Source organism: Methylocaldum sp. 14B, from assembly GCF_002005105.1.
Lineage (GTDB): Bacteria > Pseudomonadota > Gammaproteobacteria > Methylococcales > Methylococcaceae > Methylocaldum.
The window spans coordinates 57,672-115,342 of sequence record NZ_MSCV01000015.1; the positions used below are offsets into that span (position 1 = coordinate 57,672).

52 protein-coding genes (2 of these 52 cut by a window edge) are annotated in these 57,671 nt (G+C 56.0%); 30 read left to right on the forward strand and 22 right to left on the reverse strand.

Annotated features, from left to right (window positions below; genetic code table 11):
- The 20 genes from fliP to B2A78_RS12695 all read left to right on the forward strand — a co-directional run.
- Positions 1-133, forward strand: the end of a protein-coding gene (gene fliP / locus B2A78_RS12605) for a flagellar type III secretion system pore protein FliP (RefSeq protein ID WP_077730412.1). The gene continues 596 nt to the left of window position 1, outside the view; the window shows 133 of its 729 coding nt (coding positions 597-729); the start codon falls outside the window, past its left edge; it ends in the stop codon at positions 131-133.
- Between the two features lie 509 nt (positions 134-642).
- Positions 643-912, forward strand: a complete 270-nt coding sequence (gene fliQ, locus B2A78_RS12610; protein ID WP_077730352.1) for a flagellar biosynthesis protein FliQ — start codon at positions 643-645, stop codon at positions 910-912.
- A 5-nt stretch (positions 913-917) separates the two neighbouring features.
- Positions 918-1,688, forward strand: coding sequence for a flagellar biosynthetic protein FliR (gene fliR / locus B2A78_RS12615; protein ID WP_077730353.1), 771 nt, complete (start codon positions 918-920; stop codon positions 1,686-1,688).
- Positions 1,689-1,849: 161 nt separating this feature from the next.
- Complete coding sequence (gene flhB, locus B2A78_RS12620) at positions 1,850-2,992, forward strand: flagellar biosynthesis protein FlhB (protein WP_077730354.1); 1,143 nt, start codon at positions 1,850-1,852, stop codon at positions 2,990-2,992.
- Between the two features lie 104 nt (positions 2,993-3,096).
- Positions 3,097-5,190, forward strand: a complete 2,094-nt coding sequence (flhA, locus tag B2A78_RS12625) for a flagellar biosynthesis protein FlhA (RefSeq protein ID WP_077730355.1) — start codon at positions 3,097-3,099, stop codon at positions 5,188-5,190.
- Positions 5,191-5,272: 82 nt separating this feature from the next.
- Complete coding sequence (gene flhF, locus B2A78_RS12630; RefSeq protein WP_077730356.1) at positions 5,273-6,772, forward strand: flagellar biosynthesis protein FlhF; 1,500 nt, start codon at positions 5,273-5,275, stop codon at positions 6,770-6,772.
- 28 nt (positions 6,773-6,800) lie between these two features.
- The gene (locus B2A78_RS12635) at positions 6,801-7,631 is read left to right on the forward strand and encodes a MinD/ParA family protein (protein WP_077730357.1); all 831 of its coding nucleotides are present in this window, start codon (positions 6,801-6,803) and stop codon (positions 7,629-7,631) included.
- Complete coding sequence (locus tag B2A78_RS12640) at positions 7,628-8,407, forward strand: RNA polymerase sigma factor FliA (RefSeq protein WP_077730358.1); 780 nt, start codon at positions 7,628-7,630, stop codon at positions 8,405-8,407. The genes B2A78_RS12635 and B2A78_RS12640 overlap by 4 nt, the downstream gene beginning before the upstream one ends.
- A 53-nt stretch (positions 8,408-8,460) precedes the next feature.
- Complete coding sequence (gene cheY, locus B2A78_RS12645; protein WP_077730359.1) at positions 8,461-8,847, forward strand: chemotaxis response regulator CheY; 387 nt, start codon at positions 8,461-8,463, stop codon at positions 8,845-8,847.
- Positions 8,848-8,868: 21 nt separating this feature from the next.
- The gene (locus B2A78_RS12650; RefSeq protein ID WP_077730360.1) at positions 8,869-9,606 is read left to right on the forward strand and encodes a protein phosphatase CheZ; all 738 of its coding nucleotides are present in this window, start codon (positions 8,869-8,871) and stop codon (positions 9,604-9,606) included.
- 12 nt (positions 9,607-9,618) lie between these two features.
- Positions 9,619-11,835, forward strand: coding sequence for a chemotaxis protein CheA (locus B2A78_RS12655; protein WP_077730361.1), 2,217 nt, complete (start codon positions 9,619-9,621; stop codon positions 11,833-11,835).
- Between the two features lie 24 nt (positions 11,836-11,859).
- Complete coding sequence (locus B2A78_RS12660) at positions 11,860-12,897, forward strand: chemotaxis response regulator protein-glutamate methylesterase (protein WP_077730362.1); 1,038 nt, start codon at positions 11,860-11,862, stop codon at positions 12,895-12,897.
- Between the two features lie 2 nt (positions 12,898-12,899).
- Complete coding sequence (locus B2A78_RS12665) at positions 12,900-13,643, forward strand: flagellar motor protein (protein ID WP_077730363.1); 744 nt, start codon at positions 12,900-12,902, stop codon at positions 13,641-13,643.
- Between the two features lie 7 nt (positions 13,644-13,650).
- Positions 13,651-14,544 (forward strand): flagellar motor protein MotD, encoded by an 894-nt coding sequence (gene motD / locus B2A78_RS12670; protein WP_077730364.1) that lies wholly within the window; start codon positions 13,651-13,653, stop codon positions 14,542-14,544.
- Entirely contained in the window at positions 14,541-15,344 is an 804-nt protein-coding gene (locus B2A78_RS12675; RefSeq protein WP_077730365.1) for a ParA family protein, read from the forward strand. Before motD ends, B2A78_RS12675 begins: the two co-directional genes overlap by 4 nt.
- Positions 15,341-15,976, forward strand: a complete 636-nt coding sequence (locus tag B2A78_RS12680; protein WP_077730366.1) for a chemotaxis protein CheW — start codon at positions 15,341-15,343, stop codon at positions 15,974-15,976. Before B2A78_RS12675 ends, B2A78_RS12680 begins: the two co-directional genes overlap by 4 nt.
- A gap of 21 nt (positions 15,977-15,997) precedes the next feature.
- On the forward strand, positions 15,998-16,474 hold the full coding sequence (locus B2A78_RS12685) for a chemotaxis protein CheW (RefSeq protein WP_077730367.1): 477 nt from the start codon (positions 15,998-16,000) through the stop codon (positions 16,472-16,474).
- Between the two features lie 48 nt (positions 16,475-16,522).
- The gene (locus B2A78_RS26055) at positions 16,523-16,684 is read left to right on the forward strand and encodes a hypothetical protein (protein WP_168175409.1); all 162 of its coding nucleotides are present in this window, start codon (positions 16,523-16,525) and stop codon (positions 16,682-16,684) included.
- Positions 16,684-17,076, forward strand: coding sequence for a DUF2802 domain-containing protein (locus tag B2A78_RS12690; RefSeq protein ID WP_077730368.1), 393 nt, complete (start codon positions 16,684-16,686; stop codon positions 17,074-17,076). Before B2A78_RS26055 ends, B2A78_RS12690 begins: the two co-directional genes overlap by 1 nt.
- Before the next feature lie 180 nt (positions 17,077-17,256).
- Positions 17,257-17,874, forward strand: coding sequence for an HpnM family protein (locus tag B2A78_RS12695; protein WP_077730369.1), 618 nt, complete (start codon positions 17,257-17,259; stop codon positions 17,872-17,874).
- A gap of 166 nt (positions 17,875-18,040) precedes the next feature.
- Here the strand turns inward: B2A78_RS12695 and B2A78_RS12700 are convergent, their stop codons facing one another.
- The 7 genes from B2A78_RS12700 to B2A78_RS12730 are packed head-to-tail and all read right to left on the reverse strand — an operon-like array spanning position 18,041 to position 27,985.
- Complete coding sequence (locus B2A78_RS12700; protein WP_077730370.1) at positions 18,041-19,696, reverse strand: CopD family protein; 1,656 nt, start codon at positions 19,694-19,696, stop codon at positions 18,041-18,043.
- A 5-nt stretch (positions 19,697-19,701) separates the two neighbouring features.
- A complete protein-coding gene (locus tag B2A78_RS12705) occupies positions 19,702-20,091 on the reverse strand; it encodes a copper resistance CopC family protein (protein WP_240502511.1) in 390 nt (129 codons plus the stop codon).
- A gap of 33 nt (positions 20,092-20,124) precedes the next feature.
- Positions 20,125-21,513, reverse strand: coding sequence for an aspartate aminotransferase family protein (locus tag B2A78_RS12710; RefSeq protein WP_077730372.1), 1,389 nt, complete (start codon positions 21,511-21,513; stop codon positions 20,125-20,127).
- Between the two features lie 52 nt (positions 21,514-21,565).
- Positions 21,566-24,193: an MMPL family transporter gene (locus B2A78_RS12715; protein WP_077730373.1), complete on the reverse strand. Its 2,628-nt coding sequence runs from the start codon at positions 24,191-24,193 to the stop codon at positions 21,566-21,568.
- A 20-nt stretch (positions 24,194-24,213) separates the two neighbouring features.
- Positions 24,214-24,939, reverse strand: coding sequence for a hypothetical protein (locus B2A78_RS12720; RefSeq protein ID WP_077730374.1), 726 nt, complete (start codon positions 24,937-24,939; stop codon positions 24,214-24,216).
- Positions 24,936-26,903, reverse strand: a complete 1,968-nt coding sequence (gene shc / locus B2A78_RS12725; RefSeq protein WP_077730375.1) for a squalene--hopene cyclase — start codon at positions 26,901-26,903, stop codon at positions 24,936-24,938. The genes B2A78_RS12720 and shc overlap by 4 nt, the downstream gene beginning before the upstream one ends.
- 32 nt (positions 26,904-26,935) lie before the next feature.
- Positions 26,936-27,985 carry a phytoene/squalene synthase family protein gene (locus B2A78_RS12730; RefSeq protein WP_077730413.1) on the reverse strand — a complete coding sequence of 350 codons (1,050 nt, stop codon included), beginning with the start codon at positions 27,983-27,985 and terminating at the stop codon, positions 26,936-26,938.
- Positions 27,986-28,412: 427 nt separating this feature from the next.
- On the opposite strand from B2A78_RS12730, the gene hpnH reads away from it, so the two are divergent.
- Positions 28,413-29,519 (forward strand): adenosyl-hopene transferase HpnH, encoded by a 1,107-nt coding sequence (gene hpnH / locus B2A78_RS12735; protein WP_077730376.1) that lies wholly within the window; start codon positions 28,413-28,415, stop codon positions 29,517-29,519.
- Between the two features lie 148 nt (positions 29,520-29,667).
- Here the strand turns inward: hpnH and B2A78_RS12740 are convergent, their stop codons facing one another.
- Together B2A78_RS12740 and B2A78_RS12745 are read right to left on the reverse strand one after the other, a co-directional pair.
- A complete protein-coding gene (locus tag B2A78_RS12740; RefSeq protein ID WP_077730377.1) occupies positions 29,668-30,114 on the reverse strand; it encodes an isoprenylcysteine carboxylmethyltransferase family protein in 447 nt (148 codons plus the stop codon).
- 117 nt (positions 30,115-30,231) lie between these two features.
- Positions 30,232-30,966: a 4'-phosphopantetheinyl transferase superfamily protein gene (locus tag B2A78_RS12745; protein ID WP_077730378.1), complete on the reverse strand. Its 735-nt coding sequence runs from the start codon at positions 30,964-30,966 to the stop codon at positions 30,232-30,234.
- Positions 30,967-31,279: 313 nt separating this feature from the next.
- On the opposite strand from B2A78_RS12745, the gene fabG reads away from it, so the two are divergent.
- The 3 genes from fabG to B2A78_RS12760 are packed head-to-tail and all read left to right on the forward strand — an operon-like array spanning position 31,280 to position 34,103.
- Positions 31,280-31,999, forward strand: coding sequence for a 3-oxoacyl-ACP reductase FabG (gene fabG / locus B2A78_RS12750; protein ID WP_077730379.1), 720 nt, complete (start codon positions 31,280-31,282; stop codon positions 31,997-31,999).
- Positions 31,996-32,778 carry a glycosyltransferase family 2 protein gene (locus B2A78_RS12755; protein WP_077730380.1) on the forward strand — a complete coding sequence of 261 codons (783 nt, stop codon included), beginning with the start codon at positions 31,996-31,998 and terminating at the stop codon, positions 32,776-32,778. Before fabG ends, B2A78_RS12755 begins: the two co-directional genes overlap by 4 nt.
- A gap of 29 nt (positions 32,779-32,807) precedes the next feature.
- On the forward strand, positions 32,808-34,103 hold the full coding sequence (locus B2A78_RS12760; RefSeq protein ID WP_077730414.1) for a cation:proton antiporter: 1,296 nt from the start codon (positions 32,808-32,810) through the stop codon (positions 34,101-34,103).
- A 16-nt stretch (positions 34,104-34,119) separates the two neighbouring features.
- Here B2A78_RS12760 and B2A78_RS12765 read toward each other — a convergent pair whose 3' ends face one another.
- The 13 genes from B2A78_RS12765 to tviB all read right to left on the reverse strand — a co-directional run bounded on the left by B2A78_RS12765 (position 34,120) and on the right by tviB (position 47,049).
- Positions 34,120-34,761 carry an MOSC domain-containing protein gene (locus B2A78_RS12765; protein WP_077730381.1) on the reverse strand — a complete coding sequence of 214 codons (642 nt, stop codon included), beginning with the start codon at positions 34,759-34,761 and terminating at the stop codon, positions 34,120-34,122.
- Between the two features lie 37 nt (positions 34,762-34,798).
- On the reverse strand, positions 34,799-35,365 hold the full coding sequence (rnhB, locus tag B2A78_RS12770; RefSeq protein ID WP_077730382.1) for a ribonuclease HII: 567 nt from the start codon (positions 35,363-35,365) through the stop codon (positions 34,799-34,801).
- 35 nt (positions 35,366-35,400) lie between these two features.
- Entirely contained in the window at positions 35,401-36,171 is a 771-nt protein-coding gene (gene lpxA, locus B2A78_RS12775; protein WP_077730383.1) for an acyl-ACP--UDP-N-acetylglucosamine O-acyltransferase, read from the reverse strand.
- Positions 36,168-36,608 (reverse strand): 3-hydroxyacyl-ACP dehydratase FabZ, encoded by a 441-nt coding sequence (gene fabZ, locus B2A78_RS12780; protein WP_077730384.1) that lies wholly within the window; start codon positions 36,606-36,608, stop codon positions 36,168-36,170. Before fabZ ends, lpxA begins: the two co-directional genes overlap by 4 nt.
- Positions 36,609-36,656: 48 nt before the next feature.
- Positions 36,657-37,166 (reverse strand): OmpH family outer membrane protein, encoded by a 510-nt coding sequence (locus B2A78_RS12785; RefSeq protein WP_077730385.1) that lies wholly within the window; start codon positions 37,164-37,166, stop codon positions 36,657-36,659.
- A gap of 170 nt (positions 37,167-37,336) precedes the next feature.
- Entirely contained in the window at positions 37,337-39,637 is a 2,301-nt protein-coding gene (bamA, locus tag B2A78_RS12790; protein WP_077730386.1) for an outer membrane protein assembly factor BamA, read from the reverse strand.
- A 166-nt stretch (positions 39,638-39,803) separates the two neighbouring features.
- Positions 39,804-40,532 (reverse strand): phosphate signaling complex protein PhoU, encoded by a 729-nt coding sequence (gene phoU / locus B2A78_RS12795; protein WP_077730387.1) that lies wholly within the window; start codon positions 40,530-40,532, stop codon positions 39,804-39,806.
- Between the two features lie 130 nt (positions 40,533-40,662).
- Positions 40,663-41,742 (reverse strand): 23S rRNA (cytidine(2498)-2'-O)-methyltransferase RlmM, encoded by a 1,080-nt coding sequence (gene rlmM / locus B2A78_RS12800; RefSeq protein WP_240502512.1) that lies wholly within the window; start codon positions 41,740-41,742, stop codon positions 40,663-40,665.
- Positions 41,743-41,755: 13 nt separating this feature from the next.
- A complete protein-coding gene (gene galE, locus B2A78_RS12805) occupies positions 41,756-42,754 on the reverse strand; it encodes a UDP-glucose 4-epimerase GalE (RefSeq protein WP_077730388.1) in 999 nt (332 codons plus the stop codon).
- 58 nt (positions 42,755-42,812) lie between these two features.
- Positions 42,813-44,072: a gephyrin-like molybdotransferase Glp gene (gene glp / locus B2A78_RS12810; protein WP_077730389.1), complete on the reverse strand. Its 1,260-nt coding sequence runs from the start codon at positions 44,070-44,072 to the stop codon at positions 42,813-42,815.
- Positions 44,059-44,598, reverse strand: coding sequence for a molybdopterin-guanine dinucleotide biosynthesis protein B (gene mobB / locus B2A78_RS12815; RefSeq protein ID WP_077730390.1), 540 nt, complete (start codon positions 44,596-44,598; stop codon positions 44,059-44,061). Before mobB ends, glp begins: the two co-directional genes overlap by 14 nt.
- 141 nt (positions 44,599-44,739) lie before the next feature.
- Complete coding sequence (locus B2A78_RS12820) at positions 44,740-45,750, reverse strand: NAD-dependent epimerase (protein ID WP_077730391.1); 1,011 nt, start codon at positions 45,748-45,750, stop codon at positions 44,740-44,742.
- Positions 45,751-45,768: 18 nt separating this feature from the next.
- A complete protein-coding gene (tviB, locus tag B2A78_RS12825) occupies positions 45,769-47,049 on the reverse strand; it encodes a Vi polysaccharide biosynthesis UDP-N-acetylglucosamine C-6 dehydrogenase TviB (protein WP_276205393.1) in 1,281 nt (426 codons plus the stop codon).
- An 821-nt stretch (positions 47,050-47,870) separates the two neighbouring features.
- Here tviB and B2A78_RS12830 point away from each other — a divergent pair.
- The 6 genes from B2A78_RS12830 to ilvD form a co-directional block, all read left to right on the forward strand.
- Positions 47,871-49,265 (forward strand): TIGR03013 family XrtA/PEP-CTERM system glycosyltransferase, encoded by a 1,395-nt coding sequence (locus B2A78_RS12830; protein ID WP_077730393.1) that lies wholly within the window; start codon positions 47,871-47,873, stop codon positions 49,263-49,265.
- Between the two features lie 79 nt (positions 49,266-49,344).
- A complete protein-coding gene (gene prsK, locus B2A78_RS12835; RefSeq protein WP_077730394.1) occupies positions 49,345-51,450 on the forward strand; it encodes an XrtA/PEP-CTERM system histidine kinase PrsK in 2,106 nt (701 codons plus the stop codon).
- Positions 51,447-52,799: a PEP-CTERM-box response regulator transcription factor gene (gene prsR, locus B2A78_RS12840; RefSeq protein ID WP_205780766.1), complete on the forward strand. Its 1,353-nt coding sequence runs from the start codon at positions 51,447-51,449 to the stop codon at positions 52,797-52,799. Before prsK ends, prsR begins: the two co-directional genes overlap by 4 nt.
- A 9-nt stretch (positions 52,800-52,808) precedes the next feature.
- Positions 52,809-55,565 carry an XrtA/PEP-CTERM system TPR-repeat protein PrsT gene (gene prsT / locus B2A78_RS12845; protein ID WP_077730395.1) on the forward strand — a complete coding sequence of 919 codons (2,757 nt, stop codon included), beginning with the start codon at positions 52,809-52,811 and terminating at the stop codon, positions 55,563-55,565.
- Positions 55,566-55,755: 190 nt separating this feature from the next.
- On the forward strand, positions 55,756-56,448 hold the full coding sequence (locus B2A78_RS12850; RefSeq protein WP_133716720.1) for a TIGR04211 family SH3 domain-containing protein: 693 nt from the start codon (positions 55,756-55,758) through the stop codon (positions 56,446-56,448).
- A 193-nt stretch (positions 56,449-56,641) separates the two neighbouring features.
- A protein-coding gene (gene ilvD, locus B2A78_RS12855) for a dihydroxy-acid dehydratase (protein WP_077730397.1) crosses the window boundary here: on the forward strand, positions 56,642-57,671 show its 5' portion. 668 nt of this gene lie beyond the right edge of the window; the window shows 1,030 of its 1,698 coding nt (coding positions 1-1,030); the start codon lies at positions 56,642-56,644; its stop codon lies beyond the right edge, outside the window.

A 57,671-nucleotide genomic window follows, 5' to 3' on the forward strand; every position in this document is an offset into this window, starting at 1 on the left:
ACTGATGTCGATGGGCATGATGATGCTGTCGCCCATGATCGTTTCGCTTCCCTTCAAGCTTTTGCTGTTCGTCCTGGTGGACGGTTGGGCGCTGGTGGTCGAGACGCTCGCGGCGAGTTTTTTCGTCGAGTAGGTCTTTACAGCAGGTATTAGAGCGTTTTTCATCCCGGTGTACGGCTTCGTGTGGGGTGGGAAGAACGTAGGTCGGCAATCCCTTCCCAATCGCAAACGGCATCTCTGGGAGCGCCAGAGCTGCCCTTCCGACAAAGCCCTTTGCCGAGCCAGTAGGTCGGCAAGGGATTGCCGACCTACCTATGGCGCTCCCTTACACCGAATCAGAAAATGCTATAGGGAAGAGATGCCGGGATTACCCGTCATTCCGGCACGGATTGCTCGCCCCTTCCCTGGGGCTCGTCCTTCGGACCGTGCTCCGCACGTCCAAATTTGCTCCAGGCAAATTTGTGCCGGACAAATCGGCAGGATTGCCGATTTGCACGCGAAGCGCCCGTAGGGTGCCGCACAGGGACTGTGCGGCATGAATCCAGAGGCCAAGGATGGCGAGGCGTCTACGTCCCTGTAACCTGGACCCCGGCATTCCTTGCCGGGGTGACGATATGGTTTGACTTTCATTACGAACAGTAAATGACACCCGAAACCATTGCCGCCCTGGGCCAGCAAGCCATGACCGTCACCATGCAGATCAGCGCGCCCATGCTGCTGGTGGCCCTTGCCGTCGGACTCGTGATCGCCCTGTTCCAGGCCGCCACCCAGATCAACGAGATGACCCTTACGTTCGTGCCCAAGCTCATCGCCATGGCCATCGTGCTGATGCTGGCCGGACCCTGGATGCTGCAACTGCTGATCGATTACACCCGGTCGTTGATTCGCAGCATACCCAGCCTGATCGGTTGAAGTCTGTGCAGTTCAGCGAAAGCCAGCTCCTGACTCTGGTCGCCGGCATCGCATGGCCTTTCTTGCGCGTTAGCGCGCTGTTTCTTGCGATACCGATCTTTACCGGCCATATGGTGCCGGTCCGTGTCCGCGTCATGCTGGCGGCGTCCGTCACCTGGCTGATCTCGCCGATGTTGCCGGTCATGCCCGATGCGGAACTATTCAGCTTGTTCGGTTTCTGGATCGCCGTTCAGCAATTCCTGATTGGTCTCGCAATCGGTCTCGTTCTGCACCTGGTTTTCGAAGCCGTCGTTTTCGGCGGGCAGAGCGTCGCCTACAGCATGGGACTGGGTTTTGCGTCCATGGTCGATCCGCAGACCGGCGTGCAGGTTCCGGTCATCGCCCAGTTTTACCAAATCTTGGCGACGCTGCTGTTCCTGGCCATGGACGGACATCTGATACTGATCCGGCTGCTGGTCGACAGCTTTCAAATGCTGCCGGTCGGGTTCGAAGGTTTGAGTGCCGACGGAATGCGGCGGCTGGCGCTCTGGGCGAGCCGCTTGTTTGCTGCGGGAGTTCTGTTTTCCTTGCCGCTGGTAACGGCCTTGCTGTTGGTTAATCTGGGGTTCGGCGTAGCCAGCCGTGCGGCGCCCCAGCTCAATATTTTCTCGGTCGGATTCCCGGTCAGCTTGGGGTTGGGACTGTTTCTGATCGGCATCAGCCTGCCGGACGTTTTAAGCCTCTTTTCCGGCTTTCTCGATGACGGGTATCAATTGATGACTGCGATTCTGCAGTAGGACTAATTCCATTCGGCATTCGAATGGACATTCATCGTAGGATGGGTAGAGCGAAGCGAAACCCATCCCACAAAAATGAATTCCTTATTGAAAGCGATTTGGAATAACCCACCCTTACAAAAGTTAATTCCGTAATTGAAAGCGATTTGAAATAAGGTGTCATGGCCGAGGAATCCGATCAGGAACGAACAGAGGACCCTACCAGTAAACGCCTGAGCGACGCTCGGAAAAAAGGACAGATTCCGCGATCGCGCGAATTGAATACCCTCGTTCTTCTGCTGACCGGTTCGGTAGCGATATTCGCCTTCGGCGGCGGCATGGCGCAAAGCCTGTGGCAAATCATGGAGGGAGACTTTCGTCTGAGTCGCCGCGACCTTTTCGATCCCGCGGCGCCGCTTGCCCATCTCGGCCGGGACTTGCTGGCCGCGGGCCAGGTTCTGCTCCCGATCCTCGGTCTTGCCGTTCTGGCTGCCCTGGCCGCTCCCATGGCGCTGGGGGGCTGGAATTTCAGCGGCGAGAACCTGATACCCAAGCCGGAAAAGCTCAATCCCATAAAGGGCCTGGCTCGCATGGTCTCGGTTCAGGCCCTCGCGGAAGTCGTGAAGTCGGTTCTGAAATTTCTCTTGATCGGTTTTGTGACCGCCGGACTGCTGACGGCTTATTTCGACGATCTCGTCGGTCTCGGCCGCCAGGCTTTGCTTCCGGCGGCGAATCAAATCGCGCGCCTCGTCATGACGTTCATTTTCTGGCTGTGCGCTTCGCTGGGGCTGATCGCGATCGTGGACGTGCCCTTTCAGCTCTGGAACCACAAGCGCCAGTTAAAGATGACGCGCCAGGAAGTCAAGGACGAGATGCGCGAAGTCGAAGGCAAACCGGAAGTGAAAAGCCGGATTCGCAGCTTGCAGATGGAGCTGGCGCGGCGCCGAATGATGGACGAGGTGCCGAAGGCCGACGTCATCGTGACCAACCCGACCCATTACGCGGTGGCCCTGAGATACGACCAGGCCGGCATGAAAGCGCCCAAAGTCGTCGCCAAGGGCGCGGACCTGGTGGCGGCCCAAATCCGGAATTTGGCCGTGGGTGCCGGTGTGCCGCTCCTGTCCGCGCCGCCGCTCGCCCGCGCGCTCTATGCGTCCACCGATCTCGACCGCGAAATTCCCGCCGGTCTCTATTTCGCGGTTGCCCAGGTTTTGGCTTACGTCTATCAACTCAAGGCGGCCCGGGTTTTCGGCGGCGACATTCCGACGCCGCCGACCGAATTCAAGATCCCGGAAGAATTCTTGCGCAAGGCTGCCGACGCGTAAGCCGCATACTGCCTGCATTTTTTTCGGAGGGTCCGGCTCTGCGGCCGGTCGGCACGAAACGTGATTACCTTCGCTGTCACTGAAGGTTACGCACGGTTTTCGTCATGGCCGCAACAGTTTTGGAACGAATCAAAGTCGCCGGCAAACTCGGCTTGGGGGCTCCTCTCGTCATTCTTCTCATGATGATGATGATGGTGCTGCCGCTGCCGCCGTTCATTCTCGATCTGCTGTTCACCTTCAATATCGCGTTTTCGCTGCTGATCCTGCTGGTGACGATTTACACGCTGCGCCCGCTGGATTTCGCCGTGTTTCCGTCGGTCCTGCTGGTCGCCACGCTCCTCCGACTGAGCCTCAACGTGGCCTCGACCCGCGTGGTCCTGCTGGAAGGGCATAAGGGTCCCGACGCGGCCGGCAAGGTGATCGAGGCATTCGGCGAATTCGTGATCGGCGGCAACTACGCCGTGGGTCTGGTGGTGTTCATCATTCTGGTCATCATCAATTTCGTGGTCGTTACCAAGGGCGCCGGGCGCGTGTCGGAAGTCAGCGCGCGGTTCACCCTGGATGCGATGCCCGGCAAGCAGATGGCGATCGATGCCGATCTCAATGCCGGTCTCATCAATCAGGATGAAGCCCGGACGAGACGCCAGGAGGTCTCGCGCGAGGCGGATTTCTACGGATCGATGGACGGCGCCAGCAAGTTCGTCCGGGGCGATGCCATAGCCGGCATCCTCATCTTGCTCATCAACGTGGTCGGCGGGCTGATCGTCGGCATGCTTCAGCACGATCTGGCGTTTTCCGAAGCCCTGCACAATTACACGCTGCTGACCATCGGCGACGGTTTGGTGGCTCAGATCCCCTCGCTGTTGCTGTCGGTCGGGTCGGCCATGATCGTGACCCGTGTGTCCAGTAGCAACGAGAACATCGGCGCCCAGTTCAGCGCTCAATTTTTTGCCGACCCGAGGCCTCTTGCGCTTTCCGCCGGTGTGGTCGGACTCTTGGGCCTGATTCCCGGCATGCCGAATCTTGCCTTTTTGCTTCTGGCGGGCGCCATGGGCGCGTCGTCCTATTCCATTTTCAAGCGTCAGCGGCGCGAGCGCGAATTGGCGGAAGCGCGCGTCGCGGCCGGGCCCTCGGCCGCCGCGCCCGAAGTGAAAGAGCTCGGCTGGGACGATGTCGTTCCGGTCGATCTCATCGGGCTGGAAGTGGGCTATCGGCTCATCCCGCTGGTCGACAAGAATCAGGGCGGGCAGCTCATGTCGAAGATCAAGGGCGTGCGCAAGAAGCTGTCCCAGGATCTCGGATTCCTGATCCCCTCGGTGCACATCCGGGACAACCTGGACCTGACTCCCAACGCCTACCGCATCAGCCTGCTCGGCGTCACCGTCGGGGAGGCCGAAGTGTTTCCGGATCGCCTGATGGCCATCAATCCGGGGCGGGTTTACGGAACGCTGAAGGGCGTCGAGGGCAAGGACCCGGCTTTCGGACTGGAGGCCGTCTGGATAGAACCGGATCAGCGCGACCACGCCCAGACGCTCGGTTATACCGTGGTCGATCCCGGTACCGTGGTGGTCACCCATCTCAGCCATTTGTTGCAGTCCCACGCCCACCAGCTGCTCGGACATCAGGAGACGCAGCAGTTACTCGACCTGCTCGCCAAATCGATGCCGCGGCTGGTCGAGGATCTCACGCCGAAAACCCTGCCTCTCAGCGTCATCGTCAAGGTGCTGCAAAACCTTCTTCAGGAGAACGTGCCGATTCGCGATATGCGGACCATCGCCGAAACTTTGGCGGAGTTCGGCGGCAGAAGCCAAGATCCCGGCGTTTTGACAGCGGTGGTGCGTGCCGCCCTCGGACGGCTAATCGTCCAGAAAATCAGTGGCATGGAGAAGGAAATCCCGGTTCTGACCCTGGATCCGGACCTGGAACAGTTGTTGCAAAAAATACTTCAAACGGCCGGACACGAGGGCGCCGGCATCGAACCGGGCTTGGCGGAGCAGCTCCACAAATCCTTGGATGAGAAGACGCAGAAGCTGGAAATGGAAGGACATCCCGCCATTCTGCTGGTGTCCTCGCCGGTGCGGCCCTGGTTGGCGCGCTTCGTGCGCCATTCCATCCCTGGGCTCAATGTTTTGGCTTACAACGAGATCCCGGAAGACCGGCAAGTCAGGGTGGTGGCCAGCATCGGCCAGCGCGGTTGAGCCGCCGCGCACAGTCCCGCTGCGCTTGCCGGAGTCGTTAGCAAAGTTTTGGGGACAGCTTCCGAAAGACTAGGACATAGGCATGAAGATCAAACGATATTTCGCACCCGATATTCGTCAAGCGATCCGCATGGTCCGCGAAGAGCAGGGGCCGGACGCCGTGATTTTGTCCAACCGCAAAGTGGATGGCGGGGTGGAGATCGTCGCGGCTCGGGACTTCGACGAGCAGCTGTTATTGGATCGTGCGAAATCGGAGTCGCGCGGCGAATCGGAGACGGGCGACGCCGAACCGGTCGCGAAAGCCGAAACGGATACCCGGCGGCGCGCCGAGGACGCCTTTCGCGAGGCTCTTGGAAAGAGCTCGGCCGCACTGGGAGCAGGTTCGGCAGCGACGAGCCTTCGCAAGCCGGCTCCTTCCGTATCGGGCAAAGATATTCGCACAAATCGCCACCCCGGCAGGGAAGGGGCGAGTACTCCCTGCCGGAATGACAATCTTGGAGCTTGTGTAGATACCCATGCCATATCAGGGCGGAGCGAACAGGGCGGTCCTGCGGTCGAACCCGCTGCCGGAAAGCCGGCTTCCCGGCCCGAGCGAGAATCTTCTGTCGAAGCCGTCGTTTCCCAGCCGGCTCCTGCCAAACCGAGCGTCGATGCCGACGCGCTGAAGGAAATGCAACGGGAACTCAAACAGATGCGGCGCGTGATCGACGCCCATTTGAGTGAAACCGGATGGCAGGCCGCGGCGGGCCGAAATCCGACCCGACTGGATCTCTTGCGTCGTTTCGGCGCGCTCGGGTTCTCCAAGAAACTCAGTCTGGAACTGGCCGAGCGCTTGGGCGGCGTCGCCGACGCCGACGTCGCGTGGCAAGCGAGTCAACATGTCTTGGCACGGCAGATCCCGCTGGCCGAAGACAACCTGCTCGATTACGGCGGCGTCGTCGCCCTGGTCGGGCCTACGGGCGTCGGTAAGACGACGACGATTGCCAAGCTGGCGGCCCGGTTCAGACTCAAGCACGGACCGCGCCAAATCGCGCTGATCACCACCGACAACTACCGCATCGGGGCTCATGAGCAGCTCGGGACTTACGGCCGCATCCTCGACGTACCGGTCCGGGCGGCTTCCAGTATCGAGGATCTGCGTCAGCTGCTGTCGAGTTTCTACGATAAGCGCCTGGTGCTCATCGACACCGCCGGCATAGGGCAGCGCGACCGGCGTCTGGCCGAGCAAGCCGCACTGTTCAGCCGCACCGACATGCCCGTCAAATCCTATCTGGTCATGTCCGCGGCCAGCCAGCTGCGCGTGATGCAAGAGGCGGTGGAGGCCTTCAAGGTCTTTTCCCCGGAAGCCTGCATTCTTACCAAACTGGACGAAACCGGCCAACTCGGCGCCGCAGTGTCCACGGTGGTGGAGAACCGCTTGCCGGTCTCCTTCGTGTGCGACGGACAGCAGGTCCCGGAAGACCTGCACGTGGCGAGAACTCATCTATTATTAAACCGGTGTTTTGCCGAAAGGTCCGAAGCGGAGACTGTCGGCGCTCCGATGCCTACCTACGAAGACTGGATAGTCCATGCGAATGTTTGATACTGATCAGGCCGACGGAATTCGACGTATGGCACAGCCCAGGCCGGTGCGTGTCTTGGCGGTGAGCAGCGGCAAGGGCGGGGTCGGCAAAACCAATGTCGCCGTCAATCTCGGGGTCAGCCTATCCGAGCTCGGTCGGCACGCGGTCCTGCTGGATGCCGATTTGGGACTCGCAAACGTCGACGTGCTCCTGGGTTTGCAGCCTAAATTCAATCTGTCCCATGTATTGAGCGGCGAGCGCAGTTTGGACGAAATCCTCGTAGAAGGGCCGTCGGGGCTGAAGATCGTGCCGGCCTCGTCCGGTATTCAGCGCATGTCGGAGCTTACCACTGCGGAACAGGCCGCCGTGATTCGCGCCTTCGGGGAGATGAACCAGGACATCGACGTGCTGCTGGTCGACACGGCAGCGGGTATTTCGGGGGGCGTGGTCAACTTCGCGCGCGCATGCCAGGACATCATTCTGGTGGTGTGCGACGAGCCCACGTCGCTTACCGACGCTTACGCCTTCATCAAATTGCTGAACCGGGACTACGGCGTTCATCGGTTCCAAATCCTGCCCAATATGGTCCAGGACTATCAACAGGGTCAGGCGTTGTTCGGCAAGCTGTGCCGGGTGACGGACCGCTATCTCGACGTGACGCTCGATCTATTGGGCGTGGTTCCTCGCGACGAGCAATTGAGAAAGGCGGTTCAAAAGCAAACCCCGGTGGTCGTCGCCTATCCGCACAGCAAAGCGGCGCGGGCGTTTCGCGCCTTGGCGCTGAAAATGGATGCCTTGCCGATTTCCGGCCAAGCCAGTGGGCGGCTGGAGTTTTTCGTAGAGCGAATGATTCAGTACCACAGCGCAGCAGCCTTATGAGCGGCATCGCCTTGTACGCATCGGTACAGGCGCCCGGATTGGACGCCATCGTGGGGCAACACGCGTCACTGGTCAAACGGATTGCCTACCATCTCATGAGCCGGCTGCCGTCCAGCGTGCAAGTGGAGGACTTGATCCAGGCCGGCATGGTGGGCTTGCTGGAAGCAGCCCGCCAGTACGATCACGCTCAGGGCGCAAGTTTCGAAACCTATGCCGGGATCCGGATCCGCGGCGCGATGCTGGATGAGCTGAGGCGCTACGATTGGACGCCGCGCTCGGTTCATCGCAAGGCGCGTGATGTGGCTGAAGCAATGCGGAGCATCGAGGCCAGGACCGGGCGCGACGCCCGAGATGCGGAAGTCGCCGAGCATTTGGGACTGTCGCTCTCCGAATACCATCAGGTTCTTCACGATAGTTTGAGCTGTCGCATGTTCAGTTTCGAAGAGTTGTTGGAGGCCGGCGATTCGGCTTTGGACGACTGTGCGGATTCGGCCGCGCCTCCGGTCGAGGTATTGACCCAGTCCGGATTTGCCGAGGCTTTGGCGAACGCGATCGCGGGATTGCCGGAGCGCGAGCGCTTGGTGATTTCGCTCTATTACGAAGAGGAACTCAATTTGCGCGAAATCGGCGAAGTGCTGGGGGTCAGCGAGTCCCGAGTGTGTCAGTTGCAAAGCCAGGCCATGTTGCGCCTTAGGGCGAGAATGCAAGGCTGGCTGGATGCGGAGCAATCCGCCGGAGCCCGTTCGAAGGGAAGGCGAAAAGCCGCGCAAGTCTGAGGCCCCGATGAATCGATAATAAAAAATGGTTAACCGGAACGAGGTGAGCGTCCTTGAACAAGAACATGAAAATCCTGGTTGTGGATGACTTTTCCACCATGCGAAGGATCATCAGAAACCTGCTGCGGGAGCTCGGGTTCAACAATATTTTCGAAGCCGACGACGGGCAGAGTGCTCTGCCCAAATTGCAGTCGGGGGGAATCGATTTTCTGATCACCGATTGGAATATGCCCGGAATGACGGGTATCGATTTGCTGCGCGCCGTACGCGCCGATCCGAACCTGGCTCAGTTGCCGGTGTTGATGGTGACCGCCGAGGCGAAGCGGGACCAGATCGTGGAGGCGGCGCAGGCCGGTGTAAACGGCTATGTAATCAAGCCGTTTACCGCGGCCACCCTGCAAGAGAAGATCGAAAAGATCTTCGAACGCCTGGAAGCCTGATCGAACCTTTGGGGGCGGCTAATGACTGACAAGCAACCGTCCGCCGATGCGCGGATCGAACAGGCTCGCGCACTTCTGGCGGCATTGGAGCGCGGCGACGACGAGTCGGCCGACCGTATTCTCGATGATATCGGCCGGGTCCGGGAAACCCTGATGTTTCAGGAAGTCGGCAAGTTGACCCGCCAGCTCCACGACACGCTGGCGAATTTTTCCCTGGACGAAAGAATCGCGGATCTCACGGAGAACGAAATTCCCGACGCCAAAGAGCGCCTCAATTACGTCATCACCATGACCGAGCAGGCGGCGAACACCACCTTGAATGCAGTCGAATCCATCTTGCCGTTCGCCGAAAGTCTTCGCGAGCAGTCGAACGAACTCAGCGCCCAGTGGCAACGCTTTCGCCAGCGGGAAATGCCTTATGAGGAATTCAAGTCCCTGACTCAAGACCTGGCGCAGTATTTCGACGTTTCCGCAGGGCATTTGCAGACCATTCAGCATAGTCTCACCGAGGTGCTCATGGCGCAGGGGTTTCAGGATCTCACCGGCCAGATCATTCGGCGCGTGATCAAGCTCGTTCAGGATCTCGAGCACAGTCTGGTCGAATTGATCCGGATTTCGGGACGGCGCTTCAAGCCCTCCGGCGATAGCGTGCCGGAAACCAAATCGGAACCACTCGGCCCGGCTGTTCCGGGGGTGGACAAGAATACCGTGCAGAATCAAGACGACGTGGACAGTTTGCTGTCGAGTTTGGGTTTCTGAAGGTAAGGCGCAATGGCGATCGATCTCGATGACGAAATCGTTCAGGATTTCTTGGTAGAAGCCGGGGAAATACTGGAAAAGCTCAATGCTCAACTGGTCGAGCTTGAGCAGTCGCCGGACGATTACGATTTATTGAACGCCATTTTTCGCGGTTTTCACACCGTGAAGGGTGGAGCGGGGTTTCTCAATCTTGTCGCCTTGGTCGACGTTTGCCACAACGCCGAAGACGTATTCAACGTGCTTCGACAAGGCGAGCGGCGCGCCGACCCGGCCTTGATGGACGTCATTCTGGAAGTATTGGACGTCGTCAACGCCATGTTTCGGGACATCCGCTCCGGACACGATCCCGAACCGGCCGACCCGTCGCTGATCGATCGGCTGAAAGTTCTCGCCCAGCCGGGAAGCGATTCTACTCTTGTCCCGCCGGCTCCGGCGTCGGTGGAGCCCGAATCCGTTTCGGCGGCCGAACCCGAGAGGCTTCCGTCCGCGATGAATGTTGTGGAACAGGCGCTCGCGGCGATGCTGGAACCCGGCCAAGACGACGATCCGGCCGAGGCGGAATTCGAACCGTTGCCGGATGCGGCGGAGGAGCCGAGCCGACCCTCGCCCGTTTCGGTGGTTGACTCGAATGGCACGAGTTCGGATGAAATTACCGAAGAAGAATTCGAGCGTCTGCTGGACGAACTTCATGGCAGGGGCAAGCATGGCGGTGTGCCCGATGCGGCGCCGCTAAACGCTCCGAATGCCAAATCGCATGATGACATCACCGAGGAAGAATTCGAGCGCTTGCTGGATGAACTCCATGGCAAGGGCAAGCACACCGGCATGCCGAGCGCCGTGGTTCCCGAGGCGCCGAGACCTGTAGCCGAGAGCGATCGCATCACTGAGGAAGAATTCGATCGCCTGCTGGACGAGCTTCATGGCAAGGGCAAGCATGGCGGTGTACCGAATCAGGAGAGCGCGCGTCCAGCGGCTCTGTCTTCGGCACCTACGGAAGCGCGCAGCGCGACAAGGGAACCGGCCAAGACCGTCAAACCACAGGCGGCCGCGGCAGTTGAAACCACGGTCCGCGTCGATACCCAGCGTCTCGACGAGATCATGAACATGGTCGGCGAGCTGGTCTTGGTTCGCAACCGCTTTCAAACCCTCAAGATCGCGCTCAATGACGAGGAGATTGCCAAAGCGGTCGCCAACCTGGACGTGGTGACCTCGGATCTCCAGCTGTCCGTCATGAAGACGCGCATGCAGCCCATCAAGAAGGTATTCGGCCGCTTTCCCCGCGTGGTGCGGGATTTGGCCAGAAGCCTCAACAAGGAGGTGCAGCTCGAGTTGCGCGGCGAAGAAACCGATCTCGACAAAAATCTTGTCGAGGCCTTGGCAGATCCATTGGTGCATTTGGTTCGCAACGCGGTCGATCACGGCATCGAGACCCCCGAGGAGCGGATCGCAGCGGGTAAGCCGCGCGAGGGCTCGGTCGTTCTGACCGCGTCTCAGGAGGGCAATCATATCGAATTGACCATTGAGGACGACGGCAAAGGCATGGATCCGGACGTGCTCCGGCGCAAGGCCGTGGAAAAGGGACTGATGGACCAGGAGAGCGCCGCTCGCCTGGACGACAAGGATTGTTACAACTTGATTTTCATGCCCGGCTTTTCCACCAAGTCCGAGATTTCCGATATCTCCGGACGAGGTGTCGGCATGGATGTGGTAAAGACCCGAATAGCCCAGATGAACGGCTCGGTAGCCATCGATTCGAGCAAGGGGAAGGGCAGCCGCATCACCATCAAATTGCCGCTGACTTTGGCCATCATGCCGACTTTGATGGTCAAGCTGAACAATCAACCCTTCGCTCTTCCGTTGGCGAACGTCGTCGAAATCCTGGACCTCGACCTCACGAAGTCCAATACGGTCGATGGGCAGTTGGTGGTGCTGGTCCGGCAGCGCGCATTGCCATTGTTTTATCTCAAGGAATGGCTGGTTCCGGGCTACCGGTACGACAGAAATCAGGGCGGGAAGTCCGGCCATGTGGTGGTGGTGAATGTCGGGGGACGGCATGTCGGCTTCGTGGTCGACCATTTGGTCGGACAGGAAGAAGTCGTCATCAAGCCTTTGGGTGCGAAACTCCAGGGAGTATGCGGAATGGCCGGTGCGACGATTACCGGCGACGGAAAAATCGCCCTCATTCTGGATGTACCCGGTTTGATGAAACGGTACGCCTCCTTGCATTAAGCCTAGGACAACTAAGAGGTTTTCATGACGATCAGGGTTTTGGTGGTGGATGACTCGGGCTTCATACGCCGCAGACTGACCGAAATCCTCAACGCCGATGGCGACATGGAGGTCGTAGGAAGCGCCGCCGACGGCGCCGAGGCCGTGCAAAAGGCGGCATCCTTGAATCCGGACGTCATCACCATGGACGTGGATATGCCCGTAATGGATGGTATTACCGCGGTGCGCGAGATCATGAAAGATCGGCCCACGCCGATTCTGATGTTTTCCGCGTCCACCAAAGCGGGCGCCAAGGCTACCTTGGATGCTCTCGAGGCCGGCGCAATGGACTTCATGCCCAAACAATTGCAGGAAATCAGCGGAGACCAGGACTTGGCCAAGCGCATTTTGCGGCGGCGCGTTCGCGATTTGGCCGAGCATGCGGGGAGGCTGAGGCGGCTCCGTCGGCCATCGAGGCCTGTCGTTGCCCGGCCTCCGGCCGCCAAAGCGCAACTTCGGGATTTCCGTTTGCTGGTCATCGCCGCTTCTACCGGCGGCCCGGTGGCTATCCAGAAAGTTCTGACGCAAATTCCGGAGACCGCGTCGGTCCCCATTCTTTTGGTCCAGCACATGCCGGGAAATTTCACCGGCAGCTTTGCCGAACGCCTGGATCAGCTTTGCCGAATTCGGGTCAAGGAGGCCCAGAACGGCGACGAACTGCGACCCGGTGTCGCTCTTCTGGCGCCCGGCGGCTTTCAGTTGGAGCTGAGCGAGCACGGGGCGCGGAAAACCGTCGTCGTTCGGGAGAGCGGAAGCGGGGAACATTTTCGTCCCAGTGCCGATGTCACGTTTAGCTCCATAGCCAAGAACATGCCCGGCAAGGTTCTCGCCATCGTGCTGACCGGCATGGGATCGGACGGAAAGCTCGGAGCGGAAAAATTGAAAGCCAAGGGCGCGGCCATCTGGGCCCAGAACGAGCAGAGTTGCGTCGTTTACGGCATGCCGAAAGCGATCGTCGAAGCTAACCTGGCCGATTGCATCTACGATCTCGATGAAATGGCCGGCGAATTGAAGAATCTTTAGGCATGGACCCTTTAAGCATTATCGGAGTCACTCTCGGGCTCGCCGCCGTTCTAGGCGGCAATTGGCTCGAGGGTGGGCATATCCAGTCACTGCTGAACGGCCCGGCGATAGTGATCGTGTTCGGCGGTACGCTGGGTGCGACCATGCTGCAAACGCCGCCGGCAGCGTTTTTCTATGCCGTCAAAATGCTCAAATGGGTCTTCATGACGCCGCCGATAGATCATAAGGAACAAATCAAGAAAATCGTCAGCTGGAGTGCCTTGGCGCGGCGGGAAGGTCTGCTCGGCTTAGAGACCTTCATCAGCGCCGAGAAAGAACCGCTGGCGAAGAAAGGGCTTCAGTTGCTGGTCGACGGCAACGAGCCCGAGGCCATAAGGGACAGCTTGGAGGTGGAAATATACGCTCGCCAGCAGCGGGATTTGGGCGCGGCCAAGGTATACGAGGCGATGGGCGGCTACGCGCCGACCGTGGGAATCATCGGCGCGGTCATGGGGTTGATTCACGTGATGCAGAATTTGTCCGACCCCAGCAAGCTGGGGAGCGGCATCGCGACGGCATTCGTGGCGACGATTTACGGCGTCGGTCTCGCCAATTTGATCGTTCTTCCCATCGCCAACAAACTGAAATCCCGAGCACAGGCCAATAACCAGGCGCGGGAACTGATTCTGGAAGGAATCATTTCGATCGCGGAAGGCGAGAACCCGCGGAATATCGAAATGAAGCTGACCGGTTTCCTAGACGGATGACTAACGTATGTCGCGGCGGAAGCATTCGGAAGAAGAGCATGTGAACCTGGAGCGCTGGCTGGTTTCCTATGCCGATTTCATTACGCTTTTGTTTGCGTTTTTTGTCGTCATGTATGCAATTTCTTCGGTCAACGAAGGCAAGTATCGGGTGTTGTCGGAGTCGCTTTCCGCGGTGTTCAAGGAGCCGGGGAAGGAGCACAACCTCGGGCATACGCTGGAGCCGATTCAATTCGGCCAGTTGAAGAAAGGACAAGACCTTTTGGGCGAACCCGCGGCGTCGGACGGTTCGGCATCGTCCCAGGACAAGACTCGGCCGATGCCGGAGAATCTCGATGCGGAATACGCCCAGCTCGAGAGCCTGGCGGATCAGATCGAAGCGGCTTTATCGCCGTATATTCAGGACGATTTAGTTGCCGTCAAACGCCATGAGCTGTGGGTGGAGGTCGAAATGAAGAGCGGGATGTTTTTCTCCAGCGGCAAAGCCGAACTTTCTAAGGAATCGCTGCCCATACTTTACCGAATGTCCGAAATTTTCCGCGAAATCGACAACACCATTCATGTCGAGGGTCATACCGATAATCTGCCGATCAACACTCCCGAATTTCCTTCCAACTGGGCCTTGTCGTCCGCCCGCGCCGCCGTGGTGGTCAACCAATTGATGAGCAACGGCATCGATCCGCGCCGCATGGCGGCGATAGGCTACGGCGAGCATCATCCGATTGCCGACAACAGGACGGAGGAAGGACGCTACCAAAATCGGAGAGTGGTCATCGTTCTGATGTCCCACGGAGCGGCTCGTTACAAGCTTTCTTCCGGGGACCGAATTGAGGATTTCGGCGCTTCGCAAAAGCCGGTCTCTACGGAAGCGCCCATCACTCCGACGGAGGTTTCGAAGCCATGAGAATCTGGGCCGTATCCAACCAGAAAGGCGGCGTCGGCAAGACCACGACAGTCGTTACCTTGGGGGGGATTCTCGCGTCGCGGGGGTACCGAACTTTATTGATCGATCTCGATCCGCACGGTTCGCTGACCAGCTATTTCCGAATGAACCCGGATCAAATCGATGTCAGCGTCTACAACCTGTTTCAAGACGCAATTGCCAAGAAAAGCTTGCTTCCGGGTCCTTATATCGCCTCTACGGATTTCGAAGGGCTGTCGGTACTGCCGGCCTCGACCGCTATCGCGACCGTAGAGCGGCAGGGGGGCGCCGGCGGCATGGGGCTGGTAATTGCCAATAGTCTGGCAGCCGTTCGGAAGCAGTACGATTTCGTGCTGATCGACAGCCCACCCATGCTGGGTGTGCTGATGGTGAACGCACTAGCCGCCTGCGAACATTTGTTCATTCCGGTGTTGTCCGAGTTTCTCGCGCTCAAAGGGCTGGAGCGCATGCTGCACACCCTGGAAATGATCGGTAAGTCTCGGAAAACGCGATTGGATTACACGGTCGTTCCCACTTTGTTCGATCGGCGTACCCGCGCGTCGATACAAACCCTCAGGGTGATGCGCGAGCGTTATGGGGATCAGGTCTGGGATTCCGTGATTCCGGTCGATACCCAGGTGCGGGAAGCGAGCGACGCCGGAATTCCGCTGTCTTATTACATGCCCAAGGCCAAGGCTGTCATCGCCTACACCGAACTGCTCGAGCATATGTTGTCGCAAAATCGATCACGCTCGGTCGAGCCGGCTCTGGCAACCGCATGAAAGCCGATCGCCTAGCCCGAAGCACTACGGGATGGCAGGATCAAGTACTCCTTTTCTATCTGCGGAACCTGCTGAATCAAACCTACGGCCAGTCGGAAGCATTGCCGGCCGAGCGCACGGATTCCGACTCGGTAGCGGCATCCCAGCCCGTCCTGTCTGCTCCCGCGGCTTTGCCCGACTGGGCGCAATCGGAATTTCAAGTGGTTTATTTTCGAATCGGTCATACGGTTCTTGCCGCGCCGTTGACCGAGGTGAGGAGAATCGAACGCCTTGACGATTCGACGCGAGTGACGGTCTTGCCGGGAAAGCCAGATTGGTTTCAAGGGCTGACCCGATTTCAGGGCGAGATCATTCAACTGGCGGACACGGAGCTTCTCATAGGCGGCAAGCGTTCCATCTCCTTAGAAGATTCCCATCGTCATGCCTTATTACTTAATGAAGGGCGGTGGGGGTTGGTGTGCGGCGAGATCGTCGATATGGTCCGGCTGCGCGAAAGCGATGTCCGCTGGCGCGTAAACCGATCCCGGCGAGCATGGGCGGCCGGCACGATTATCGATCGCTTATGCGTGCTGGTGGATCCGCGCAGCCTGATTCCGGCCAGCCGATCCAAAAATCTGAGAGTTTTACGATAACGCTAGAGGCGAGAGGGTAATATGAGCGAAGCGTTGGCAAGACGCAGCGACCCGGTGAATCAGTGGGTCACATTCCGTTTGGGCGATGAAACTTACGGCATCAACGTAATGCAGGTACAGGAGGTGCTGCGTGTCACCGAAATTGCGCCGGTTCCGGGAGCGCCGGATTATGTGGTAGGTATTATCAATTTGCGCGGAAACGTGGTGACGGTAATCGATACCCGGCGGCGCTTCGCGCTGCCTCCCAAGCAGCCGGACGAGGCGTCGAGGATCGTCATTATCGAGGCGGACGATCAAGTCATCGGTATTTTGGTCGATAGTGTCGCGGAGGTGGTCGAACTCAGAGCTTCCGAAATTGAATCGGCTCCCAGCGTCGGCAATGAAGAAAGCGCCCGATACATTCAGGGCGTGACGAGTCATAATGGCGACTTGCTGATTCTGGTCGACCTGAATCAGTTCTTAAACGACGAAGACAAGGCGCAGCTCGATCTGCTTTGACCCCGCCAACACGGGGAGAGCTTTTTCGAAGAATGGCGAAATAGGGTTATGGTCGAGATTCATCCCGTCGAACACGTCGGACCTTTGCCGGCGGCGAACAAGGTCAAAGGCGACGAGAATCGCAAACAGCAAAAGCCCGATTCAAAGGAAAAGAAAAAACCGGGACCGGCGAGTGATTATTCGCTGCCCCATATCGATGAATACGCCTGATGGATTGGCATCTCCCATATTTTATTCTGGTCGGGCTGAACGTCGCGTTGGTGGCGGGAATGCTCATGCTGACCCGTGCTTACCTGACCCTGAGGCGCGATTATGCAACGCTGGGCGCACGGCTCGTACAGCAGCAAAACGACTTGATCGGGCTGTCGGCAGCCGCCGTGCAAGTGGATCGGCGTATGCTGGATCAAGAACGCCGGCTTCGAGAGTGCGACGAGAGACTGGCGTCGCTCTCGTCGCAGGATACCGGCTACCAATCCTATCGAGCTGCAATCGAAAGACTTAAGGACGGCGTCGCTCCCCAGGAGCTGGTGTCCCAGTTGGGCCTTTCCCTATCCGAGGCAAACTTGCTGGCGCATCTTTATGCGCAGCGACAGGGTCAATAAGTCGAGCCGGCTGTCGAGAACGATTCTCACGCTTCTGAATCGAATACCAGGAGCTCGATTCGAAGATTATGTGTTGCTCAGACGCAAAAACGTAGCGCGATCGCAACTAAGCGTAGCGTTCTGATTGGCGTTTTATGATATAGTCGCGACGATTTCGATTTCGGACTTATGGGAAAGACAATGTTTCTTCAATTTTTCCTGGGATTGTTTCTAATTGCTTTGGCTCCGCTGTCTGTTGCAGCGGAGGCCCCTACGGAAGCCAAGAAAACCGTAGACTTGCTCAACAACACGTTAATTGACGTTATGAAGGATGCGAAACAATTGGGATATCAAGGACGTTACAAAAAGCTAGAGCCGGTGGTCAAGCAAGTGTTCGAGTTCGAGGCTGTTTCCCAGATCGCGCTTGGAAATCACTGGAAGAAACTGGATAAAGAACAGAAAAAGGCTTTTATTGAGAAGTTGACCGATCTAAGTATTGCCACTTATGCCGCTCAGTTTAACGGCTACTCGGGGGAAGAATTCAAATACGATTCCGCCCAAGACATGAAGAGCGATCGCGTGCTGCTACGCTACTTTCTTACTTCGCCGGATGAAAAGCCCATCAAGTTCGAATACATCGTGAACCAGTTCGGCGGGCAGTGGCACATCATCAATATCATCGTGGACGGTATCAGCGATTTGGCGCTCAAGAAGGCCCAATATACCAGTGTCATCGACCGCGAGGGATTCGACAGTCTTCTGAACAAACTGTCCCAAAAGATCGCCGATTACTCGAGTAATAATGCGACGTCCGGATAATGAGGCGCCGCCGCAGGCCGTGCAAATGCGTTCGAGGCGGTTCTTTCTTATCTTGGATTACCGTTCGTAACAAAAAATGCCCGTCACGTGAGTGGCGGGCATTTTCGTTTGTCCCTAAGGCGTTTCAGCCACGCAACTAGAATAGAGTGCTTTTCCTGTTTCGGCTTCAGAACAACGGTTCTCGGTAGACCAGCAATATCGCGCCGATCAGGAACATCGCCACGATGGATATAAATCCCGCAATCTTTCCGTCCACATACCCGCCGTAACTCACGTTGGGTTCCGCCAAGCGCAGTTCCAGCCAGCGCCCGCTCGCCATGATCACGGCCAGGAGCCCCATTGCGGTGTGCGTGGACTGGATGAGGTATTCGCTTTTCAGCTCGAACTCCGCATGGGCATGGGTGAGCAGCAAAATGCCGCCGAACGCGCACAAGACCGGGAACGTATAGCGTAATCGGTCGGCGTTCCGATTGGTGCGCGCGCGCATCTCCATAACCCCCAATGCGAAAGCCAGAAGGGTGGCGATACGATGCTGGAACACCTCGCCGTTGCCGAAGGTGCTTTCCCAAAAGCCGATCGGGCCTAAGGGCCAAGTCTCGGCGTCGCTACGGAAGAAGAGAAAAATGCTCAATCCTACGAAGCCCAGCGGCCAATACCTCGCCCATTCGAACCGCCTGTAGTAGGAAAGCATAGCGACCAATCCCATCAAGGTCAGGAAGACTCCGGACACGTTGTGATTGTAATCCGACCATTCCGTGGCCGCGGGTGAGGGAACTTTGTCGACCACCGCCACACGCCCCGGCTCACCGGCCAGGAGTTGCTCGTGCGTGGGCGAGGTCAGGCGCGGCATGCGCGGGGTGAACATCTCGGCGACTTCGGAGACGGTCGCGGACAGTTCCTTGATATCTTCCGACGGCGGCTGCGAGGACAGGGTGGCGGCGATGAAAAGTATCCCTACCAGTATGAAGGTCTCGGCCTCGATGTAATGCGGAACCTTGTTATTCAGTCTTTCGGTTTGGCGGTGTCTCAACCACTGCCGACCGGCCCGGTGATTCAGATAGGCGAAGCCGAGCGCGACCATGAGAAGAACGACTTTGGTGACGACCAGGCTGCCGTAACCGGTGCCGAAAAGGCCATCCCAGCTGCCGACGTAAGTCCAGGCCAGGGGAAGCCCGGTCAACAGAAGAACGACGACGGAACTGACGCCGAGCAGCGCGAAACGGGTGATCGCGATGGGCCATAGTGCTTTTGCCTCTTGAGATTCCCGGCTCATGTGCCAGAGCGACAAAAGTTGCGCAACGCCGCCGAACCACACGGCCGCCGCAAACTGGTGGAGAACGGTCATGGTCATGAGCTGCTCCCGATATTCGAAGCGGCCCACGCCATGCACCAGCCAGGCGCCGGCAATCACCATGGGAATCATCGAAATCGCAGCGAGATTCCACAAAAACCGCTTATCCGGTATTTGGCGCAACTGGCCGGCGATGTAGATCAGACCCAAGGCAAGCAGGAAACGTATCAAACCGGCCTGGAACTGAACGGTGCCCATATAAGCGTCGGCCGGAAAATCGCCCAAGACCGATGCTAGAACCACGGCTTTGATGATCAATTTGAGCCCTTGGGTGATAGCTAGGGCGATGGCGCCGGCGCGCAGCAAGCCAACGGCTCGGCGGACCGCGGATTCATGCGCGGCGAATCCGGGCGACCATACTCTGAGGATAAACGCACTCCAGAGCAGGCTCCCCACTACTAACGCGTAGCTGATCAAAATCAGCCCGCCGAGGAAATCATCGATGAAATTGGCCAAACCTTGCATGTACATAGGGGTTACCGCGGTTCAGAGACGTGGAAACGAATGACATTTTCCGTGAAGTGTCCATCCGCAGCGAATACCTTGTATTTCAAGGCATATTCGCCTGGCGTCAGTGCGGGCACCTGGATGCGCATCTCGCCCGGTTTCTTGCCTTTTTCGATTTGTACCGGATGGAAGACATCGCCTTTGCTGACCAGAAAAACTCGGGACAAAGGCAATTCCACATTGGAATTGAAAAAGAGTACTACCGTCGTCGCGTGATTCGGCTGAATCGGGTTTTGGGTCAGAGAGGATTCGGTGACGACGGCGTGCGCCCAAGGCCGTTGGCCATAGGCCAGCAGCAAAGACATGGAAAACAGCAAAACGGCAAATTTACGGCTGCGAGAAGAGAGTGGTTGGTGCATGGTGGTGCCGGTGTTGGTCGTGGATGATGGAAATCAGCCCGCTTTGGACTTAAGTGCATGGCTGGTAAGGTTTTTCCCAAGGTCCCAGATGGCTCCGGGAACCTTGTGGCAATCGGCGATGACATCGTCGAGAGCAGTGAGGACCCACTGCGTATCGTTTTCGTTAATCACCAACGGAGGGAGAAACTTCACCACGTTCATGCCATGCCCGGCGACTTGGCTCAAGATACGATGGTTCTTGAACAGCGGAATCGTGATCATTTGGCTAAACAGCCCTTTATTGGCGGTTTCCAGGAGGTTCCATGCGGCCTTTAAGGAGAAGCTCTTGGGAGAGCCGAACTCCAGAGCGATCATCAGTCCCTTTCCGCGGACTTCCTGGAATAACTCGTACTTGTCGACCAGGTTCTGCATTCCGGCCAGAAGTTTTTCCCCGAGATGTTCGGCATTCTCCAGCAGCTTTTCATCATCGATGACCTTGAGTGCAGCGAGCCCCGCCGCCATGGCCATATTGTTCTTGGAGAAGGTTGAACCATGAACTACGGCGCGATCCATACGGCTGAAGACGGCATCCATGATGCTCTTGGTCATCGCCACGGCGCCCACCGGGATGAAACCACCGGACAGTGCCTTCGCCATCAGAATCATGTCGGGTTTCACGCCCCAGTGCTCGATAGCCCAAAACTTGCCGGTGCGGCCGATGCCGGTTTGGATCTCGTCGGCGACAAAAAGCGTTCCGTATTTGGCGCACAAGCGAGCCGCTTCCGGCAGGTAGTCGTCGCTCGGCAGGTTGACGCCTTTTCCCTGAATCGGCTCGACGATAAAGGCCGCGACATCTTTGTTGCGCAAGGCCTCGTCCAAAGCCTTGATGTCATTGAACGGAACCGTGACGCATTCCGGCAACAAAGGACCGAAACCTTCGCGGAAAATCTTTTCGCCGTTCAGTGAAAGCGCGCCCATGGTGAGGCCGTGGAACCCGTGATCACAGTAGACGATTTTTTCCCGCCTGGTCGTATAGCGGCTGAATTTGATCGCCGCTTCGACGGCTTCCGCACCGGAATTGCAAAAGAACATCTTGCTGAGATTGTCCGGGCAGCGCTTCAGAATTTGCTCCGCGAGGAGACCGCTCAGCACGGATACGTCCATCTGTACCATGTCTGGCAATTCGCTTTGCAGTACGTCCTGAAGCGCCTGAATGATCTCGGGATGATTGCGGCCTAGGGCAAACACGCCGAAGCCGCTCAAGAGATCCAAATATTCGTTATTCTGATCGTCATAAAGATACGGGCCACGGGCTCTGGTGTAGATGCGGTCATAGCCGATGGCCTTGAGCACCCGCACCATTTGGGTATTCAAGTAATTTTCGTGGAGTTCGAAGTTCTTGCCGCGATGGGTGGCCAGCAAATCCGCAATGTAGGTGGACATCAAGACCTCGGGAATTATCTAGGGCTAAAAAGACGCTCGAATTTTACACGGATCAACGCCGGTGGGAGACTCTCAGCGTACTGAAGGCGGGCAGCACGACCAACGCGCAGATCAGGGTGAGCATGAGGCCGATGGTCAGGATCATTCCCATGCTGGCGGTGCCTTGATGAGCGGTAAAGGCTAGGCTGCCGAAGCTGAATACGGTCGTCAGCGAGCCGTAGAATATCCCTTGTGCTTCGCTGGTACTGAGCAGGTTTTCATCGTTCGAATGCAGATAGTGTAGACGGTGCGCCATGTGAATGCCGTTGTCGACTCCCAGGCCGAAAAGCAAGGGCAGGGCGATGATATTGGCGAAGTTGAACGGGATATCGAACAGCACCGTCGAGGCGGCGGTAAATAGGGACGCCAGCAGCAGCGGCAGCAGGACCAACAACGTGTCCTTCAGATTTCGTACGATCAGCAGCAACAGGATCGTGGTGGCGACGAAGGCAATGCCGAACGCTTGCTGAAAGGCGTTGATGGCCTCGTTCATGGATTCGAGATAAGCGACCGGCACGTCGGTTACATTCTTGTCGACTTTTTGCGCCTCAAGGATGAATTCGCGCAAGTTCTCGAGATCGTTCAAGTCTTTATTCGGGAAGATTTGTAGACGGTACAGTCCGTCGGCGCTGACCCAGCGATTTTTCAGGTCGGGAGGTAAGGTCCCCATGGAAATCGGATGGGCCTGAAGGCTTTCGCGAAGATTGGCGATGGTAGCCGGAAGCGGGCCTAAAATGCTGTCCTGAAGCCGGCCGAGCATCGCTTGACGCGTGCTTTCGTCGGCGGTTTCCAGGCGGGCGTGCAACTGCGTCAGAGCTTCGTCCAAGGCTTTGATTACGCCGTTTTCACCTGCCGCAGCACGGTCCCGCAACACCTGATGAAAATTCTCGATGACCTGGGGATCGACTTTCTCTCGCGTGGACGGGGGGAAGCTCTCGAGTTGAGGACCCATGATGAGCGACAAATCGCTGATAATCGCGAGCTTATCGTCCTGATTCTCCGGAATGAAGTCGAAAATGCTGACAACCTTGTCGACTGTTGGCAAGGACTCGAATGCGGCTTTCTTGGCTTTGACCTCGGCTTCGCTCCGTGCCAGGGAAGCCAATGTCATGGGGGAGGTGTCTTCGAATTGCAGCAGATATTTAAAGGTCTTGACCGATTCCGTATTGGGATCGCGCAGGTTGATCGGATTGAAGTCCACGGTGACGTCACAGAGGAGACCCACGGAGATCAAGCCAAGAACAACCGTGGCCGTGCGAATCGATGGCGCATAGCGGATCGGCCAGTTCGAGGACAGGAACGAGGCGCCTTTCTTTTCCTTGCGCCGACGTGGCGGCCTCAAGGGCATGATCTTCAACAGCGCCGGCAGTATGGTGAAGGTCGTCGCCAGAGCGATGAACATGCTGGTGCCGGCGATAATACCGAGTTCCGCGACTCCGGAGTAGTTGGTGGGGATGAAGGCATAGAGGCCGGTTGCCGCGGTGATGGAGCAGAGAACGAGCGAGGAGCCGGTGGATGTCAAGGTTTCCCGCAACGCTTCCCGTTGGGAGACGCCGCGCAGGACCAATTCCCGGTAACGCAGACAGAAATGGGAGGAATACGCATCGCCCATGCCGATGAACAAGACTGCGAAGCCGATGGAGATCAGATTGAGCTGGCCGATGGCGACGGTAGCGAAACCGAGCGAAAAAATCAGCCCCATGGTCAACGCGACGAAAGTGGCGAACATCAGCTTGAAGGATCGGTAAGCGACCCACAAGGTGGCGGACACGAGAATAAGGGATGCGACGCTGGCAATCGAAACCCCGGTTCCGACGGTCTGCATTTCCTCGTGCTCCAGCACCACCTCGCCGGTTTTGCGGACGCTGACATCGGCAAGATCGCCCTGCAGTACTTCTGCCAAAACTTTATCGATAGCCCCGATTGCTTTTTCGGCGGGCAGCAATTCCTCGAAATTGAGGACCGGCGTGATATTAATAAACCGCTTGGTGACCCCGAGCCCCTCATCTCGGGTGAGCATCAATTGCTGCCACGACAGCCGGTAAGGCTTGCCTTCGCTCGTTGCAACGACCGCCTCGCGAATTTTCTCTAGCAAAGGATTCAGTTCGATTTCGAAGCCTTCTTCCGAAGCCTTCAAGGCCTCGCCCAAGATATCGAGGAGACCGCCGAGACTGTTGTTTTCGGAAATCCGGCCGATAAAAGGTTGGGCATTTGCGAGTTGGGCGGACAAATCCTCCAATTCTTCTAAATCCAAATATAACAAGCCGTTCCTAGCGAAAAATTCTCCCTCGTCCGGAATATGGACCGACTTGATTTCGGTCCTATTTTGTCTGAGTTTCTCGCCGATCAGTTTGACGGCGTCGGCGGTTTCCTCCGGCGTTTTTCCCTCGACCAGGAGAATGATGGTACTGACATCCTGAGGGAATGCTTTTTCCAGCTTGATGCGGTTTTTCTGGAATGGCAGCTCCGTCGAAATCATGTCCGCCGTGTTCGTGTCGAACTTCAGGTTCTCCATGGTGTACTGGAGCGTAAAGCCGGAGGCGATCAGGAACAGCAATGTGACTAACCACGGCCGGTTGAGGAAGTTTTCTTCCCACCAGTGGACGACACGAATAAAAAGGTTCTCGGCGGTTCTGCTCATCGACGTTTTAGTTGCGAGAATTAACGGTCGGCGGACGGCGTAAGAGAGATGTCGGTTCTCAAAAGATGCGCCGTTCGGCGAAGTGTATTTGCGGCTGCGTAAAAAGCCTTCCCCAGTCGGGCCAAGGCAACGAATTCGGCAGGATGAGCCAAGGCATATCTCAGGAGCTTCGGAATGTTGACGTCGCCGCGTTCATCTACGGCGACGGCCACGGAGTTGGGAAGGTTCATGCATGCCGGATCGGCGATGGCTCTAACTGCTAGAAAAGGTACGCCCCGGGTGTTTGCGACCGAGGCTACGGAGGCGCTTTCCATATCGAGTGCAACTGCGCCTTTGCTGGCATGAAGTTCTCGTTTTTCCGCCGCGTTCGCGACGACCTTGGGGCTTCCCAGCAGAAGGCCCGTCGTGACCGGCAGCATCGGGGCTAAGGCTTGCCGAACCCGGTCGTGCCATTCGGGGCAGACCGCATGCTCGATGCCGTCCGGGCTTAAGATTCGATCGGGCAATACCAGATCGCCTGCATTCATGGAACCGTCGAGGGCCGCCGCACAGCCCCAGCTGATTAAGGCATCGACCTTGTGTTCGAGAAGTCGGAATGCGGCACTGCGCGCATGATTCGGACCGGAGCCGGAGACGGCCAACCGATGACCGTCCGGCAGTTCCAGCAGGTCGTCAAAGCAGACGCGCTGCCGGACGAGGGTACGAGCCTCGGCCGGCAGCGCAATCACAAACCCAAGGGACTTCACGCCGTGCCGTAGCGCTCGTTACGATAACGCGCCAACGCCCACAGCGGGAAAAATTTGTCGTAGCCGTGGTATTTGAGATAAAAGACCCGCGGGAAGCCCGGCGCGGTGAAGCATTCGTCCTTCCAGAAACCATCGGCGTTTTGCGTTCTGACGAGGTAATCTATGCCGGCCTCGACTTCGGGCGAATCGGTATCGCCTGCCGCCATCAGCGCGAGCAAGGCCAATCCGGTCTGAAAGGCCGTGCTGGTGTGAAAACGGCCCCGCCGTTCCGGGCTGGCGTCGTGATAGGTCAAGTTGTCCTCGCCCCAGCCGCCGTCCGGGCGTTGTACGCTCTTCAGCCAAGCGATGGCTTTCTGTATGCTCGGGTCGGTCTTGGGGATGCCTGCCGCCTCGAAGCCTACGAGTACCGACCAGGTGCCGTAGATGTAATTGGTGCCCCAGCGACCGAACCATGAGCCATCGACTTCCTGTTCTTTTCTCAGATATTCGATCGTACGATCCAGCGCCGGTTTAAGATCCGGGCGTTGTTCCAGCATCTTGCCCAAAAACATCGCGCAGCGTCCGCTGACGTCGGCGGTGGGCGGATCGAGCAGGGCGCCGTGATCCGCGAACGGAATGTGATTCAGGTAATAATGCGTGTTGTTCGCATCGAACGCACCAAATCCGCCGTTGTCGGATTGCATGCCGGCAATCCAGTTGGTGGCGCGGCGAATGTTCTCGTCGAACTCGTGGTTTTCGGCCTGAGCCAAGGCTTGGGCGACTACGGCGCTGTCATCCACGTCGGGGTAATAAGTGTTTTCGAACTGGAAAGCCCATCCGCCGCCTTCCAAATTCGGCCGGTTGATACGCCAGTCACCCGGCTCGTCGGTCAACTGCTTGCTCGCCAGCCAGCGTAGCCCGCGAGTTAGTGCGTCGTCGATCTCGGGATCCTTCTCGAACCTGTTGACTTCCTGCAGTGCCAGGCTGGATAGCCCGGTGTCCCAAATCGGCGATACGCACGGCTGGCAATAAGCGCTGTTTTCGCCGACGACAAGCAGGCGTTCGATGGCCTCCTTGGCTATGCGGCGATGCTCGTTTTCCGGTGGAAAACCCAAGTAGTCCATGGCTTCATAAGCGTTGACCATGGCGGGGAAGATGGCGCCCAAACCGTCTACCCCGTTCAATCGTGCCATGAACCAATCGCGTGCTTTCTCGGTGGCTTTTCGCCGCATCGCTTTTGGGATGAGCGGCTCCATCAGGCGGCCGATGCGTTCCAGCGCCAGAATACTCTTGCCGAGCGGCGTCTTTACGTGGCTGAAATATCCTTTTTCCTTTTCCGGATCGACAGTAAAGAGTTCGCGAATGCCGATCTTTCTTGGGTTGCGCGCTTTAACCTTGTAGCTGCACAGGATGAACAAGGGAACCATCACTGTGCGCGACCAATAGGAGACCTTGTCCAAGTGGAACGGAAACCAGCGCGGCAGCAGCATGATTTCTACCGGAATGAACGGCACGGCGCGCCACGGCACTTGCTCGAACATAGCCAGCATGATGCGGGTGAAGACGTTGGAGCGTGCCGCGCCGCCTTGGGCCAGAATCCATTCTCTGGCTTTCTTCATATGCGGAGCGTCGATGTCGTCGCCGGCCAGTTTCAGTGCGTAATAGGCTTTGACAGTACAGCTGATATCGCCAGGACCTCCGAAGAACAGCGGATAGCTGCCGTCTGCCTGCTGATTGGCGCGCAGATAGTTGGCGATCTTGGCCTGTAATGCTGCGTCGATTTCGTCCATGTAGTGCATCATCAAGATGTACTCGGATGGAATCGTGCAGTCCGCTTCGAGCTCGAACACCCAGTAGCCGGACTGGTGCTGCAATCCGAGCAACTCCTTTTTGGCGCGACGGATAGCGTTATCCAAGGGCGATTCGTTATAAGGCTGGAGGAAAGCCGTATCGAGAGCGGAAAGTGCAGTCGCTTCTTTCAACATGAGCAAGGAATCCCCTGTTTGTGGTTGGCTTCTCACGTGTCGGTATGGTGACCGAGGGCCGGGAGCTGACGGCTGCTACGTTGCAAGCCGGATCCTGCAAGGAAAAATGCGGTATTGAGCAGGATATCGCTCGAACGCAGCAGACGACTTGTCAGAACGGTCGCTTTCACTGCCCGGCGTGTAATCTTGACTTGCGATGAGTCGCTGAAATAAAGGTTTTTGTTGATTTTGCGCAGGGTCAGCACTGCCATCCCCAGCGCCCACAGACAGAACTCGCGAAGACCGGTCTCGCGCGAGGGTATATACAAGGTATAGGCAAGCGCATTCTTCAGATGTCCGTGTGCAATTCCAATCAGATGCTTGAATCCCTCGCAGAACTTGGGGTCGTTATGGCCCGGTTTAAGCTTGCGTAAATCGAATCCGCACTGGCCAAAAATATCGCGTGGCAGCCAACAAACGCCGCGGGCATGGTCATCCCAAAGGTCCTTGAGGATGTTGGTCATTTGCAGACCTTGCCCGAACGACACCGCGAGCTTCATCATCTCGTCGCGATGGGCGGCGATCTCGGGGGAGTAGTGACAGAAAAGCTTGGTCAGCATTTCCCCGACCACGCCGGCCACGTAATAACAGTAGTTACTCATTTCCTCCATGTTTGCGAGACCGTATCGCAGGTCTCGGTCCTGGAATTCTGCCATGCCATTCGCCATGATTTCGACGCAGGAGGCCAATGCTTCCCGTTGCGGCGGATCGAAGCTGTGAGTAATGGCGATGACCCGGGGAATCAAGTGGATAAGTTCGTGCTCGGCCGGACTGGTGACTGTCGAAAGGCGAGGGCCGAGTTCGTCTCGAAGCAATTCGGCGGCCTCGTTGCCTTGGACCACGCGCACGAATTGCTGACAGAACTTGCGCTTTTCCGTGGATGAAAGTGCCGTCTCATCTTCGATGGTGTCGACAATGCGACATAACAAGTAAGCATTCGAGACCGGCTTGGCTAAGACCGGCGGCAATTGCGGGATAGTAAGCGCAAAGGTGCGGGAGACACCTTCCAGTAGGTGAGACTGCAACGCGTCGTCGTCGCTCATCACGCTTGGATCCGAGGAAAAGCTTCCGCTCGTGCGGACGAGTGTTGCTCCGTTCAAGTTCTGAAATTCCAACCAGTTTCTAGATGCGATGTTCCGGCCAGTTCGTCTTGAGATAAGGCAGCAACGGTTCGCTGGGAAAGCAGCAAATTCTAGCCGGATTGCCCCGATCGTCAAGATGTGTTGTATTTTAACGAAATTTAGTTGAGGAAAATACAACTACAAGCTAGGATGTTGCATTAGAATTAATGCCTGGACCAACCCGAATTAACCTGCTTATCAACATGACAGGTGGTCTGATGAATTCCAAAGTGCATTGGTCAGGAATTTAGTTATGGTTTATAGTCTGCGGCGCTGTGCTCGTTGTGGTGGAAACACGAATACAGGCTAATTTTAAGTGAATCGAACTTGTTAAATCGGGGGAAGGTGAATGAGCGTTCCAATAAGGCAACAACTCAGCGTAGCTAAGTATCTTCTACAACAAAAATTAAATGGAAACAAACGTTATCCGTTAGTGTTGATGCTCGAACCTCTGTTCCGCTGCAATTTGGCGTGCGCCGGTTGCGGTAAGATCGATTATCCCGATGATATCCTGAATCGTCGGCTGAGCATCGATGAGTGTTTGGCAGCTGTTGACGAATGCGGCGCGCCCATCGTTTCCATCGCCGGCGGCGAGCCTCTGTTGCATAAGGAGTTGCCGCAGATCATCGAAGGCATCATTCAGCGTAAGAAATACGTCTATCTCTGTACGAACGCGCTGCTTCTCAAGAAACGAATCGACGATTACAAACCCTCCCCCTACCTTACTTTCTCGATACACTTGGACGGCAATCGCGAACGCCACGATGCTTCAGTCTGCCAGAACGGCGTGTTCGATCGGGCTACCGAAGCCGTGGAAATGGCCATTGCGCGCGGGTTCCGCGTCACCATCAACTGTACTTTGTTTCAAGGCGAGAACGCCGAAGAAATTGCCGGATTCCTCGACTACTGCAAGAAACTCGGAGTCGAAGGCACGACCATCGCGCCGGGCTTCAGCTACGAGCATGCGCCGTTGCAGGATATCTTCATCAAGATGCGCGACAGTAAGGAATTGTTCCGCAAGGTTTTCAAACTAGGCCGCGGCCGCAAGTGGAAGCTGAACCATTCGAGCCTGTATCTGGATTTTTTGGCGGGCAACCAAGCCTACAACTGTACTCCTTGGGGTAACCCCACCCGCAATGTATTCGGCTGGCAGAAGCCTTGTTATTTGTTGGTCGACGAGGGTTACGCTCCATCTTTCAAGGCATTGATGGAAGAGACGCCCTGGCATAAATACGGCAACTCCAAGAATCCGAAATGCGCCAATTGCATGGCCCATTGCGGATACGAGGCGAGCGCCGTGGAAGATGCCGTCAGAAATCCCTTGAAAGCGGCGTGGGTTGCTCTATTCGGGCCGCGTAGCGATGGACCGATGGCGCCCGAGCCGGTGCCGGAGTACGATGTGGAAACGGTTGGCGCCAAAGCGCGGCCGGCCATCCGCATCCAAGCCATCGACTGATTTCTCTTACATAGGCCGGCGGCACAGGTTTGAGCCAAAGTGCCGCCGGCCTTTTTCTATTTCTTCTTCTTTAGATTTGTTTATCTATCCTGACTCATTCCTGCGAGGCAGTTTTTGCCGCGGGCGCAGAACGCCGCCTTCCCTTTGCTTACAGCCAGCGCGGTACTCGGCGTTGGTATTCCAGATAGTTCTCCGCGAAGAGGCCGGCTAACTTGGTTTCTTCGTAAGGAATAAAGTGCCGGTCGATCACGAAATAGAAGCCTATCGGAGCGATAAACATCGATAGCGAGCCGACAAAAAAGGCGAGTCCGGTTAAGGCCGTTAGTATCCCTAGATACATGGGGTTACGGGTCCAGCAATAAGGGCCATCTTTGGCGAGCGCCGTAGGATCGTCGGTGGGGATGAATGTGGTTCGGATAAGGCGGAATTGAAACAGCGCCGAAGCGCTAGTGACGATGCCTACGGCGATAAGTATGATTCCCAGGCTGGGTATGCTGAAGGACGGGAATCCGGAGGTTATCGGGACTAAGCCGAAACCTAGACCGACAAGAGCCAAGGCGATGACGGGAGGCGGAAAACGAAGGATCTGCTGCATAATCGAAATGCCTCACAAGATTGACGGGTAGGCGGATGATACGTTAGGCCTCGACTTACTGAAAAGCCTATCCGTGATTCAAGGTTTTCTGTCATCGAAGAGCCGGGGCCGCGCGCCTCAGCGCGGGAATGGGTCGAGCTCGTTTAATCGCCAATGGATGTCCGTTGCCCGTGCGCAGAGCGCGGCGCTGATATTTTCGCCGAGATCTAAACTTCGAAGGGACCACTCATCGGGATTACCGCACGATTCCGGAATCGTTTCCCAGCGTGGAACTTCGCCGGAAGCGAGGACGCACTGGGTAAGTCCGAGTCCCAAGCCCCGGCCTACCGCTTTGATAAACGCTTCCTTACACGTCCAAACATCGAAAAATGCGGCCAACCGGTGAGAGGGGGGCAGCGAACACCAGCGGTTGCGTTCGGAAGGAGCAAAACAGCGCTCAACCAGACCTTCTATGTGGGTAAGCGGACGCCTGATTTCAAGATCCACCCCAAGTGGCATGTCCACGCCCACGGCAACGAGGGCCTGGTCTCCCGAGTGGGAAAGATTGAATACTAGCCCTCGGTCGGGTTCTGTCCCTGCGAGACGGGGTTTGCCGTGTTGGTTGCGTTCGAACTGGACGGTATGCGGTGCAATGCCTAAATAGCAAGACAGCAAGCATCGCAATGCCCCTTGCGTGGCAATGAAGCGCTGCTTATGAATATCGGAGCGGAACTGCGAACAGCGATCACGTTCGGCTGGAGCGAGCGCCTTCCAAAACGCATCACGATTAACGGGCATAACGCCGAGATTCAGGTGCCAAACGTGGATTTCTTTGCCTTTAGGATGCGCGATGGCATCGATTCGGGAATTCATTATGTGCAAGTTGGTCGGGTAAAGCCGCGTTACGGAGTAACCAGCGGCTGGAGTCCATCTATAACCGTTTCGAACTTGATTTTCGCGTATTGGAGTTCGCTTTCTTCGAACGGTCCGGGATTCGGGATGGCTTTCACGGCCGGCAAAACTTAAAATTCGCTCCTCATTGCGAACTCGTCGGCTCGTTTTTTAGATGTCAGCCGTACGATTGGAATTCCGAAATCTTAACGTAAAGCATAGATTAAGAAAAAATGAGCCTATACCGGACTGAATTTCGGTTGGGCCGTGCTTTTGGACTGAGGCGGCTTGATCGATGAGAAGAGCACTCATTACCGGCGGTAGCGGCGCCATCGGCGCGGCGGTTGCTCGACAATTGGCCGCTGACGGTCTGCATGTGGTGGTGCACGGTTTTGGAAATCGCGACGGAGCGTGCCGCGTGGTCGAAGACATCATGGCGCAAGGCGGATCGGCAGAAGCCGTTTTCTTTGACGTTGCCGATGACGAATCGGCTAAACGGGCTTTGGAGACGCTCTTGGAGGCCGGCCCTATCCAGGTCTTGGTGAATAATGCCGGCATCCATGACGACGCGCCGCTGGCGGGTATGCGCAGGGAGCAGTGGAGGAACGTTCTCGAGGTTTCATTGACCGGTTTCTACAATGTCACCCAGCCCTTGCTGCTGCCTATGATCCGAACTCGGTGGGGGCGCATTATAAGCGTCTCGTCGGTAGCTGCACTCATGGGGAACCGGGGGCAGGCCAATTACGCAGCCGCGAAAGCGGGATTGATAGGTGCCTGCAAGTCGTTGGCTCTGGAAGTTGCATCTCGCGGAATCTCGGTGAACGTGGTTGCGCCGGGAATTATCGAAAGTCCGATGATTTCAGAAGCCTTCAATCCCGAATTGATCCAGCAACTGGTGCCCATGAAGCGCGCCGGAACGCCAGAGGAGGTGGCGCATCTGGTCGGCTTTTTGGCCTCGGACAAGGCGTCCTATATTACGGGGCAGGTGTTCTCCGTCAATGGCGGCATGGCATGAATCCGGATCGGACCGGCGGCAGAAACGCGGCATATGCCCTGGTGATTCCGGCGTTCAATGAGGCGGCGACCATCCGGGAGGTCGTGGGCGCAGCGCTTCGGTACGTGCCGCGCATCATCGTCGTGGACGACGGCTCGACCGACGGGACTTCCTCGACACTGGACGGGCTCGATATCGAATTGCTCCGGAACGAAACGAATCAGGGCAAAGCGGCTAGTCTTTGGCGTGGCTTACAGCACGCATTGCGAGATGAAAGCATCCTTGCCGTAATGACGATGGACGGCGACGGTCAACATGATCCGGCTGAAATTCCCAGGCTGCTTTCGGCGGCGCATCGGTTCCCGCACCATATCGTGATCGGATCCAGGCTGTGGAATAGGGCAGCCATACCGTCGGCACGCTACCGCGCCAACCGTTTCGCCAATTTTTGGATCGCTTGGGCTTCCGGGCAACCGATAGAGGATAGCCAATCGGGGTTTCGGATTTATCCCGCCGATTTGATCCGCTCGGTGAAATTGTCCTGTACTCGAGAAAGGAGTTTTGTATTTGAGAGCGAAATTCTGATCGAGGGGGCTCGCATGGGGTTTTATGCCATGCCGGTGCGGGTCAGTACCGTTTATCGCGCTAATGCGCGTCCCAGCCATTTCCGCCCGGTGACGGATATCCTCAGAATTACGCGCATGGTGGCGTGGAAGCTGATCACGAAAGGACTTTATTTAAAGGGACTTTGGCGCAGCTTGACCATGCGCCCGATAAGCTGCGAGCAGTGTGGCTCGTAGCGGATTTTACGGAAGCGGAATATCGGATAATGGCGATCGATTCGGTTCAGGGTGGTGTTCAGACGACCGAGCAGGTGCTCTTTTTTACCCTGGTACAGGTCGCAATCATCATTATTGCGGCGCGCGTGGCGGGCTATTTGGCCAGGCGGGTCGGCCAGCCTCGGGCCGTGGGCGAGATCGTCGCCGGGCTCTTGCTCGGTCCTTCGCTATTCGGCGTGCTCGCGCCGGAAACGTTCCAGCTGATATTTCGGACTGCCGACACGACGCCTATCAGCATTATGAGTCAGATCGGACTGATTATGTTGATGTTTCAAGTCGGTCTGGAATTCGATTTCTCACAGCTCAAATCGCGACAAAACCAGCGGGCGGTCGGCCTAATCAGCGTGATGGGAATTGCGGCGCCATTCACGCTCGGACTGGTATTCGGCTATGGGTCCGCTCCCCATCTCGCCTCCGGAATTTCGGCGTCGGCGTACGCCTTATTCATGGCCACTGCGTTTTCGATTACGGCGGTGCCTATTTTGGGGCGCATCATGATGGAGTTCGATCTGACGCGCACGCGGATCGGGGTAATCACCATCTCGTCGGCTGCCGTCAATGACGCGGTCGGGTGGACTTTGCTGGCGTTCATATCCGCTGCGGTGACCGCGCATTTTTCCATTATCGGCATGTTGGCGCAGGTCGGCTCGCTTCTGCTTTACGTCATTGTGTGCTGGTCTGTGGTGCGGCAAGCTCTGCGGTTCATCGTACGTCGTTTCGAATTCAATCATCAGGCGTTGCCGCAAGACCTGATGGCGATTCTCCTGGTTATTGTGTTCACTTCGGCCATGTTGACCAGCAAGCTCGGAATTTTTGCCATCTTCGGCGGATTCATGATGGGCGTGCTGTTGCATGATCAGCATGAACTCGTGGAGGCATGGAAGCATAAGGTCGCGGATTTGGTGACGGTGTTTTTCCTGCCGATCTTCTTTACGTATACCGGCCTGCGTACCGATGTGGGAGGATTGGAAACCGCTGAGCTCTGGTTTTGGTGCGCAGCGCTGGTTTTTCTAGCGGTTTTGGGTAAATTCGGCGGCTGTTACGTCGCGGCTCGGATTTCCGGCTTGAAGAGACCGGAGGCGCGGAACATCGCCATCATGATGAATACGAGGGCGCTGATGGAGCTTGTCGTCATAAATTTAGGATTCGAGCTCGGCGTGATTCCTCCTCAGGTCTTCACCATGCTGGTGCTCATGGCGATCGCCAGTACGATCATGACGGCGCCGGGGCTCCGTGCATGGCTGCCGTCCATCGGGCACGCGATCCCGGCGGGGCGGGATGCGTGAGCCGTGAGCCGGTTTTTTATGGCCGCGAGCGGCGCTTCTCCAAACTTTCCCGCCAGGACTGCGACAGCGCCTCGACCCGGAGGGCTTTCTCGATAATCTCTTGTTGGCGCGGTCCTTTTACGATAGCGAGCATCGCATCCTTGATATTCAATCGCTCCTCATCCTCCTGGAGGCGAACAATCGTGTCGCCGGAACGCACCTCGCCCTCCTCAAGTACTCGAAAATAAAATCCGGTTCGGCCCGAGCTGAGAAAAACATTTACAAACGAGGGATCGCCCATTTTGATCCCCAGTTTGAAACAAGGGACGCGCGGTTGGGTGACTTGAACCACAATCTTGCCGATTCGAAAGACGTCGCCGATGTGTACGGATTCATCGGGCATTCCGCTGACAGTGAAGTTTTCGCCGAACTGCCCGAAAGGCAGGGGCGGCTTCTCCAATTCCCGTTCCCAAAAGCGGTAGTTTTCTACGGTGTAAACATATATCGCTTTGTCCTTGCCGCCATGGTTCTTGAGATCGACTTGTACATCGCCCTCTAGCCCGAAGGCGCCGGCTTTGACCGGGCCCTTCGTGGGCTCTTTGTAAATGCCAGTGAAAATCCGGCGGCCGTCATGTTCGACCTGTTTCGGCTCGGCTAGGCTGATTGCCAAGAGTTCCATCGGCACCTCGTTGAAAGTTGGACTGATGCTAATCCGATCACGGGACGCTCGCTCGCCTTACCGGTCCGAAAGATCGTCTATGGCTCGGACTCGGTCCCAATTCGCGTAAGCGCGAGATATGGATCGCCGTGGGATAGCCTTTGTGGACGGCGAAGTCGTAGCCGGGATGCAGGTTGTCGAGAATTTGCATTTCCCGGTCCCGAAACACTTTGGCCAGTATCGATGCGGCAGAAATCGCCGGCACGGTGGCGTCTCCACCGATAATGGCTTCGCCCGGACAAGGGAATGCCGGATATTGGTTGCCGTCCACCATAGCCCAATCCGGTTTTATCGGTAGAGCGTCAAAGGCCCGGCGCATCGCCAAGAGCGACGCCTGGAGAATGTTGATTCGATCGATCTCGCTTGCTTCGGCTCGGCCTACTGCCCAAGCGAAAGCTTTGGTCCTGATGGCTGCGGCCAGATCTTGGCGGCGTTGCGGCGTCAGCTTTTTGGAATCGGCCAGCCCCGAGATGTGAAAACGATCTTCGATGATCACCACCGCCGCCACTACCGGTCCGGCGATACATCCGCGGCCCACTTCGTCGCAACCGGCAATCAGTGCCATGGCATTCGATTCCGAACGAGCCTATCCGCCGTCTATCAGCGGATGATGCTCCGGCCGGTTTGCTTGAGGAAGTCCACCATTTTTTGAATCTCGGGCGTTTCGGCTGTCATCTCGTCGAGTTGCTGGATCGCCTCGTCGAGTTTTAGCCGGGATTTGTACACGGTCTTATAGGCTTTGCGAATCTGCCGAATCGATTCGGGATTAAAACCTTGTCTCTCCAGTCCCACCGTATTGATCCCGTGGGGTTTCGTGGGGCAGCCACCAACCATGACATAAGGCAGAATGTCGCGCGTAATGACGCTGCCCATGGCGGAAAAGCTGTGTTGCCCGATCTTGCAAAATTGGTGTACCAGCGAAAAGCCACCCAATATGGCGTAATCGTCCACGCGGACATGGCCCGCGAGCGAAGCGGCATTGGCCATGATGACATGGCTGCCTATGACGCAGTCATGAGCGACATGGGTGTATGCCATCAGCAAATTGTCATCACCGATACGGGTAATTCCTTGATCTTGAACAGTGCCGCGATGAATCGTGACGTACTCGCGAATGACGTTGCGATCGCCGATATCGAGGTAGGTGACTTCACCATGATACTTTTTGTCTTGTGGGTCTTCCCCCACGGAAGCGAACTGAAAGATCCGGTTATGTTTTCCGATACGGGTCGGCCCTTTGATAACCGCATGAGGACCAATTTCGGTGCCGGAGTCGATTCGGACATCGGGTCCGATGATCGCGTAGGCTCCTACACGGACGTCGTTCGCTAGCTCACAGGAAGGATCGATAATAGCTGTGGGATGAATCAAGACTCCTGCTCCGCCGCCGCACACATGATTTCCGCACTGGCTACGAATTCCCCGTCGACCTCGGCACGGCAGGAAAACGCCCAGATATTCCGCTTGTGACGCAGATAAGTCGCTTCCAGCATCAGACGGTCGCCTGGAACGACCGGGCGCTTAAAACGAACCTTGTCCAGGCCGACAAGGTAGTAAACCATCCCTTTTCCCAAGACATCCGGTGCGGTTTCCGATGCAAGCAGACCCGTCGTCTGAGCTAGCGCCTCGATAATCAAAACCCCGGGCATGATGGGCAGTTCCGGGAAATGTCCAGTAAAAAAAGGTTCGTTATAGGTCACATTCTTGAAAGCCAAGAGCCGCTTGCCGGGATCTACCTCAAGAACCCTGTCCACGAGAAGAAAAGGATATCGATGAGGTAGATACTCTTTTATTTTTTGAATATCCAAAGGCGCTTTTCCTTTTTCGGGTATGGATGAGATTACAGCTCAGCCGAATTAATTTTTATAGCTATCTCTGAGTTTTTTCTCGACCTTGCTGGTCACGTCAACCGTTTCGCTGGCAAATACCACCCCATCCGTCAAAAGGAGGTCAAAGCTCTCGTCCTTGGCCAGGGATTGAATGGCTTCGAAGATCTCTTTCTGCAATTGGGTCAATTCTTCGTTACGGCGGAGATTAAAATCTTCTCGAAACTCGTCTTGCAAGCGCTTGGCTTCGCGCTTACGGCTGATGATTTCTTTATCCATTTTTTGCCGTTCGGAATCGCTCATTATCGCGGCATCCTTGGCGAGTTTTTCTTCCATCGATTTGATCGCTTTCTGCTCGGTAACCAGTTTCTTGTCGCGCGGTGCAAATTCCCGTTCCAGCTCTTTCTTGGCTTTTTCCGCCTGCGGTGCCTTTTCCAATAACCGAGCGACATTGACAAATCCAATTTTGAGTTCGGCGGCCTCAAGGCTCATGCTCGCCAATAAGCCAAGCAGTGCAAAACCAATGCTTTTCTTTAACATGTTCTAAGTCTCACTTCGAAAATTCGGTTAATGGAAAGGTTATTGATGGAAGAAATATTGAAGCTTAATAGTCTTGGAATTGAAATTCGCCGAGTTGTCTCTCACGGATTATACAAGAACTGTTCAGCGCCCAGCGACTCTCGACATCGTCTTGTGCCGTGGCGGGATCGTCAGAATCCGGAGCCGAACGAGAACTGAAAGTTTTGAACATCGTCTCTGCCACTAGCGTTTATAGGTTGCGCGATACTGAAACCCAAAGCGCCGAAAGGTGACAGCCACTTGGCCGAAAGTCCCGCGGAGTAGCGGATTTCACCTAAATCATAGGTACCGTCAAAAACATTGCCGGCATCGATGAATGTCCCCAGACGGAGGTTCTTGCTGTCTTGCATGAAGGGCACCGGGAAGAAGAGTTCGGCGGTGCCGACCAATTTGCTCGATCCCCCGAAAGGGAGGTTGCCGCCGAGCCCCTGGTTGTTGGGCTTGGTGAGCGGACCCAGTGTATTGGGTCGAAAGCCCCGGACAGACTGGGGACCTCCCGCGAAATAATGTTCGAAAAACGGCAGGCTTCCGGTATCGCCGTAACCATCGCCATAAGCGATTTCACCCTCCAGCATGAAGGTCAGATCCTTCGCGATCGGGAAATAGTGCTGAAGCTTATAGCTGGCTTTATAGTAATTCAGGTCGCTGATAGGCACCGATGCCAGTATTGAAAGGCGCTGGGATCCACCCTTCGTCGGAAAGATGGCTCGGTTCAGGGTGTCGTGAACCCAGCCGGCCGCCATCGTCAAGGTGTTGTACTTGTCGCCGTTTTCTTCGATAAAGTCGAGAATCTCCTGCGACGATCTGGATGCGGCATCGAGCTTCGTGTGTTCAAGATCCAGGTTGAAGCGCAGACTGTCGAATTCGTTCAGCGGAATACCGAGGTTGGCCCCCGCGGAGGCGACGTCGGTGTTGTAACGAGCAAGGTACATTCGCGACGCATCGGTGTTTCTGTAGCTGAGATCGAAACCGCTGCTGATGCCGTCCAGGGTCATGTACGGATTGAAATAACCGAGTCGATAAATCGTATTGACGCTGCTGTTGTTGAATGTGAAATTGATCCTTTTGCCGGTGCCGAAGACATTGTCCTGAGTAATGTTGGCATTAAAAATGATGCCTTGCGCCTGGGAAAAGCCGACGCCCGCCATCAGGTTACCGGACGGTTTTTCCACGACATTGTAATTGACGTCTATCTGGTCGGTGGTTCCGGCGACGGCCGGCGTTTCGACGTTGACCTCCTGGAAATAGCCCAGCCGCTCCAGTCGGGTTTTGGATCGCTCGATCTTGCTGGTGGAAGCCCAAGCCGCCTCCATTTGGCGCATTTCGCGCCGCAGTACTTCGTCCCGTGTCTTGGTGTTGCCGTGAAAATTGACGCGGCGAACATAAACCTGTTTGCCGGGATCGACGAAGAAGGTAATCGAAACGGTTTTTTGCGCCTCATTGATGTCGGGCACCATGTTGACGTTCGCAAATATATACCCTTCATCGCCCAAGCGATCGGATATTGCCTTGGAGGTTTCCGTAGCCAGCTTGCGCGAGAAGGTATCGCTCGGGCCGATCTTGACCAGCGGTGTCAACTCTTCGGGCGGAACGATCAGTTTGCCTGTCAGTTTGACTTCGTTGACCGAGTAGACCTCGCCCTCTTTGACATTGATCGTAATATAGATTTCTTTCTTGTCGGGCGTAATGGAAACTTGGGTGGACTCGATTTCGAAGTTGATGTAGCCCCTGTCCAAATAATACGATCGCAAACGCTCCAGGTCGGCGGAGAGTTTTTGCTTCGAGTATTGGTCGTTCTTGGTGTAGAACGAAAGCAGGTTCGGCGTGCTGAGCTCGAATTGTTCCAGGAGCTCTTCATCGTCAAAGGTATTGTTGCCGACGATATTGATCTGTTTGATCTTGGCGACCTTACCTTCGGAAATCTTGATGTTGACCGAGACTCGGTTGCGCGGAAGGTCGGTCACAACCGAATCGATTTTCAGCCCGTATTTTCCGCGGCTGTAATACTGTCGGCGGAGTTCCTGTTCGACTTTATCGAGGATTTGGCGATCGAATACTTTTCCTTCGGAAAGTCCTACGCCTTTTAAGGCTTTTGTGAGGTCTTCCGTGCTGATGTCCTTGTTGCCTTCGATCTTCACATTCGCGATGGAAGGACGCTCGTCGACGACGACGACCAAGACGTTTCCGTCCTGTTCCAGTCGAACATCCCTGAAGAAGCCCGTCTTGAACAAGGCTTTGATGGATTCCGCCGACTGCCGCTGGTCGAAAAGGTCGCCGACTTTGACCGGGAGGTAATTGAACACAGTACCGGCTGAAACTCTCTGCAACCCCTCGACACGTATGTCTTCGATCACGAACGGTTCGAGCCCCCAGGCAGAGAAGGAACAGAAAATCCCTAACAACAGCAATTTCGCTAGTTTGTAGCGGTTCATGGATTAGGGGAGTTGGGATCGCAGGGGATGGTTGGTATAAGTAGCTCGGAAAATCTAATGGATATGGCCCATTACACGCTTGCGATCAAATCCATGACGATCCTGGCGAGTTCAATCTTCGCTGATGGAAGGGAATCCAAAATCCTTGAAGTCCAAGGCGATGACATCAGGCTTCCCGCAAGTCTTTCTCCACCTGCTCGATACTGATGTGCCGGATATTCTTGCCTTTGGCATAGTAAATAACGTATTCGCAAATGTTACAGGAGCGGTCACCAATGCGCTCCAGCGACCGGGCCGACCACATGATATCGAGCGACACCGGAATGGCTCGGGGATCTTCCATCATATACGTGATCTGCTGGCGCATGATGCTTTCGTATTCCCGATCCACCATCCTGTCTTCCTGAACGACGCGCAAGGCCTCATCGACGTCCATGCGCGCGAAAGAGTCCAACGCCTCTCGAAGCAATCCGCGCACATGTTTCGCCAGTTGCTCGACCTCGGTCAACTGGTTCTTCTTCGGATAATGGCTGGCAAGATCGATAGACAGGCGGGCGATGCGCTTGGCTTCGTCCCCGATCCGCTCGAGGTCGGTAATGGTTTTGATGACCGCTACCACTAACCGCAAGTCGCGGGCGGTGGGTTGGCGTAGGGCGATGATTTGAGTGCATTCCTCATCAATCGAAACTTCCAGGGAATTAACCTTGTAGTCGTCGGTGATGACACGTTCGGCCAGCTCTACATCGTTATTCACGAGTGCGGTTACGGCCGACTCGACTTGTTCCTCGACCAGCCCGCCCAGGGTGAGCACCCGATTGCGGATGTCCAGCAGCTCGTGGTCATACTGCTTGGAAATATGCTGATGCAAGTTGTCGGTATCGAAGAAATTGGTCATCGTGCTGGGTGATCGGGGTTATCGACGGCGGAGATGTCTCCGCCCCGCATTCTATCAACTCATTCCGGCGCATGAAAGCTCGTGCGCCACGGTCTGCCATCCCTAAGCGCCAAATGGGAAAATCCAGTTTTCATCGGATATGCCGCGAAATGTAGCCAGTAATTTCGGCCCGATCATGGTAGAGCTGCTTGAACGCGAGAGAATAATCGTTAAGTGTTCTTCCTAATCGTGCTTCGATGATTTCGCGACAGCGCTTGACCTCTTCGTAACGCTTATTCATCGGCAGCTTCAGGTTGAATATGGCTCTTCGGCATAAGCCCAGAGCAGTCCACTCGCCGATCAGGGCAGCGATTCTGGCAGGCTGTTCCACCACGTCGCAAACCAGCCAGTCTACCGGCTTGGGAGGACGATAACGAAATGCGTCCATCCGCAGGTGTTCCACCAGACCGGTGTCCAGCAAGGCGGGTTCGAGTTTTCCGTTATCGACCGCGGTGACTTTGATATGGTGCTTGACCAACTGAAAAGTCCAGCCGCCCGGTGCTGCACCGAGGTCGACCGCCGTCATGCCGGGGCTAAGGCTCTCTTTCGGATCGTCGAGAAAAGTCAGAAAGGCTTCTTCCAGCTTGAGCGTGGATCGGCTTGGTGCACCGCGGGGAAATTTCAGGCGGGGAATGCCCATTAACCAGGGACAAGAGTTGCCGGGTATCGAAATACCGACATAGGCGGCGATAGAGCTAAGAAAAAAGAGGTGCAGGCGGGGATCTGATGGGCTGCCGAGCAATCCGCTGTCTTTAAATGCGCGATCGAAGGGTGCTGCGAATTTGCGCAAGAAGACCGCGAGCGATTTTGCTCCGTTGGTGTCCGCGGTTTCGAGGAATGCCTCTGAAAACCGGTCTCCCAAGTGCCGGGCCGCTTGCAGCAAGGGCTGCGTGCGGTCGGCGACGGGAAGCTCGGTAAAGGGACCCAACGCAAAAACCAGTTGCCGTGCAAAGATTAGATCTTTGAGCCGAAGACCTCTGTCGTGTAGCGAAACGGCTTCGGTGGCATGCGGTATGAATGCCACGAAGCCGCTGTCGGGCTTCGCCTTTACATAGCCGGATACCCCGAGTTCGCCGGTTCGCTCCAAAATTTCGGCGGCGCATTCCTTTTCAAATCCGCCGCGGCAATAGAGTAGAACGGAGCGGGGAATATCGGTGTTTAGGGTATTCAAGCCCAAGTTGCTTCTAATTGCCCCAAGGATGTTCGATAAGTTTCTTTTCCCAGTCCAGGGACGTCTTTACGATGAACGGCAGGTCGTCGTAGCGCGGTGTCCAGTCGAGCAATTCCCGGATCTTTCCGACCGCCGCCACCAACTGAGGCGGATCCCCGGGACGCCTTGGCATTTCCTCCACCGTGATCGGCTTTCCGTTTACTCGATTCACCGCGTTGATGACCGCTCGGACACTATAGCCGTGTCCGTAGCCGCAATTCAGCGTGGCCGAGTCGCCGCCGTTGCGCAAATAGGTCAAGGCTTGAATATGAGCGTCGGCGAGATCGCTGACGTGAATGTAATCCCGCACACCGGTGCCGTCCTCGGTCGGGTAGTCGGTACCGAAAACGCATAATTTTTCCCGCTTGCCGACGGCTACTTCCGCCGCGACCTTGATCAGCAAGGTCGCTTTGCGGGTCGATTGGCCGATCCTGCCTTCCGGATCGGAACCGGCCACGTTGAAATACCGCAGGATGACATGTTTCAGGTCCGTTGCCGCCGAGAGGTCCCGAAGCATCCACTCGCTCATCAGCTTCGATGCGCCGTAGGGATTGATCGGTGCGGTCGGCGACGACTCGGATGCGTAGGGTTCGTTAGGAATGCCGTATACGGCGGCGGTCGAAGAGAAAATGAAATGTTTAACGCCGGCATCGCGGGCACATTCCAGTAGATTGCGCGTCTTGCAGGTATTGTTGCCGTAATATTTCAGCGGATCGGATACGGACTCCGGAACGATGGTGTGGGCGGCGAAGTGAAGTACCGAATCGACCTCGTAGTCGCGCAAAATTCGCGATACCAAGTTCGTGTCGCCCGTATCGCCCTCGACGAAATCTCCATACAGCACGGCTTCCTTAAAGCCGGTGGAGAGATTGTCGAGCACCACCAGGCGTTCCCCCATTTCACCCAATTGCTTGACCAAATGGCTGCCGATATAACCGGCACCGCCCGTGACTAAAACGCCTTTTCTTTCCATATCGTGCTCCTCGTTGGTGGATTGGTGGGGTTTGTGATCATGGTGAACGGCGCGCTTCTCAGGATCCGATCGCTTGATGGAAGCCGTGAAAAGGTTCTACGTCCACGGTTTGGCCGGCTTCGATTCCCGCGTTTTCGACGGGAAGAACGATGAAGCAGTTGGCCGAACTCATGGAGGTCATCTGTGAAGCGCTTTGACCGCCCAGGCCGGTCACGGTGAAGATGCCGTTCGGGTCGCGGCGATAAATGCCGCGCTGGAATTCCAGTCGCCCGGGTTGTTTATGAAGACGATTGGTGCAAACGGCCCGGAGCCGCAAGGGTTCGACGATCGATGCGCCCATCAGGCGCAGCAGTGCGGGGCGAGCCAGTTGTTGAAACGTCACCATCATAGATACCGGATTTCCCGGCAAACCGAAAAAAAAGCTCGAATTGATCCGGCCGAAAACGAAGGGCTTTCCGGGTTTGATGGCGACTTTCCAGAAATCGATGTGGCCGATTTCTTTTACGACTTCAGTGATGAAATCGGCATCGCCCACCGAGGCGCCACCGGAGGTGATGACGGCATCGGCTTGGTTCGATGCTTCCAGCAGAACGCGTTGGATTTCTTCCTTGTTATCTCCCGTCACGCCCATATCGATCGTTTCGACCCCCAACCCGGCTAACAATGCATCCAGCACATAACGGTTGCTGTCATGAATTTCGCCGAATGCCAGCGGTTCGGTGATAGGGCGGAGCTCGTCGCCGGTGGAAAAAAAAGCGACGCGCGGTTTGCGGCGGACGGAAACCGAGGGACTGCCGATCGACGCCAATAGTCCCAATTCGGCGGGGCCGAGACGTTGTCCCTCGTCAAGAAGCCGGTCGCCGGATTTTATTTCTTCCCCGCGAGACCGAATGCATTCGCCCGGCTTGGTTTTTTCGGTGACTCGAATTCGATCCCCGTCGCGGTGCGCGTGCTCCAGCATGATCACGGCATCGGCGCCTTCCGGGAGCGCGGCGCCGGTGAAAATCCGCACGCACTCCCCGGCCGAGATCGGAGCCGAATGAGGCCGGCCTGCCCAAGCGGTACCGACGACGCGAAGCACGGGTGTTTCCTGGATTTCATCGGCTCTTAACGCGTAGCCATCCATAGCCGAGCTGGAAAAAGGAGGAAGGTCGGTCGATGCGTAGACCGGTTCCGCCAAGATACGGCCGAGCGCCTGTTTCAAAGGGATCTGTTCGATTCCCGCCGCGGGCAATATGGCATTGAGCATCCGATTCAGCGCTTCGTCCAATGCCAAGGGTTGCGACTGTTTCTCGGAGCAGCAATCACACTCGCGCATGGGCAAGAAATTCCTGGTAAATGAAACGGGTAATTTGTTCCGGATCGTTGATATCGAGTCTCGGTATGTTGGGCTCAACCGCCGGTTCGGCGTCCGTTGCGATCGCGATGATGGTGTCGTCGGCGGGAAACAAAAGAGGTTTGCCGAGAGCAGGACGGTGCAACTCGATTTTCGGGAAGCGTTCTCGCTTGAATCCTTCCACCAAGATCAGGTCCAGGCCGGTCTGGTCGAAATAAGCCAACTCCTCGGCTAGCGTCGGTTCTCGGATTACCCGGTGTTCCGTGATGATGGCGCGGCGGTGCGACGAACTCAGCATGACCGGGCTTGCTCCGGCCCTCCGCAACTCGTAGCTGTCTTTGCCGGGATAATCTATTTCGAAGCTGTGATGACTGTGCTTGATAAGCCCGACGCTAAGCTCGTTCAATCGGAGCAGCGGGATGATCTTCTTTAAAAGCGTGGTCTTGCCGGTGCCGCTGAAAGCTGCAAAGCCTAGTATCGGCACCTGCGCATTGCGGAAATTCAGCATTCAGATGGAGCGATAGACGGATCGCAAATGAGATGAGAGGCAAGTCGACGATTTTGCCGGGCGCCAGTGCACAGACTCTCACATTCCAATGGGTGTCCGCTTCGGAAATGCGATTCAGGGTCTGTTTTCCTCATCGCCCGGCTAGGACACACGATAGTAATCTTTGTACCACCCGACAAAATTGGAAATCCCGGTTTCTATGGGCGTTGCCGGCCGATAGTCTACATCACGGATAAGATCGTCCACATCCGCGTAGGTGTCGGGTACATCGCCGCTTTGCATGGGAAGAAGGTTTTTTTCGGCTTTCTTGCCGAGGCAATCCTCCAGAACTTCGATAAAACGCATGAGCTCGACCGGCTGGTGATTGCCGATATTATAAAGGCGGTACGGCGCCTTGCTGGTGCCGGGATCGGGGTGGTCGCCGTTCCAATTCGGGTTGGGCGCCGCGATGTTGTCAAGAACTCTGACTACGCCTTCCACAATATCGTCGATATAGGTGAAGTCGCGGCGGTGATGTCCGAAATTGAAGACGTCTATCGGCTTACCGGCCAGGATGTTCCGGGTGAACATGAACAAAGCCATGTCCGGGCGGCCCCAAGGGCCGTACACGGTGAAAAAGCGCAGGCCGGTGGTAGGCAAGCCATAGAGGTGGCTGTAAGTGTGCGCCATCAGTTCGTTGGCTTTCTTCGTGGCCGCGTACAGGCTCACCGGGTGGTCGACGTTGTGGTGGACCGAAAACGGCATGGCGGTATTGGCACCGTAAACGGAGCTGGACGAGGCATAGACTAGGTGCTCGATCTCGTGATGCCGGCACGCCTCCAACATATTGCAGAAACCCACCAGATTCGCATCGATGTATGCATGAGGATGCGTCAGCGAATATCTCACCCCGGCTTGAGCGGCAAGATTCACCACGCGCTGCGGCCGGTGATCCGCAAACGCCTGATTCAGACGCTCGCGGTCTTCCAGGGCGATGCGGATTTCCGTGAAGCCGGGGTGACTTTTGAGCCGGGCGAGCCGCGCTTCCTTGAGACCGACATCGTAGTAATCGTTGACGTTATCAATGCCGATAACCTCGTCCCCGCGTGCCAATAGCACCTGCGCCAGCGCTGCGCCGATAAATCCCGCCGTTCCTGTGACCAATACTTTCATTGGCGATGTCCCTGTGAATTATAAGTAATCATCTACGATGTCGTGGGGCAGTGCGTACTTGACATCGAACAAGACGCCATCGGGTTTTGCCAACGCCCGAATGGCTTGGACGCCCATGGCTTTGAATTCCCGGTGGGCGACGGCAATCACGACGGCATCGTACTTTCCGGCCGGAAGCTCCCTGACGAGATCGATGCCGTATTCTTCCTTGACTTCCTCGGGATTCGCCCACGTATCGTAAACATCGACCCGAGCATTGTAGCTCTCGAGTTCTTTGATGATGTCCGTTACCCGTGTGTTCCGAATGTCGGGGCAATTTTCCTTGAAGGTCAATCCCATGATGAGAATGTTTGATTGACAGACTTGAAGGCGCCTCCGAGTCATTAGTTTGACCAATCGACTGGCGACATACTCGCCCATGCCGTCGTTGATGCGGCGACCGGCCAGGATGATTTCGGGGTGATGCCCGATTTCTTGGGCTTTATGGGTCAGGTAATACGGGTCGACACCGATACAGTGCCCGCCGACCAGACCTGGACGGAAGGGAAGAAAGTTCCACTTGCTTCCGGCGGCCTCGAGAACCTCTAACGTGTTCAAGCCCAACTTGTTGAACAAGATCGCCAACTCGTTGATGAGCGCGATGTTCACGTCTCTCTGCGTGTTCTCGATGACTTTCGCCGCCTCGGCGACTTTGATGCTGCTGGCTTTGTGAGTGCCGGCCGTGATGATTTTTCGGTAAAGCTCGTCGACGAAGTCGGCGACTTCCGAGGTCGAGCCCGACGTGACTTTCTTGATGGTGGTCACGCGGTGTTCCTTATCGCCGGGATTGATGCGTTCGGGGCTGTAACCGCAGTAGAAATCCCGGTTGAAGCTCAATCCCGATCGAGCCTCCAGGATCGGTACGCAGACTTCTTCGGTTGCTCCCGGATAAACCGTGGATTCGTAAATGACAATATCGCCTTTCGAGAGAAGCTTGCCGACCGTGTCGCTGGCTTTTTCCAGGGGAGTCAGATCCGGACGTTTGTGTTCGTCAATGGGGGTCGGGACGGTAACGATATAGACGTTGCAGCTCAAGAGATCGGCGGGATTGGCCGTATAGCTCAGTCGTTTTACGCTGGCGAGTTCTTCGGCGTCGACTTCGAGCGATCGGTCGAGTCCGTCTTTCAATTCCGCAATGCGCTGGGCGTTGATATCCAGGCCTACGGTATCGAAGTGCTTGCCGAATTCCACAGCGAGCGGAAGTCCTACATAGCCCAGTCCGATTATGCCGATCTTCGTTTCAGCGAGCGAGCGCATCATGCCTCCAAATGAGTGAGAAATCATGGAAATTCAGCGAAAGCTTAGATTATATTTTGGGAGTCTTGTGACGACTAAGCCTTGACAACGCGCATTCAGTCCCATGGTCGGCCGGTATCGGATTTAAAGCGAGACGATTTCATGAAAGACGGAACTGTTTGCGACGCCGATAACGCAATGTCGCCTTCAATTCTAAAGGACGGTCATCGAAGCGGGAAGTTTTTCGAGTCGTTCGATAAGCGCCTTGCATTGTGGGGATGCAGATGAAATTGGGAAATGATTGGCGACGTTGACGTATTGTTCTTGTTCGGCCGTTTGCGGTAAGCATCGTTTCCGAGCGGTAGCCTTAAAAGGCCGGCATGCATCGTAAGCTCGAATTCCTGAATGAAAAATCCAAAATCAGGTGCGCTTTTAGTACGAAGCGAATGTGTTAAAGTTGTGGCCCGATTACGACCGCAAGCCGAATATCTATCGGCTTGTCGACTTGGGGTTTGGAAGATCGCGGAGACAAATGCACTTTAAGGTCTCCGCCGAGCGTAGCCCGGACTAGTCTCGAGTGCATTCGTCTTTGGGGTGAGTGTTGAGGCATAAGAGAAATCCGTGCGCTAGGGGGCGAGCATAAATAAGAACAGTTCACTCGGTATTCATCGAGTAAGCCAGCACTGATTTGCCGCGCAATCGCAGTCTTGAACATTGCTTGAGTATGACCTCGATACAATTTTTCTTCGAAATTGATCGGCCGATTCTCATCCCGTAGCTCTGTCGGAATAAGGCAGCTTCGTACGCTCTGGCAGCAACTATCTGATTAGGAATCGGCAAGATTTATGATCCGCGTTTTTCGCCATTATATTTCAAGCATTTATGTCGTTATTTTCCTGCTGGACTGCGGTATTTTCTTTTCGGCCTTTTATATGGGGTCGGTTCTACGATTTTTTCCGGATTTCCAAAGCAGCCTTTCGGCGATCGAACTGACCAATCCGTCCGCGCTGTTCTGCACGTTCATGCTGGCAAGCACTACCGGCATGGGGCTTTATCAACGAGCACAGCACGGAGGCGATGCGGGTTTGCTGCTTCGCGTATTGGCCAGTTTTGTGCTCGGTACGGTTCTGATGGGTTTGGTCTTTTATGCCATTCCGACGATTTTCGTGGGGCGAGGCGTATTCGGCTATGCATTGCTATCGGCCCTGGTTTTAACGCTGTTCTCGCGTTTCCTGTTTCTAAAGTTCGTGGACCGGCAGGAGCTTAGGCGCCGGGTGTTGGTTTTAGGGGCCGGTTACAACGCGAACATGATTCAAGAGTTCGAAAACAAAGCGTCCAATCCGAGCTTTCGTGTTATCGGCTTTGTGCAAATGGGTGGAGATGTCAGTCGGATAGAACCTCACCGCCTATGTGCGTTGGAAATGCCTCTCAACGAATTCGCCATCGCGCACGATATCGATGAGATCGTTGTCGCGCCGGATGATCGCCGGGGAGGGCTTGCCGTAGACGAGATTTTGGACTGCAAGATGAATGGTCTGGAAGTGGTGGATCTTTTGCACTTCTTCGAGCGTGAGGCGGGGCTGATTCGAGTCGACTGTCTGCATCCCAGTTGGCTGGTTTTTTCCGACGGGTTCCGGTACAGCGGCTTTCAGCAGCTTTCCAAGCGCGCATTCGATGTATTGGCAAGCCTTGCTTTACTCGCGGTAAGCTGGCCCATCATGTTGCTGACCGCTTTGGCGATTGTGCTCGAGAGCGGTTGGCGTGCGCCGGTGTTTTACCACCAGGTGCGCGTTGGGAAAAATTGGCGGTTGTTCAAGGTGATAAAGTTCAGGAGCATGCGCACCGATGCCGAAAAAGACGGCAAAGCGCGCTGGGCAACACGGAACGACGATCGTGTCACCCGGGTGGGGCGATTTATCCGAAAGACTCGCATTGATGAATTGCCGCAGCTGTTCAACGTCCTGAAAGGTGAAATGAGTTTCGTCGGACCTCGTCCGGAGCGGCCTGAATTCGTAGAAAAGTTCGCAGAAACCATTCCTTATTATTCGGAACGCCATCGGGTGAAGCCGGGCATTACCGGCTGGGCGCAACTGTGTTATCCGTATGGGTCGAATTATCAGGATGCCATCGAGAAGCTGCAGTACGACTTGTATTACGTCAAGAATTACAGTCTCTTTCTCGACTTTCTTATTATGTTGCAGACGATCGAAGTGGTTGTTTGGGGTAAGGGCGCTCGCTGAATGCCCGCTTAGAAAAGTTGGTTCCGGATATTCTGACTACGCTCATTCGCGGAACATTCTTATTTAACGCAGAGGACGCATGACTGTCGGCGCCGCCAGCTATCTGGCAGGTTTCTTCGCTTATCTTTTTTTAAGCGCGTTATTGCTCGTCAGCTGGCGCGGCAATGTTACCGGACGTTGGCTGGTCCTGGCATCATTCGTGACCACGGCCTGGTCCGGCGTTCTGGCGATACAGGAAATCTTTCACTTTTTCCCCGCGGCAGTCGTTTGGTCGGTCGAAATCGTCCGCACCTATGTCTGGCTGCTCTTCCTCAGCAAGCTGTTCAACCCGCTTAAAGATGCCGGCGCCGATTCGAATTCGACAACGTCGAGAATCATCAATCGGGGCGTTCATCTGGCGGTAGGGTTCCAGGTGGTTTATGTCTGGATTTCTCCGGGGTTGGAACGATACTATCCGGACGTTTTTCAGCCTGCGTTTCAGCTCTGCGGCCACGTCGGCTTGGCCTTGATCGGTCTGGTATTGGTCGAACAATATTTTCGCAATATCCGGACCGATCTTCGGTGGCGGATCAAATTCCTGTGTTTCGCGTTGGGAGGAATGTTCGCCTACGACTTTTATCTTTACTCGGACGCCTTGTTGTTCCAGCGCATCAATCCAGATCTATGGCTGGCGCGCGGCGCTGTCTCAGCCCTGTTGCCTCCCCTCTTCATCGTTTCTGCCGCCCGTAACCCGCAGTGGTCGGTGGATGTGTTCGTTTCCCGTCAGGTCGTCTTTCATTCCGCGACTCTGCTCGGGGCCGGCATTTATTTGTTGCTCATGGCGACTGCCGGATATTACATCAAGATTTACGGCGGGGAATGGGGAACCGTCGCGCAAATCGTTTTCCTGGTCGGGGCGTTCTTGTTGCTCGCATTGCTGCTTTTTTCGGGGCAGATGCGGGCCCGCACGAGAGTTTTTCTAAGCAAGAATTTCTTTAACTATGCCTACGATTACCGGGAGGAGTGGCTTCGAATCATTACGATGCTCTCGGATACCGGCTCCGGGTTAGCGCTCGAAGAACGCATAATCGTGGCTTTGGGGCAAGCCGTGGAGAGTCCTAGCGGTGTGCTTTGGGTCCGGGAATCGAACGGGCATTTAGTCTGGCGGGCGAGCTTCGGAGAACCGGAGCTCGATGTCCCTCTGGTCGATGGGGGCGATGCGGTAATTCGCTACATGGAAGATAAGGAGTGGATCGTCAATTTGCCCGAGATGGTGACGATGCCGGAGGCTTATGACGGACTCAACCGGCCTATATGGCTCGAACCCGCTTCCGACGCATGGTTGCTGGTGCCGTTATTTCAGCAGAAACGGTGTATGTCGGGACTGTTGCTGCTGACTCGTCCTCGTACTCCGATACACTGGAATTGGGAAGTCATAGACCTATTGAAGACCTCCAGTCGGTTGGCTGCAAGCTATCTGGCGCTCGAGGATGCCGGCCGGGCTCTGGCCGAAGCTCGACAGTTCGAAGGTTTCAACCGGCTTTCCGCTTTTATCATCCATGATTTGAAAAACCTTATCGCGCAACTAAGCTTGGTGGTGCGCAATGCGGAGCGACATCACAACAATCCCGAATTTATGCGAGATGCCATCAAAACGGTGGATCATGCGGTCGGGAAAATGAGCCGGCTGATGTCCCAATTGAAAAACTCCGGCTCAGCGCAGTCGGAAAAGGTGATTGACCTCGGGGCGCTTGTTCGTGAGGTGCTGGAGTCGCGGAAGGCTCAGGCGCCAATTCCCACGTGTGATATGTTTAGGCAGTCGATCCTGGTTAGAGCCAATCGCGACCGCCTGGCGTCTTCTTTCGAGCATATTATCCAGAACGCTCAGGATGCCGCCGGCAAGAACGGTCGGGTGCATATTCGAATGAAGATGAGTAAGAGCGGCCATGCTGCCGTTGAAATCGAGGACAATGGACGAGGCATGGACGAAGAGTTTATCCGTACTCGCCTGTTCAAGCCTTTCGAAACCACGAAGGGAGTGACCGGAATGGGCATCGGTGCGTACGAGAGCCGCGAATATATACGTTCTTTGGGTGGGGAACTCAGCGTGACAAGCGAACCGGGCAAGCGCACGCTGTTCAGCTTCTCGATTCCCGTCGTTTCCAATTCCGACGAGCTTGCCTTAAACGAGGTGAATTCCGCTTGAGCGAGCAAACTCTGTTGATCGTCGAAGACGATCCTGGGCTACAAAGTCAACTTCGCTGGAACTTCGAGCAATACAAAGTTCTGATGGCGGACGACCGAGAATCCGCAATCGCGGCGGTCAAGCGTAATCAACCGGCGGTTGTTACGCTGGATCTCGGATTACCCCCGGATCCGGGCGGCGTGAGCGAGGGTTTCGCGGTGCTCAGCGAGATTCTGTCCATCGCGCCGACAACCAAGGTCATCGTCATTACCGGTAACGATGATCAAGTCAATCCGGTCAAGTCCATCGGGCTCGGCGCTTACGACTTCTATCAAAAGCCGATCGATCCGGAAACCTTGTCTTTCGTGGTGGAGCGGGCATTTCGCCTTTACAGCCTCGAGGAAGAAAACCGGCAGTTTCGGCGGATGCACATCACTAACCCGTTGGAAGGCGTCATCGCGGCCAGTCCCGAGATGCACGAAGTTTGTCGCATGATCGAGCGTCTGGCGCCGACCGATATTACTGTGCTGCTGTTGGGTGAGAGCGGTACCGGCAAGGAGGTACTCGCACGCGCGCTTCATGCGTTGAGCCCGCGTTCGAAAAAGCCTTTTGTTGCCGTCAATGCGGCTGCGATCCCGGATAGCTTATTGGAAAGCGAACTGTTCGGTTTCGAGAAGGGGGCGTATACCGGCGCGACTCAACAAACCAAGGGCAAGTTCGAATTGGCCGACGGCGGAACCTTTTTTCTCGATGAAATCGGCGATATCCCTCTATCGCTACAACCGAAGCTCTTGCGCGTGCTGCAGGAACGGGTCGTCGAGCGGGTCGGAGGGCGGCAGCCGATCAAAGTCGATGTGCGCTTGATTTGCGCCACCCACCAAAATCTCTCGAAGCTGATCAGTGAAGGGAAGTTTCGAGAAGACCTTTATTTCCGCATCAACGAAATGATCATCAACATTCCGCCGCTCAGGGAAAGAACCGGAGATGTGGCGGTTTTGGCGCGCGCTTTCCTGGACAAGTTTGCGCAGCAAATGCGTCGTGCAAACATCCTCGGTTTCAGCGATGGAGCGCTGGCCGCCATGGAAACCTATCATTGGCCCGGAAATGTTCGGGAGTTGGAGCATAAGGTCAAGAGAGCGGTGGTGATGGCCTCGGGTCCTCTCATTGATGCCAAGGATATGGAGCTTGCACCGGGCGAATTCAAACGGCGCTTATGGAGTTTGCGGGAGGCTCGCGACATGGCCGAACGGCAAGCGATTTGCGCTGCCCTGAGCGAAGCCGGCGAAAACGTCACCAAAGCGGCTGAAATCCTCGAGATTACACGCCCAACGCTTTATGCACTCTTGAGCAAATTCAATCTTAAGATTTAGGAGGTTGATATGGCCCGCACGCTTCAGGCGCTTATCCTGCTAACGTCGGTCATCGGTCACGACTGGGCGAGAGCCGAAGTGGACCTGCTCAAGCAGGCTCAGGATTACATCCAAAAGGGTGAGATTAAGGCGGCGGTCATTCAGCTGAAAAACTTGCTGCAGAGCGACCCGGAAAATGCCGACGCGCGCATATTGATCGGGGAGTCGTATCTCAAGTTGGCTGATGGCCCGTCGGCGGTTAAAGAGTTGGAAAAAGCCCGAGACTTGGGGGCGTCAAAAGAAAAGTGGATCATTCCCCTGGCGCGGGCCTATCTGTTGCAGGACAAGCCGAAAGCCGTTCTGGACCAAATCAAGCCGGAAGACGATTTGACCGGTACGATTCGCGCTCAAGTGTACGGCATTCGTGGTTTGGCTCAAATCGCCCTGCGCGAGCCGGAGCAGGCAAAGGAAAGCTTCGATGCAGCCCTGAAGTTCGACTCGACGGCGAGCGACGCCTTGTTGGGACTTGCCATGCTTGAGGTGCAGCAAAAACAGTACAAGAAGGCGATCGAATACGCCAATCAGTCCATTGTCAAGGATCCCAAGAATGTAAGCGGATGGATTATTTTGGGAGAAACCAAGCGGCTGGATGGCGACCTGACCGGGGCGGCCGATGCCTTCACCAGGGCGCTTGAGGTCCAGCCTTTCGACATACGGGCACGGCTCGGGCGGGCTACGGTTTATCTCGCCTCGGGTAAGGCGGACGATGCGCAAAAAGATGTCGATGCGGTTCGAAAAGCGGCGGGAGATGTGCCGTTGGCGCTGTATCTTCATGCGGTCATAGCCTTTCAGAAGAAGGAATTTCAAGAGGCCGAAGACGCCCTCGTCAAAGTAACCAACGCGCTTCCGAATCATCCGCCCAGCAGGCTGCTTTTGGGCACGATCGCTTACCAACAGGGGAAATACGAGTCCGCGGAGAACAATCTTTCTCAATTTCTCGGAGCCGTTCCAAAGCATCTGCCTGCGGCAAAGCTGCTGGCCGCGACACGGATGAAATTGGGACGCGCCCATGACGCCATCGAACTATTGAAGGGAGTCGAGGATCAGGCATCCAACGATCCACAGTTTCTCGCTCTTCTCGGCAGCGCTTACCTCCAGGGCAAACAATACGACTCAGCTACGGAGTATCTGGATCGAGCCTCCGAACTCGCTCCCGACGTAGCGGCGGTCAAAGCGCAGTTGGCCCTAGGGCGTATCGCGTCCGGGCAAATGGAACAGGCCGTGGTCGATCTCAAATCCGCCGTCGACCTGGATCAAAACCTGTTGCAAGCGGACGTCATGTTGGTCCTAGCCTTGATCCAGCAGAAGAAGCCGGATGAAGCGATCGAGGCGGCACGAAAACTGATGAGCAAGATGCCGGGCGACCCAATGCCGGATAATTTGCTTGGCACCGCCTATATGTCCAAGGGCGATACGGATAAGGCGCGCGAGCACTGGACGGCGGCATTGAAGCTCAATCCCGATTATGCTACCGCCGCGCTTAATTTGGCGAAGCTTGAACTCAGGGGCAACAACCATGATGCCGCGTCCCAACGTTATCAACAGATTCTCCAACGCGACCCGAAAAACTTGGCGGCGCTCATCGGTCTGGCTCAGATCGCCGAAATGCGTAAGGACTATCAAAATATGGAGAAACATCTCAAGGAGGCCCGCGAAAGAAATCCAAAGGTGTTGCAGCCGTCGGTGTTGCTGTCCCGATACTTCCTGGCACAGGGTAAGCCTTTGCAGGCGTTGGAGGTTGCTCGCGATGCCGAAGCCAATAATCCCGATCACCCATTGGCGCTTCAAAGTCTGGGCTTGGCTCAATCGGCCAACGACCAGGGAGCAAGTGCCATCGCCACGTTTAAGAAATTGGTGAGCAAGGTTCCGGGGAATCCGGAATATCGCCATCAATTGGCCCAAGTCCTGTATAAAAAGGGCGAAAAGCAAGCGGCTAGGGTCGAATGGGAAAGTGTTTTGAAGCAAGCTCCCGATTATATGCCGGCCCTCTTAGCTAAAGCGGAGTTCAACCTTCAGGACAAGAATTACCGAGAAGCATTAAAAATAGCGGAAGATATCAAGGCCAAGCACCCGAAGTTAGCTGTGGGCTTCCAAATGGATGGCGACATTCGGTTCGCTCAGAAGCTGTTCAAGGAAGCGCTCGCGTCTTATGAAAAGGCTTTCCAATTGGCTCCGAACTCGGCCTTGGCGCGGCGGTTGTTTCAGACGCGCCATGCTTTGGGGCAGGATACCGAGGCGTTTGACGGGCTGACTCATTGGCTGCAATCGTCCCAAGACGACGTCGAGTCCTGGATGATGCTAGCTATGGCTTATCAGGAGGCCGGGAGACGGAAAGAAGCCGTGGAGGCTTACGAAAAAGCTCAAAGCCTGAAGCCGGAAAACTCGCTCGTCCAAAATAACCTGGCCTGGTTGTATCAAGAATTGGGCAGCGACAAGGCTTTGCCTTTAGCCGAAAAATTGCTCCCGGCATCCGAGAATCGTCCGGAAGTCATGGATACGGTCGGGTGGATTTTCGTCCAGAACGGAAAACAGAAAGAAGGCCTGAATTTACTGCAGGACGCTGCCGTGCATGCACCCCATGTGGCGCAGATTCGTATTCATTTGGCTGAGGCTTTGGCTAAGTCTGGGCGGAAAGACGAGGCACGCAAGGAACTGGAGCGCCTGTTGAAGGAGAAGAAAAATTTTGCTGAACGGGAAAAAGCCGAGATCCTGCTCAAGGGAATGTAGTGTCGCAACCGAGCGGGTAAAAAAAAGCGCGACACTTTCTCGGTGCCGGAATGTGCGTTGCCCGGGCGAGAGCGATACGGGCCGGCCCGAATGTTGCCCGAGAGAATTCTTCTGCGCTGTGGCTTTTCATGCTAGGGTCGGTCGTGGCGAGAAATCAAATCTCACCCTTTAACTATTGCTAGAACGTTAAGTGGCTCTGCTGATGCAAAAAAATACGTTAACAACGATTCTCTTCGTACTTATTCTTTCTGCCCCTGTCACGATTTACGCCGCCGAGAAGGCCTATGTCACCGACAGATTGGAAGTTCAGTTGCGCCGGGGTCAGAGCTTACAACACAAGATTGTAAGAATGGTGCCTTCGGGCACGGCGGTTAACGTGCTCGAGAAAAATCCCCAGACGGGTTATTCCTTCGTGCGGTTGGACAGCGGTGAGGAGGGATGGATACTCAGTCGGTATCTTTCTGATCAGCCAATCGCTATCAACCAGCTGGACGAAATGACCAAAAAACTCGAGACAGCATTGGAAGAAAACAAACGGCTGAAAAGTGAACTGTCTACCGTAACATCAGGGAAACAAAGTACCGATAAGACAGCCCAACAACTTCAAGCAGAGACTACCCGCCTGAACACCGAACTGATGGCGATACGTCAGGCCTCTGCCAATGTTCTCCAAATCCAGGCCGAGCGCGATATGCTGCGGGAAAGCGTTATCAAGCTTGAACGGGAATTGGATACGATTCGCCGGGAGAAGCAAGCTTTGGATGAGGATCATCGTCAAGATTGGTTTATGATCGGCGCCGGAGTGCTTTTCGGGGGCATCGTGCTCGGAGTGGTCCTGCCGCGCATGAGCTGGCGCAAGAAAAGTGCTTGGGGTTCGTTCTAGCGCCTGTAATGATTTCGGCTTAACGGATTGAATTACAGAAGCAGGCAAACCTGTCGAGACTACCCACGTTTGCGCCGAATGCTCGATTCTTCGGATCATCCTTGAAAGTTCATAATGGCCTCTAAGCCGCCAGTCGATTTGTTACTGTGTTACAAGCCGTAAATCGGCTAAGTCCTGTTGTTGGAGATTACTGATGAGCGATAAAGAAACCCGTTCCTTTTCATCCCAGGTCGTCGACGGTATGGAACGGGCGCCGAGCCGGGCCATGCTGCACGCGGTCGGTTTTTCGGATGACGATTTCAAAAAGCCCCAGATCGGCATCGCGTCCACCTGGAGCATGGTGACGCCGTGCAATATGCACATCAACCGTCTGGCGGACGACGCAGCCCGCGGTGTGGATCAAAGCGGCGGCAAGGCCGTGATCTTCAATACCATCACCATTTCGGACGGCATCTCGATGGGCACGGAGGGCATGAAGTACTCGCTGGTGTCCCGAGAAGTCATCGCCGATTCCATCGAGACGGTCGTCGGCTGTCAGGGCTTCGACGGTGTCGTGGCCATAGGCGGCTGCGACAAGAATATGCCGGGTTGCCTGATCGCGCTGGCGCGCCTCAACCGTCCCGCGGTATTCGTCTACGGCGGCACCATTCTGCCCGGCTGTCTTGGCGATAAGAAACTCGACGTTGTGTCGGTATTCGAGGCGGTCGGTGCTCGCGCCAATGACAAGATCGGTGACGCTCAATTGAAAGAGATCGAGGCCAAGGCCATTCCCGGTGCGGGCTCGTGCGGCGGCATGTACACCGCAAACACCATGGCTTCGGCCATCGAGGCGCTGGGCATGAGTCTTCCAGGCAGCTCCGCCCAGGCGGCGGTTTCGCCGGACAAACAATCGGATTGTGAAAGAGCCGGCCAGCAGGTGCTCAAGCTCCTGGAACTCGGCATCCGCCCCCGCGACATCATGAGCAAACCGGCTTTCGAGAACGCCATTACGGTCGTCATCGCGTTGGGCGGGTCCACCAACGCGGTGTTGCACCTCTTGGCCATGGCCAACGCCTGCGGCGTCGATCTGACGCTGGACGATTTCACCCGCATCGGCGAGAAAGTACCCATGCTGGCCGATCTCAAGCCGAGCGGACGCTACGCCATGGCGGAACTGATCGAAATCGGCGGCATCTTACCTTTGATGAAGATGTTGCTGGACGCGGGACTTTTGCACGGTGACT

Bases quoted from the DNA above. Each gene is read 5' to 3' on its own strand.
- B2A78_RS12830 (WP_077730393.1), top strand. From the start codon at position 47,871: ATGATCCGCGTTTTTCGCCATTATATTTCAAGCATTTATGTCGTTATT.
- B2A78_RS12665 (WP_077730363.1), top strand. From the start codon at position 12,900: ATGGACCCTTTAAGCATTATCGGAGTCACTCTCGGGCTCGCCGCCGTT.
- B2A78_RS12715 (WP_077730373.1), bottom strand. From the start codon at position 24,193: ATGAGCAGAACCGCCGAGAACCTTTTTATTCGTGTCGTCCACTGGTGG.
- glp (WP_077730389.1), bottom strand. From the start codon at position 44,072: ATGCGCGAGTGTGATTGCTGCTCCGAGAAACAGTCGCAACCCTTGGCA.
- B2A78_RS12740 (WP_077730377.1), bottom strand. From the start codon at position 30,114: ATGCAGCAGATCCTTCGTTTTCCGCCTCCCGTCATCGCCTTGGCTCTT.
- flhB (WP_077730354.1), top strand. From the start codon at position 1,850: ATGGCCGAGGAATCCGATCAGGAACGAACAGAGGACCCTACCAGTAAA.
- B2A78_RS12650 (WP_077730360.1), top strand. From the start codon at position 8,869: ATGACTGACAAGCAACCGTCCGCCGATGCGCGGATCGAACAGGCTCGC.
- motD (WP_077730364.1), top strand. From the start codon at position 13,651: ATGTCGCGGCGGAAGCATTCGGAAGAAGAGCATGTGAACCTGGAGCGC.
- B2A78_RS12635 (WP_077730357.1), top strand. From the start codon at position 6,801: ATGGCACAGCCCAGGCCGGTGCGTGTCTTGGCGGTGAGCAGCGGCAAG.
- prsK (WP_077730394.1), top strand. From the start codon at position 49,345: ATGACTGTCGGCGCCGCCAGCTATCTGGCAGGTTTCTTCGCTTATCTT.
- B2A78_RS12785 (WP_077730385.1), bottom strand. From the start codon at position 37,166: ATGTTAAAGAAAAGCATTGGTTTTGCACTGCTTGGCTTATTGGCGAGC.
- B2A78_RS12745 (WP_077730378.1), bottom strand. From the start codon at position 30,966: ATGAATTCCCGAATCGATGCCATCGCGCATCCTAAAGGCAAAGAAATC.
- prsT (WP_077730395.1), top strand. From the start codon at position 52,809: ATGGCCCGCACGCTTCAGGCGCTTATCCTGCTAACGTCGGTCATCGGT.
- B2A78_RS26055 (WP_168175409.1), top strand. From the start codon at position 16,523: ATGGTCGAGATTCATCCCGTCGAACACGTCGGACCTTTGCCGGCGGCG.
- shc (WP_077730375.1), bottom strand. From the start codon at position 26,903: ATGTTGAAAGAAGCGACTGCACTTTCCGCTCTCGATACGGCTTTCCTC.
- B2A78_RS12705 (WP_240502511.1), bottom strand. From the start codon at position 20,091: ATGCACCAACCACTCTCTTCTCGCAGCCGTAAATTTGCCGTTTTGCTG.
- B2A78_RS12755 (WP_077730380.1), top strand. From the start codon at position 31,996: ATGAATCCGGATCGGACCGGCGGCAGAAACGCGGCATATGCCCTGGTG.
- B2A78_RS12640 (WP_077730358.1), top strand. From the start codon at position 7,628: ATGAGCGGCATCGCCTTGTACGCATCGGTACAGGCGCCCGGATTGGAC.
- B2A78_RS12820 (WP_077730391.1), bottom strand. From the start codon at position 45,750: ATGAAAGTATTGGTCACAGGAACGGCGGGATTTATCGGCGCAGCGCTG.
- flhF (WP_077730356.1), top strand. From the start codon at position 5,273: ATGAAGATCAAACGATATTTCGCACCCGATATTCGTCAAGCGATCCGC.
- fliQ (WP_077730352.1), top strand. From the start codon at position 643: ATGACACCCGAAACCATTGCCGCCCTGGGCCAGCAAGCCATGACCGTC.
- mobB (WP_077730390.1), bottom strand. From the start codon at position 44,598: ATGCTGAATTTCCGCAATGCGCAGGTGCCGATACTAGGCTTTGCAGCT.
- rnhB (WP_077730382.1), bottom strand. From the start codon at position 35,365: ATGGCACTGATTGCCGGTTGCGACGAAGTGGGCCGCGGATGTATCGCC.
- B2A78_RS12695 (WP_077730369.1), top strand. From the start codon at position 17,257: ATGTTTCTTCAATTTTTCCTGGGATTGTTTCTAATTGCTTTGGCTCCG.
- B2A78_RS12700 (WP_077730370.1), bottom strand. From the start codon at position 19,696: ATGTACATGCAAGGTTTGGCCAATTTCATCGATGATTTCCTCGGCGGG.
- fabG (WP_077730379.1), top strand. From the start codon at position 31,280: ATGAGAAGAGCACTCATTACCGGCGGTAGCGGCGCCATCGGCGCGGCG.
- B2A78_RS12675 (WP_077730365.1), top strand. From the start codon at position 14,541: ATGAGAATCTGGGCCGTATCCAACCAGAAAGGCGGCGTCGGCAAGACC.
- B2A78_RS12690 (WP_077730368.1), top strand. From the start codon at position 16,684: ATGGATTGGCATCTCCCATATTTTATTCTGGTCGGGCTGAACGTCGCG.
- B2A78_RS12680 (WP_077730366.1), top strand. From the start codon at position 15,341: ATGAAAGCCGATCGCCTAGCCCGAAGCACTACGGGATGGCAGGATCAA.
- B2A78_RS12685 (WP_077730367.1), top strand. From the start codon at position 15,998: ATGAGCGAAGCGTTGGCAAGACGCAGCGACCCGGTGAATCAGTGGGTC.
- galE (WP_077730388.1), bottom strand. From the start codon at position 42,754: ATGGAAAGAAAAGGCGTTTTAGTCACGGGCGGTGCCGGTTATATCGGC.
- B2A78_RS12730 (WP_077730413.1), bottom strand. From the start codon at position 27,985: ATGAGCGACGACGACGCGTTGCAGTCTCACCTACTGGAAGGTGTCTCC.
- B2A78_RS12765 (WP_077730381.1), bottom strand. From the start codon at position 34,761: ATGGAACTCTTGGCAATCAGCCTAGCCGAGCCGAAACAGGTCGAACAT.
- flhA (WP_077730355.1), top strand. From the start codon at position 3,097: ATGGCCGCAACAGTTTTGGAACGAATCAAAGTCGCCGGCAAACTCGGC.
- hpnH (WP_077730376.1), top strand. From the start codon at position 28,413: ATGAGCGTTCCAATAAGGCAACAACTCAGCGTAGCTAAGTATCTTCTA.
- B2A78_RS12710 (WP_077730372.1), bottom strand. From the start codon at position 21,513: ATGTCCACCTACATTGCGGATTTGCTGGCCACCCATCGCGGCAAGAAC.
- tviB (WP_276205393.1), bottom strand. From the start codon at position 47,049: ATGATGCGCTCGCTCGCTGAAACGAAGATCGGCATAATCGGACTGGGC.
- B2A78_RS12760 (WP_077730414.1), top strand. From the start codon at position 32,808: ATGGCGATCGATTCGGTTCAGGGTGGTGTTCAGACGACCGAGCAGGTG.
- phoU (WP_077730387.1), bottom strand. From the start codon at position 40,532: ATGACCAATTTCTTCGATACCGACAACTTGCATCAGCATATTTCCAAG.
- B2A78_RS12655 (WP_077730361.1), top strand. From the start codon at position 9,619: ATGGCGATCGATCTCGATGACGAAATCGTTCAGGATTTCTTGGTAGAA.
- bamA (WP_077730386.1), bottom strand. From the start codon at position 39,637: ATGAACCGCTACAAACTAGCGAAATTGCTGTTGTTAGGGATTTTCTGT.
- B2A78_RS12660 (WP_077730362.1), top strand. From the start codon at position 11,860: ATGACGATCAGGGTTTTGGTGGTGGATGACTCGGGCTTCATACGCCGC.